Origin of the sequence: Labedella endophytica, assembly GCF_003990045.1 — a bacterium.
Lineage (GTDB): Bacteria > Actinomycetota > Actinomycetes > Actinomycetales > Microbacteriaceae > Labedella > Labedella endophytica.
Window position 1 is genome coordinate 1194387 of sequence record NZ_RZGZ01000002.1, and the last position, 56844, is coordinate 1251230.

Genomic DNA, 56844 nt, shown 5'->3' on the forward strand with positions numbered 1-56844 from the left:
CGACGGCGCACCCCACGCTCTGACGATCGTCTGGCAGGTGGGTGAGGACTCCCTCGGCTGGCGGAGTACGACCACTCTGCTCGTCCCCTAGGACACGAAGACGAAAGATCGTACGCGTCTCTCCGCGCACGATCTTTCGTCTTCATGTCCGCCGGGTGGCGGGTCAGGTCGTGTGGGGCACGAGCGGACGCACCGTGAGGGCGTCCGTCGCCGCATCGAGATCCACCCGCACCGTGTCGCCGTCGCGGATGCTGCCGTCGAGGATCGCCGTCGCGAGCCGGTCGTCGATCTCGCTCTGCATCAGTCGACGCAGCGGCCTGGCCCCGTACATCGGGTCGTAGCCCCGCTCCGCGAGCCAGGCCCGGGCGTCGGGAGTCACGGCCAGCTCGAGCCGCCGCTCCGCCAGTCGCCGCTGCATGCGGTCGATGTAGAGCTCCACGATCTGCCCGAGCTCCTCCTCCGAGAGCGTCTGGAACACGACGATGTCGTCGAGCCTGTTGACGAACTCGGGCTTGAACGACTGCCGCACGAGCGCCTGGACCGCCGCCTCCTTCTGCTCGAGCGGGATCGTCGGGTCGACGAGCACGTGCGAGCCGAGGTTGGAGGTGAGGATGAGGATCGTGTTTCGGAAGTCGACCGTGCGCCCCTGACCGTCGGTGAGCCGACCGTCGTCGAGCACCTGCAGGAGGATGTCGAAGACCTCCGGGTGGGCCTTCTCCACCTCGTCGAAGAGCACGACCGAGTAGGGGCGCCGCCGCACCGCCTCGGTGAGCTGGCCGCCCTGCTCGTACCCGACGTACCCGGGAGGCGAGCCGACGAGCCGGGAGACCGAGTGCTTCTCCCCGTACTCCGACATGTCGATGCGGATCATCGCCTTCTCGTCGTCGAAGAGCTGTTCGGCGAGCGCCTTCGCGAGCTCCGTCTTGCCGACACCCGTGGGTCCGAGGAAGAGGAACGAGCCGGTCGGACGGTTCGGGTCGGAGATGCCGGCCCGTGAGCGGCGAACGGCGTCCGACACCGACCGGACGGCCTGCTTCTGCCCGATGAGGCGCCGGCCGAGTTCGAACTCGAGGTGCAGGAGCTTCTCCGTCTCGCCCTGGAGGAGCCGGCCGACGGGGATGCCCGTCCAGGCCGCGACGACCTCGGCGATGTCCGCCTCCGTCACGTGGTCGCCCACCATCCGGTCGCCCTGCGGCTCCTGCTCGGCGCGCTCGGCGTCGACGATCGCGGCCTGCATCGGGCGGATCTCCTCGTACTCGATGCGCGACGCCTTCTGGTAGTCGCCGTCCCGCATGGCGCGGTCGAGCCGCACCTTCGCCTCGTCGAGGCGGGTCTTGAGGTCACCGAGTCGGTTGAGCGACGCGCGCTCCTCCTCCCACCGCGCCTGCAGCCCGGCGAGCTCCGCCTCACGCGCGGCGAGGTCCTCGCGCAGCTTCGCGAGCCGCTCGCGCGACGCATCGTCCTTCTCGCGCTTGAGGGCGAGCTCCTCGAGCTTCAGCCGCTCGACGCTCCGCCGCAGCTGGTCGATCTCGATGGGCGCCGAGTCGATCTCCATGCGCAATCGCGAGGCCGCCTCGTCGATGAGGTCGATGGCCTTGTCCGGCAGCTGCCGCGCAGGGATGTAGCGGCTCGAGAGCGCGGCGGCCGCGACGAGCGCGGAGTCCGCGATGGCGACCTTGTGGTGGGCCTCGTACCGCTCCTTGAGCCCGCGCAGGATCGCGACGCTGTCCTCCACGCTCGGCTCACCCACGAACACCTGCTGGAAGCGTCGCTCCATGGCGGCGTCCTTCTCCACGTATTCGCGGTACTCGTCCAGCGTCGTCGCCCCGATGAGCCGCAGTTCGCCGCGCGCGAGCATGGGCTTCAGCATGTTCGACGCCGCGACGGAGCCCTCGCCGCCACCCGCGCCCATGAGGATATGGAGCTCGTCGACGAAGGTGATGACGCGCCCCTCGGCCTCGTTGATCTCCTTGAGCACCGCCTTGAGGCGCTCCTCGAACTGGCCACGGTACATCGCTCCCGCGACGAGGGCGGCCATGTCGAGGGCGACGATCTCCTTGCCCTTGAGCGATTCGGCCACGTCGCCGGCCACGATGCGCTGGGCGAGCCCCTCGACGACGGCCGTCTTGCCGACGCCGGGCTCGCCGATGAGCACGGGGTTGTTCTTCGTGCGCCGCGTGAGCACCTGGCTGATGCGTCGGATCTCGGCGTCTCGCCCGATGACGGGGTCGAGAGTGCCGTTCCGAGCGACCGCCGTGAGGTTCACGCCGTACTGTTCCAGGGCGCTCTTCTGGTTCTCCTGGGGAGGCTGCTGACCCGGTTGCATGTGTGTCGGTTCTCCTCGCTGTCACCGACTTGAGTCGGTATGACTCAAGTTTACCGCTCCATGAAGGGAAACGCCATGAGTGTGGGCGGGCATTCCCGGCGGGCACCGCATGATGGGGGAATGCGCAGTATCGAACTGATCCTCGACGACACCACCGACGCGCACGTCCGCGCGGAGTGGCGCACGCTCGCCGAGCACGACCTTCCGAGCCTCGCCTCGCACACCGCCGCGAGCAACGCGCCCCACGTGACCGTCGTGGCCGGGGAAGGCCTCGAGCCCGACGACGTACCCGTTGACGCGCTCGCGACGCTGCCCCTCCCGCTGCGCTTCGGCGCACTGTCGGTGTTCCCCGCGGGGCGCGGCCGCTTCGTGCTCGTCCGCACGATCGTCGTGACCACGGAACTGCTCGCGCTCCACGCCGGTGTCGCCGCAGCCTCCGCCTCCGCCTCGACCGGCCCGGCCCCGGTCCCGGTCCCGACGAGCCTCCCCGGCGCATGGGTCCCTCACGTGACCCTCGCCCGCCGCCTCACCCCCGAGCAGGTCGCGCTCGCCCTCCCTCTCCTCGACACCCCGCCCATCGACGGCGCCCTCACCGCCGCCCGCTTCTGGGACGGCGACACCAAGACCCTCATCGCCTTGAAAATCTCCTCCGGGTTCGAATCTCCACGCACCTGAGGGATTTTCAGGGGGGGGTGAGTGCGGGTCAGACGTCGAAGAGGCTGCGCGGGATCGCTCGCGGCGGCACACCGTCGAAGCGCGCGAGACCGAGGGACGCGACGTCGTCGTCCACGGGCACACCCTCCGCGAGATCGGCGAGGATCAGGCCCATCACGGCCGAGAACTTGAAGCCAGAACCGGAGTCCCCGCACGCGATCACGACGTCGCCGTCGAGTCGATCGACGACGAACCTCCCATCGGATGAAGCCGTCCAGGAGCACACGGCGGCGTCGATCGCGTGCGGGGTGATCCCGGGGAAGTCCCGCACGACGCGGTCGATCGTCTCGCGGGTGCGCTCCGCGCTCGGCGTGCGGTCGAGGTCGTCGAGCGCCCAGTCGCGGATCGCCGCGTCGATGCCGATCTTGTAGCCGATGCCCGGGGTCGGCATCGCGTAGATCCCCGGCTCGTCCCCGCGCGGCGCGTCGATGAAACCGGGGAGCTCATCCGTGAGGTGCGGCCTCGCGGGATCGCCGACGTGCACGACCTGTTCCAGTACGGGCAGCAGGGGCACGTCCACGCCGAGGCCCGCGAGCAGTGGCCCGGACCCCGGCCCGGCCGCGAGGACGACCACGTCGGCGTCGCGGGGCGGACCCTCGGTGAACACGACCCGGGGCCCGTGAGGCGTCCGCTCCACCGCCGTCACCGTCCTCCCGACATCCGGGCTGCCGCCGTCCGCCGCGAAGAGTCCGGCCTGCGCGGAAAGGGAGTCCGCCGCGAGGACCGATCCGCCGTCCGGTGCCCATACGGCGTTTCGACCGTCGGGGCGCAGTCCGTCGAAGAATCGCCCGACGTCGGACGCGTCGACGGCCGTGTACGCGACGCCCTCCGCATCGAGCGTGCCGACGAGTCGGTCGAGCCCGGCCTCGTCGCGCCACAGCAGACCACGACGGATGAAGGTGCGCGTCCCGGATCGCAGCGCGAGACGTTCCATCGCCTCGAGTCCCCGGCGCGCGAGCCGCACCTTCACCGGGTCGGGATCCGCGAAGCGCCACAACCGGGTCGGCCCCGACGAGGACGAGAGCGCGTTCCCGACGCCGTACCGGTCGACGAGCGTCACCTCGTGCCCGCGCGCTTGCAGTTCCGCGGCAGCGGGGAGGCCCCACGCTCCCGCCCCGACGACGACGATCCTCATGCGTCCATCCTGCCCCGTGCGGGGCTGCACGCCCCGCATCCGGCAGGGCCGTCGACCGCAACCATGCCTTCCCTCCCCTCCCCTCCCCTCCCCTCCCCTCGGCGGTGGTACCGTGCGATCGGACCCCTCGGCTGCACCCGCATCCAACGCCGTCGCGGGACCGCACGACACATCCGACCCGCCCCACCGTGACCGCCCCGCCGAGAGGATTCCGATGAGAGCCTGGCTGCTGCTCGCCGCCGCGATCGCCGCGGAGGTGACCGCGTCCCTCTCGCTCAAGGCGGCACTCGACGTGCCGGGCTGGTACGTCGTGGTCGTGATCGGCTACGCCTCGTCGTTCGTCCTTCTCGGCTTCGTCCTGCGCGCAGGGATGCCCCTCGGGGTCGCCTATGGCGTCTGGGGCGCGACGGGGGTCGCCGCCACAGCGCTCCTCGCCGCCGTCTTCTTCGGAGAGCCGCTGACTCCCGTGATGCTCGGAGGTCTCGTCCTCATCATCGGCGGGGTGCTCTGCGTCGAACTCGGCTCGCAGCGGGCGGCCGCCCGACGGGTCGTCGGATCGGCCGCGCATCGAGCGGCTGACCCGGCGCCCAGCTCAGGGGCGGATGCCTGATGGCCTGGCTCTTCCTCGTCGGCGCGATCCTCACCGAGGTCACCGCGACCCTGTCCCTCCGCGCGGCCGTCGGGGGACGCCGTCGGTTCTACGTCGTGGTCGCCGTCGGCTACCTCTCGGCGTTCACGCTGCTGTCGCTCTCGCTCGGAGCCGGCATGCCCCTCGGGGTCGCCTACGGCATCTGGGCGGCCGCCGGCGTCGCCCTCACGGCCGTCGCGAGCACCCTCATCTTCAAGGAACCGTTCTCGGTTCTCATGGCGATCGGCATCGCTCTCATCATGGGCGGCGTCCTCCTCGTCGAGGTCGGCGCCGCCCACTGACCCCTCCGAAAGGGCTACTCCCGAGCGAGGGCGCCAATTAGACCTGCAGCCCTCGACATCGAGCTGCCGCTCTCGCGCGACGGACCGTCAGAGATTGCGCCAGCACCCGATCGCACCGTGACGCATAGCGAGAATCGATGACGCATCGCGACGGTCCCATCCGGCGAGGTGACCCCTCCCCCGGAGAGTGCTCAACGCGTGTCGCGATGGGAGGGCGCCACATACGCCTCGAGGGCGCCAGGTGTACCTAGCGCCCTCGCTCGGGAGTAGCCCTTTGGGGCTACGTGCGGCGGGTGCGCTTCTCGCGCACGCGCATATTGACCTGGATCGGCGTTCCCTCGAAACCGTAGATCTCGCGCAGGCGACGCTGGATGTAGCGACGGTAGCCCGGGTCGAGGAACCCTGTCGTGAAGAGCACGAATGTCGGCGGACGGCTCGACGCCTGCGTGCCGAACAGGATGCGCGGCTGCTTGCCACCGCGCAGCGGGTGCGGGTGCGATTGGGCGAGCTCGGCGAGGAACGCATTGAACTTGCCGGTCGGCAGTCGTGTGTCCCACGACTCGAGCGCGAGCTCGAGCGCCGGCACGAGCTTCTCCATGTGGCGACCGGTGCGCGCCGAGATGTTGACGCGCGGCGCCCACGACACGTGCGCGAGGTCCAGCTCGATCTCCCGCTCGAGGTAGCGGCGACGCTCGTCGTCGAGCAGGTCCCACTTGTTGAACGCGAGGACGAGCGCGCGGCCCGACTCGAGCACGAGGTCGATGATGCGTACGTCCTGCTCGCTGATCGGCTGGCTGACGTCGATCATCACGACGGCGACCTCGGCCTTCTCGAGGGCGGCCGACGTGCGGAGCGACGCGTAGAAGTCCGCACCCTGCTGGAGATGGACACGACGGCGGATGCCGGCTGTGTCGACGAAGCGCCAGAACTTGCCGGCGATCTCGACCTGCTCGTCCACGGGGTCGCGCGTGGTGCCGGAGAGCTCGTTCACGACGACGCGCTCCTCACCCGCCGCCTTGTTGAGCAGACTCGACTTGCCGACGTTCGGGCGCCCGAGGATCGCGACGCGGCGGGGCCCGCCGACCTCTTCCTTCGCGACGGCCGAGACCTCCGGCAGCTGCTTCATGATCATGTCGAGCAGGTCGGCGACGCCGCGGCCGTGCAGGGCCGAGACGGGGTGCGGCTCGTCGAGACCGAGCGACCACAGCTCCGCGATGTTCGGCTCCTGGCGCACGTCATCGACCTTGTTGGCGACGAGGTAGGTGGGCTTGCCGGACCGGCGGAGGAGCTTGACGACCTGCTCGTCGGTGCTCGTCGCGCCGACGTTGCCGTCGACGACGAAGAGCACGAGGTCGCACAGGTCGATCGCGACCTCGGCCTGCGCGGCGACGGACGCGTCGATGCCCTTGGCGTCGGGCTCCCAGCCACCGGTGTCGACGAGTGTGAAGAAGCGGGAGTTCCACTCGGCCCGGTAGGAGACGCGGTCACGCGTCACGCCGGGGGTGTCCTCCACGACGGCCTCGCGGCGGCCGAGGATGCGGTTGACGAGCGCGGACTTGCCCACGTTCGGTCGACCGACGATCGCGACGACGGGCAGCGCCGGGAGGTACCGGATCGCATCGGGGTCGTCCGTGACGGTCTCGAGGACCGCGAGGTCCTCCTCGTCGAGCTCGTAGTCGTCGAGCCCGCTGCGGAGCGCGGCGGTGCGCTGCGCGGCGAGGTCGTCGTCGAGGGATTCGAGGGCGGTCGCCAGACCGTCGTCGGTCGTGTCGGGCTCGTCGTAGTCGTCAGCCATGGGAGGTCCTTGTCGTTTCGCGCGCGATCACCTCGAGCACGGCATCGACGGTCTGGTCGAAGTCGAGGTGGGTGGAATCGACCGTCACGACGCCATCCGCAGCGGTGAGGAAGTCCACCACACGGGAGTCGGCCCGGTCACGGGAGCGGAGCTGCTCCCCGACGTCAGCCGCCGATTCGCTCGTGAGCTCGGCGGAGCGTCTGGCCATTCTAACCTCTTCGTCCGCCGTGAGCAGGATGCGGGCCTCAGCGTCGGGCGCGACGACCGTCGTGATGTCCCGCCCCTCCACCACGATGCCGTCGTGGGGAGCCGCCTCGATCGTCGAGCGGAAGATGGAGGTGACGAACGTGCGCACCTCGGGAACCTTCGCGACCGCGCTCACTGCTCCGGACACGCGGGGCTCGCGGATCGCCTCGGTCACGTCGGTCTCGCCCACCATCACGACGGGCTCGCGCGGGTCGATCGAGATGGAGTAGTCGAACGCATCGAGCGACGACAGCACGGTCGTCGTGTCCTCCGGGGTGATGCCGCGGTCCAGGACGTACCACGCGAGCGCCCGGTAGGCGGCCCCCGTGTCGAGATAGTCGAAGCCGAGACGGCGCGCCGCCGCCTTCGACACGCTCGACTTGCCGCTACCGGCCGGTCCGTCGATCGCCACGATGATGTCGGCCATTGTCTTACACGCTCGCAATCCGCCAGCCGCGCGCCTCGAGTTCGTCGACGGCGCGTCGCTGCACTTCGGGGAGGACACCGATCTCGGCGAGACCGATCTGCGCGCCGGGCGAATGCTCGAGCCGCAGGTCCTCCAGGTTGATCCCGATCTCGCCGAGCTCGGTGAAGAGCCGTCCGAGTTGACCGGGGGTGTCGTCCACCATGACGACGATCTGGGCGAACCGGCGGTCCTGCCCGTGCTTTCCGGGGAGCCTCGCGACTCCCGTGTTGCCGGCGGCGATGACGTCCGCGATCTCGCGGCGCGACCCGGTCGCGTCGGGGGACCGCAGCGCGTCGGCCACGATCGACAGATCCGCGACGAGGCGATCGAGCACCTCGACGACGGGGCCGCCGTTCGACGTGAGGATCTGCACCCACAGCTCCGGCTGGCTCGACGCGATGCGCACGGTGTCGCGCAGCCCCTGCCCCGTGAGGCGCACCGCGGAGTCCGGCGCGTCGACGAGCTGCTTCGCGAGCGTGCTCGCGACGATCTGCGGAACGTGGGACACGAGCCCCACGCTCGCGTCGTGCTCCTCCGGCGTCATCTCGAGGGGGACGGCGCCGAGGTCGAGCGCGAGGTCCTCGACGAGCGCGAGCGCATCGCGCGGGGTCTCGTGGTCGCGGCAGATCACCCACGGGCGACCGAGGAAGAGATCGGCGCGCGCCGAGATGGCCCCTCCCCGCTCGCGACCGGCCATGGGGTGCGAGCCGATGTAGCGCACGAGGTCGACACCCCGTCGCTGCAGTTCGTGGAACGGCGCGAGCTTCACGCTCGCGACGTCGGTCACGACCGCGCGGGGGTAGCGCGCGAGTTCCGCCTCGATGACGTCGGCGACGACGTCCGGCGGTACGCACACGATGACGATCGACGGATCGTCGTCGTCGCGCTCGGCCCGACCGGCCCCGTAGTCGATGGCGAGGCGCAACTGGCTCGGCGACGCATCCGCGAGGATGGCGTCGACACCGTTCTCCCGAACCGCGAGCCCGATGCTCGCACCGAGGAGACCGGCGCCGACCACACGGATCTGGCCGGACAGTCGTGCCGCCTTGGTTTCGTTCACTCGTTCTCCTGCGCGGAAGCGGTCTGAGCGGAGGCGGCCTGAGACGAGGCGGCGTCGCGTGAGATCGTCAGCAGCTCCCCGAGCTCCACCTTAGTGAGATCGCGGTAGGCGCCCGAGCGGAGCGTGCCGAGGTGGAGCGGCCCGAACTGGCGGCGGACGAGGTCGATGACGGGGTGCCCGACCGCGGACAGCATGCGGCGCACGATGCGGTTCTTCCCCGAGTGCAGGGTGAGCTCGACGAGAGACGTGCCCTCGGCCTTGCCCGAGCCGGCGGCGAGGATCCGCACGGCATCCGCCTTGATGACACCGTCGTCGAGCTCGATCCCGGTCTTGAGCTTCTGCACGGTCTGGGCCGAGACGGCTCCGTCGACCTTCGCCACGTAGGTCTTCGAGACACCGAACGACGGGTGCGCGAGCACGTGTGCGAGGTCGCCGTCGTTCGTGAGGACGAGCAGGCCGGAGGTCTCGGCATCGAGGCGACCCACGTTGAAGAGCCGCTCCTCGAAGTCGTCGGTGAACTGACGGAGATCCGGGCGACCGTTCTCGTCCTTGAGCGAGCTCACGATGCCGCGCGGCTTGTTGAGCATGATGTAGCGCTTCGACGTGTCGAGCTGCACGGCCTGCCCGTTCACGGCCACGAGGTCCGTCTCGGGATCGATGCGCCGACCGGGCTCGGTCACGAGCTCGCCGTTCACGGTCACACGCCCCTCGGCGATCAGTTGCTCGGACACACGGCGCGAGGCCACACCGGCGGCGGCCATCACCTTCTGCAGGCGGATACCCTCGGGCTCCTCGCCCCAACTCTCAACGGACATCGATGTCGAATCCTTCCTGACCGTCGGCGAGCAACGGCGAGATGAGTGGCAGTTCGTCGAGCGAGTTGATGCCCAGCTGATCGAGCAGCACGTCGGTCGTGCCGTAGTTGATCGCGCCGGTCTCGCTGTCGGTGAACAGCTCGGTGATGAGGCCGCGCCCGAGCAGGGTGCGGACGACGGAGTCGACGTTCACGGCGCGGATCGAGGCGATCGCGCTCCGCGAGATCGGCTGCTTGTACGCCACGACGGCGAGGGTCTCGAGCGCCGCTTGCGACAGTCGAGACGGGTTCTGCTGGTTGACGTAGTCGGACACGAGGGAGTCGTACTCGGCGCGCACGTAGAAGCGCCAGCCCCCGCCCACCTCGCGCAGCTCGAAGCCGCGACGGACGGTGCCGTCGCGCCCGTCGTAGTCGGCGACGAGGCGGTCGATCGCGGCGTGGACGTCGCGGACCGGGCGGCCGAGGGCCGTCGCGAGACCGACGACACTCTGCGGTTCGTCGGCGACCATGAGGAGCGCCTCGATGGCGCGATCGATGTCGACGTCGGGTCCCGCGATCGCCGCCGGCACGCCGTCCGTCGAGGCGTCGTCCGTCACCGCGCTCTGCGTCGCGACGCGATCCGTCACGGCGTGATCCCCCACAGTGTCATCCGTCATAATCGGCCCCCAGGTTGGCAAGATTCTCTTCCGTCCAATTCTCCGCGGTCCACCGGACGGTGAGCTCCCCGAGGGGCTCGAGCTGCTCGAACGAGATGGACGCGTGCCGGTACAGCTCGAGCACGGCGAGGAAACGGGCGATCACGACGCCCTTCTGGTCGGCTCCCGCGACGAGCTGCCGGAACGTCATCGGTTCCCCGTGCCGGAGGAGCGCCACGACGTGAGCGGCCTGCTCGCGGATGCTGACGAGCGGCGCGTGCAGGTGGTCGAGTCCGACCACCGGGATCTCCCGCGGCGTCAGCGCGAGCGTCGCGATCGCGGCGAAGTCCTCGAGTGTCAACGTCCAGACGAGCTCGGCGGTGCGCTGGCGGAACTTCTCCTCGAGCCGCACCGATCGGGAGTGCCGCGTGGCCTCCGCGTCGAAGCGCGACTGGAACCAGGACGAGGCCTCCTTGAACGCCCGGTACTGCAGCAACCGGGCGAAGAGGAGGTCGCGCGCTTCGAGTAGCGCGACGTCCTCCGCGTCCACGAGCTCGCCCTGCGGCAGGAGACCCGCGATCTTGAGGTCGAGCAGGGTCGCGGCGACGACGAGGAACTCGGACGTCTGGTCGAGGTCTGCGTCGTCCCCGAGCCCGCGGATGTGCGCGAGGAATTCGTCGGTCACGACGGAGAGTGCGATGTCGGTGATGTCGAGTTCGTGCTTCGAGATCAGGGAGAGCAGCAGATCGAAGGGGCCCTCGAAGTTCGCGAGCTCGACGCGGAAGCCGTCCGATTCGGTGCGCTCAGGCGACCGCGCCACGGGCCACCAGTTCCCTCGCGAGCTGGCGGTACGCCTTCGCGGCCGGGTGCTCGGGGGCGAACGTCGTGATGGGCGTTCCCGCCACCGACGCGTCGGGGAACTTCACGGTACGGCCGATGACGGTCTCGAGCACGTCGTTGCCGAAGGCCTCGACGACGCGCTGTAACACCTCGCGGGAGTGCAGCGTGCGCGAGTCGAACATCGTCGCGAGGATACCGTCGAGCTCGATGGCCGGGTTGAGCCGGTCGCGCACCTTCTCGATCGTCTCGATGAGGAGCGCGACACCGCGCAGCGCGAAGAACTCGCACTCGAGCGGGATGAGCACGCCGTGGCTCGCCGTGAGCGCGTTGACCGTGAGGAGACCGAGCGACGGCTGGCAGTCGATGAGCACGATGTCGTAGCTACCGGTGACCTGGCGCAGCACGCGCGCGAGGATCTGCTCGCGCGCGACCTCGTTGACGAGGTGCACCTCGGCCGCCGAGAGATCGATGTTCGCGGGGATGATGTCGAGCCCGGGGATACCGGTCTCCTGGATCGCCTCGGTCGCCGGGCGCTTGGGGTTGAGGAGGAGGTCGTAGATCGTCAGACCCTCGTGCGTGCCGATGCCGAGACCGGCGGAGAGCGCGCCCTGCGGATCGAAGTCGATCACGAGCACCTTGCGGCCGTACTCCGCGAGCGAGGCGGCGAGACTGATCGTCGTCGTCGTCTTCCCCACGCCGCCCTTCTGGTTGCACAGCGACACGATGCGCGCCGGGCCGTGACCGGAGAGGGGAGGAGGGGTCGGGAAGTCGCTCAACGGACGACCCGTCGGACCCATCTTCTGGGGGGCCTGGGGATCGATCGGGGGCGTCGCATCGGATGTCGGGAAGAGGGCGGTGTCGTCGCTCACGTCGCTCCTGCTCTTCACGTCGCTCCCTCCGCACACGCCGCCGTACCAGGGCGGCGGCTCACCGGTGGTATCCGGTGCTTGACTCTCGATTGTAGCCGCCGGGAGGCCCGTGACTCAGCGGGCGCGCGGGTGGGAGGCCGTGTAGACGTCGCGCAGGGAATCCGCGGTCACGAGCGTGTAGATCTGCGTCGTCGCGACCGAGGAGTGCCCGAGGAGCTCCTGCACCACGCGCACGTCGGCGCCGCCCTGGAGGAGGTGCGTCGCGAACGAGTGCCGGAGCGTGTGCGGGGATACCTCGGCGACGAGGCCGGCCCGCTCGGCGGCCGCACGGATGACGAGCCACGCGCTCTGACGCGACATCCGGGCGCCGCGCATCCCGAGGAAGAGGGCGGGTGTCGCCGGTCCGATGGGCGAGAGCGCCGGCCGACCGCGGACGAGGTAGGCGTCGATCGCCGCGCGGGCGTAACGGCCGAGCGGCACGATGCGCTGCTTGTTCCCCTTGCCGGTGAGCCGCACGATGTCGGGTTCGGTGACGTCGTCCACGTTGAGCCCGACGACCTCGGAGACGCGCGCGCCCGTCGCGTAGAGCAGCTCGAGCAGGGCGTGATCGCGGAGTGCGGCGATGTCCTCCCCCTCCGTCGCGGCGAGGAGCGACTCCACCTGCGCGATCGTCAGCGCCTTCGGCAGTCTCTTCCCGAGCTTCGGTGGCTTCACGTCCCGGGAGACGTCGCCGTCCACCTCGCGTTCTTCGAGGAGGAAGCGGTGGAAACCGCGCACCGACGACAGCACCCGGGCGAGCGAGGAGGGGCCGAGGGGCGCCTCCTGGCGCGTCGCGAGCGACCGGGAGAACCCGGTGACGTGGGACGGCGCGATCTCCCGCGGGGACTCGACGCCTTCGGACGCGAGCCACTCGATGTAGGCCGCGAGGTCGCGCCGGTAGGCGGAGACCGTGTTGACGGAGAGTCCGCGCTCGATCTGCACGTGCCGCACGTACTCGTCGACGGCCCGCGCGAGCGTCACGGCGTCTGGCGGAGTTTCGGGTGCCGGTCCCACGGGCTGTCGGCCGGCGACAACGTCGACCAGTCGCGTGCACGGGACGCGTGGGCGGCGAGGACGCCGATGACGAGGGACGGGTTCTGGACGCGCCGCGCCAGGACCGCGTCGAGCGCGTCGTCGAGGGGCACCCACGCCACCTCGATGTCGGCCTCCTCCTCGGTGCGTTCGAACGCCTGCTCCGTGGCCGAGAGGCCGCGAGCGAGGTAGACGCGGATGACCTCGTTGTTGCCGCCGGGGCTCGTCGCGAACTCGGCGAGCACGTCCCACTCGGTGGCGCGGAGGTCGGCCTCCTCCTCGAGCTCGCGCTGCACGGCCACGAGGGGGTCCTCCCCCTCGACGTCGAGAAGTCCGGCCGGCAGCTCCCATTCCCGGAGCCCCACGGGGTGACGGTACTGGCGGATGAGCAGGACGCGGTCCTCGTCGTCGAGCGCGAGCACCGCGACCGCACCGGTGTGGTCCGTGTACTCGCGCACGATGGACGACCCGTTGTAGTCGAACGTGTCGCGACGGATGTCCCACACGCGCCCCTCGAAGACCCGCTCGGTCTCGGTGACCTCGACGGCGAAGGGCACGTCCTCCAGGGGTGACGACGTCATGGCGTTCCTCTCAGTGGCCCGAAGGCCGTCGACGGGCGGCGGGGACGACGCGGCTCAGGCCTCGACGTCCTCGTCGAACAGCTGGCTGGCCTGGTGCCGCTCGAGAGCGGCGGCCACGAGTCCGGCGAACAGCGGGTGCGCGTGGTTCGGGCGCGACCGCAGCTCGGGGTGGGCCTGCGTGCCCACGTAGAACGGGTGCACCGAGCGGTCGAGCTCCACGTACTCCACGAGGCGGCCGTCCGGCGAGGTGCCGGAGAAGCGCAGACCCGCGTCAGCGATGCGGTCGCGGTACTCGTTGTTGACCTCGTAGCGGTGACGGTGGCGCTCCGAGATCTCGTTCGAGCCGTACAGGTCGGCGACGACGGACCCCTCAGCGAGCGCCGCCGGGTAGAGGCCGAGGCGCATGGTGCCGCCGAGGTCGCCTCCCGCGATGATCTCGACCTGCTCGGCCATCGTCGCGATCACGGGGAAGGTCGTGTCGGGGTCGAACTCGGTCGAGCTCGCGCCCTCGAGGCCCGCCTCGGTGCGCGCGTACTCGATCACCATGCACTGCAGGCCGAGGCACAGCCCGAGAGCGGGGATCCCGTTCTTCCGCGCGAACGTGAGCGCGCCGAGCTTGCCCTCGATGCCGCGGATGCCGAAACCGCCGGGCACGCAGATGCCGTCGACCTGGCTGAGCACGCGCGCGGCGCCCTCGGGGGTCTCGCACTCGTCGGACGGCACCCACACGACCTTGACCTTGGTGTCGTGGGCGAAGCCGCCGGCCTTGAGGGCCTCGGTGACGGAGAGGTACGCGTCGGGCAGGTCGATGTACTTGCCGACGAGGCCGATCGTGACCTCGTGCTTCGGTTCGTGGACGGCGCGGAGCAGGGGCTCCCACCCGGACCAGTCGACGTCGGAGGTGTTCAGCCCGAGGGCGTCGATGATGTAGGCGTCGAGGCCCTGGTCGTGCAGCATCGTGGGGATGTCGTAGATCGACGGCACGTCGACGGCGTTGACGACCGCGTCCTCGTCCACGTCGCACATGAGCGCGATCTTGCGCTTGTTCGACTCGGTGACCGGGCGATCGCTGCGGAGCACGAGCGCGTCGGGCTGGATGCCGATCGAGCGGAGGGTGGCCACCGAGTGCTGCGTCGGCTTGGTCTTCTGCTCGCCTGACGCACCCATGAACGGCACGAGCGAGACGTGCACGAAGAAGACGTTCTTGCGGCCGAGTTCGTGACGCACCTGACGGGCCGACTCGATGAACGGCTGCGACTCGATGTCGCCGACGGTGCCGCCGATCTCGGTGATGATCACGTCGGGCTGCGGGTCCTCGGACGCCTGCAGGCGCATGCGCCGCTTGATCTCGTCGGTGATGTGCGGGATGACCTGGACGGTATCGCCGAGGTACTCGCCGCGGCGCTCCTTCGCGATGACGGTCGAGTAGATCTGACCCGTCGTGACGTTCGCCGCCTGGCTGAGGTCGATGTCGAGGAAGCGCTCGTAGTGGCCGATGTCGAGGTCGGTCTCGGCACCGTCGTCGGTCACGAAGACCTCGCCGTGCTGGAACGGGTTCATCGTGCCCGGGTCCACGTTCAGGTACGGATCGAGCTTCTGCATCACCACGTGCAGACCGCGCGCGGTGAGGAGATTGCCGAGGCTCGCGGCGGTGAGTCCCTTGCCGAGCGAGGAGACCACACCACCCGTGACGAAGATGTGCTTCGTCGTTCCACCCGGATTACGTTCCGCTCGCGAGAGCGATCCAGCGAGGGAGATCGGGCCGGACGCGCTCTCGGAAGAGAGGGTCTCGGAAGAGGGAAGGGGGTCCGTGCTGTAAATGTCCGCCACGGGCTTCTATCCTAACAGTCGAGAATCGTCGGCGGACAGCGCGAGGAGCTCCTCCGCGTGGGCCAGGCCGGACTCGGAGTCGGGCAGGCCCGACAGAAGACGCGCCATCTCGGAGACGCGTTCGTCGCCCTCGAGCCGCACGACGCTCGACGAGGTCACCGATCCGTCGCTCTGCTTGCGCACGCTCAAGTGGTTCGACGCGAAGGCGGCGACCTGGGCCAGGTGGGTGACCGCGATCACCTGCGCCGTCTCGGCGAGCCGGGCGAGTCGCCGCCCGATCTCGATCGCCGCCGCTCCGCCCACTCCCGAGTCGACCTCGTCGAACACGAACGTGGGCACGGGATCGGTCCCGGCGATGACGACCTCGATCGCGAGCATGACCCGCGAGAGCTCACCCCCGGAGGCACCCTTCGCGAGCGATCGCGGTTCCGCCCCGCTGTGGGGCTGCAGGAGGAAGCGCACGTCGTCCCGCCCGCTCGCCGTGAGGTCGCCGGCCGAGTCGACGACGATCGTCAACTGCGCATCGGGCATCGCGAGCGCCGTGAGTTCCGCACTCACCCGCTCTCCGAGCTGCGCGGCGGCGGCGCTCCGCAGCGCGCTGACCTCGTCGGCGAGCCGGAGCACGAGCGCCTCGTCGTCCGCGACCTGGCGGCCGAGCTCCTCGATCCGTTCGTCGTCCGAGTCGAGCTCGAGCAGTCGGGCGCTGCCGGTGTCGAGCACGGCGATGACGTCGTCGAGCGTCGGGCCGTACGCCCGCATGAGGGCGGTGAGGGTTGCCCGTCGTTCGTTGACGATCTCGAGTTCACGGGCGCCGTCGGCGTCGACCTCCGCGAGGTAGGTGGAGAGATCGGCGGCGACATCCGCCGCGAGGTAGCCGATGTTCGCGAGCTGTTCGCCGATCGCCGCGAGGGTGGGGTCGGCGTCGCTCGCGTCGTCGACGAGTCGACGTGCCGTACCGATGAGCCCGACGACGTCGACGCCGTCCGGCTCCTCCGCCGAGAGCGCCTCGCGCGCGCCGGCCGCGGCGAGGCGCAGGGCCTCGAGGTTGCCGAGACGGACCGCGCGGGTCGCGAGGTCGTCGTCCTCCCCCGGTTGCGGTGCGGCGACCTCGATCTCCGCGATCGTCTCGCGCAGCGTGGCGGCCTCGCTCGCGCGTGCGTCGCGCTCGTCGCGGATCGTGTCGAGCTCGCTCGCGTTCGCCCGCCACCGCGAGAACGCGTGGGCGTAGTCCGCGAGGACCCCCGCGAGCGCGGCACCGGCGAACCGATCGAGAGCGTCGCGCTGGGCCGTCGCGGACTTCAGCCGGAGCTGCTCGGACTGCCCGTGGACCACGACGAGTCGCTCGCCCAGCTCGGAGAGGATGCCGATGGGAGCCGCGCGTCCTCCCACGGACGCGCGACTGCGACCCTCGGCGGAGACGCTCCGCCCGAGGGTCAGCTCCGCGCGCCCCTCGCCGAACGGGTCGACGTCTCCCCCGGCCTCGCGCACCCGGTTGGTGACGGGCCCGTCCTCGGGCACCACCCAGCGGCCGTCGACGCTCGCGCGTTCCTGGCCGGAACGCACGGTGCCGCTGTCGGCTCGACCGCCGAGCAGCAGCCCGAGGGCCGTGACGACCATCGTCTTACCGGCGCCCGTCTCACCCGTGATGGCGGTGAAGCCGGCGCCGAGCGGCAGGGTGGCCTCGGCGATGACACCGAGATCGCGGATCTCGATCTCCTCAATCACGACCGCTCGGCCCCCTCCAGCCGTCGACCGGCAGGTGGAACTTGTGCACGAGGCGATCGGTGAACGGCCCCTGGTGGAGTCGCGCGAGGCGCACGGGCACGGTCGATCGGCGCACGACCACGCGCGCGCCGGGGGCGAGCTCGTGCGCACGCCGGCCGTCCGCCCAGAGCACGCCGGATCCCTGGTTGCGGGCGATGACCTCGATCGCGAGCGAGGACTCCGGTCCGACGACGAGCGGGCGGGCGAAGAGCGCATGCGCGCTGAGCGGCACGAGGGTGATCGCTTCGACGGTGGGCCACACGATGGGGCCGCCGGCCGAGAAGTTGTACGCGGTGGAACCGGTGGGTGTGGAGACGACGACGCCGTCGCAGCCGAACGCCGACAGGGGGCGTCCGTCCACCTCGATGACGACCTCGAGCATGCGCTCGCGGCTCGCCTTCTCGACCGTGGCCTCGTTGAGGGCCCACGTCTCGTAGACGACCTCGTTGTCGAGCTTGACCCGCACGGCGAGCGTCATGCGCTCTTCGACCAGGTAGTCGCCGTCGATCGCGCGACGCACGGCCTCGGCCAGGTCGTCGCGCTCGCTCTCGGCGAGGAAGCCGACGTGCCCGAGGTTCACTCCGAGCAGGGGCGCCGTGCACCCGCGCACCAGCTCGGCTGCGCGCAGGATGGTGCCGTCGCCGCCGAGGACGATGACGAGTTCGAGGTCCGCCGCGTCCACGTCCTCGCCCAGGATGAGCGTGTTCTGCGGGAGGACGCACGCGGCGGCGATGTCGTCCCATTCGTCGCGACGCAGGACAGGGGTCGCCCCTCCGGCCGAGAGCTCCTCGATGACCGACACCGCGGCGTCGATCGAATCCCTGCGGCCTGTGTGCGACACCACGAGGATGGCGCGTTCTGCCCCGGTCATGCCCCTCCCGCTCCCGCGATCCGTCGGATCTCGTCCATCCATTCTGACGGATCGCGACCCGTGCGCGGGCTGAGATGCACGAGGTACTCGTGATTTCCGTGGAGACCGGTGATGGGGGACGACAGGACGCCGACCGTCCGCAATCCGGACTCCACGGCGACCGCGAGTACGCGGGCGATGCTGTCGACCCGCGCCTCGGGATCCACGACGATCCCCTGCTTCACGAGAGTGCGCCCCACCTCGAACTGCGGCTTCACCAGCAGCACGAAGTCGGCGTCCGGCGAGACGGACGAGCGCACCGGCGGGATGATGTGGGTGAGGGAGATGAAGGAGAGGTCGCCGACGACGAGCTCCGGCGCCCAGTCGACGCCGCTCGTGGTGGCGAGCAGCTCGCTCGTGAGCTCCCGGGCGTTGACCCCCTCGACCACGGCGACGCGCTCGTCCGAGCGCACCGGGTCGACCAGCTGGCCGTGGCCGACGTCGAGGGCGATCACGCCACGGGCGCCGCGACGGAGGAGCACCTCCGAGAATCCGCCGGTCGACGCCCCCACGTCGAGCGCGCGCATCCCGCGGGGGTCGATGCCGAACGTGTCGAGGGCGTGGATGAGCTTCGCAGCCGCGCGGCTGACGTAGTCGTCTGTCTGCTGGACCACGATGTCCGCGGCGTCGTCCACCGCGAGGGAGAGCTTGGTGGCGATCGCGCCGTCTACCATGACGAGTCCGTCGGCGATGAGGCGGGCCGCGTGGCTCCGCGATCGTGCGAGTCCGCGCGCCGCGAGGGCGGCGTCGAGCCGTGAGGCCGTCATCCGGTGGCGCGATCGGCGCCGGTTCGGTCGGCGCCGACTCTGTCCGCGCTGTCCAGGACGGCCTTCAGCTCGGCGTGCAGAGCGGTGTACGCGTCGGCCCGCGATTCGAGCGGCTGGTCCTCGATGACACGGAGGCGCGACACGAGACCGTCACCGTCGGCGACGTTGTCGGACTCCGGGGCGGAGGGTCGTGCGGCGCTCGGGTCGATGGACACGTTCCCCAGGGTACCGGTACAGGTGCTCGAACAGGCGCACAGGAAGCCCGGTACCGAGTGAAACCTGAACGACGCCGGCAGGCTAGCGGTCCAGGTCCTCGTACAAGCGCGGGGGAACCGAGAAACCGAAGATCGCCCGGCCGCTCGCCCAGATGACGGCGGACGCGGCGCGGAGCCGATCGATCGCAGAATCGCCCTCGCGAGCGACGACGACCTTCGTCCCGTCGATGCGGACCACGGAGCGGCCGACGGTCGCCGAGGCACCGTCGGAGCTCATGGTCGTGGCGGGGTAGGGCTCGTGCAGTCCGCGGAGGTCTTCGAGGATGAACGTCGGACGGGATCCCGGGTCGGCCGCGAGAACGTGCTTCGCCCGATCGATGCCGGTCAGCACGAGCACGGAGGCCATCCCAGCGGAGACGGCACCCTTGATGTCGGTGTCGAGCCGATCGCCGATGAAGAGCGGGGTCGTCGCCCCGAAGCGAGCGGTCGCCTCCTCGAATATCGGCACCTCGGGCTTGCCCGCCACGATGGGCAGACGTCCCACTGCGGTATGCACGGCCGAGACGAGCGTGCCGTTTCCCGGAGCGATCCCCCGGGCCTGCGGGATCGTCCAGTCGGTATTCGTGGCGATCCACGGGAGATCGTTGGGTTCGCGATCCGTCTGGAGCGCGAACGCCGCCTCCGCGAGCTGCGACCAGCCGACGTCGGGAGCGAAGCCCTGCACCACGGCGGCGGGTGCGTCGTCGGCGCTGCGCGTCACGACGTAACCGGCCTTCTCGAGCTCCGACACGAGACCGTCTCCGCCGACGACGAGCACCGTCGAACCGGCGGGAGCGTGATCGCGCAGGAGGCGCATCGCCGCTTGCGGGCTCGTGACGATGTCCCCCGCCGTCGGGTGCAGGCCGAGGTCCCGCAAATGCGCGGCGACCGTCTCATCCGTTCGGGAGGCGTTGTTCGTGATGAACCCGAGCCGACGCGACTCCGCCGCCCGGTTCAGGCTCTCGACGGCGTGCGGGATCGCGTTGGCGCCGGCGTAGACGACCCCGTCGAGGTCGGCCAGGACGGTGTCGATCCCGTCGAGCGGCGTCGTGTCAGTCTTCGTGCGGCCGAACAACGCCATCGGCGTCCTCCTCGGTGTCCGTGGGATTCTCCTCGTCGCCGTCGACCGCGGGCTCGTCGTCCGAATCGAGTGCCACGCCCTCGGAGTCCGCGTGGTCGGGATCGTCGTCGTCGGTTACCGGTTCGAGTTCGGGCGCGTCGAGAGCAGCGTCGTCCTCGAGAGCAGCGTCGTCGAGTTCAGACTCATCGAGATCGGCCTCGTCGAGATCGGCCTCGTCGACGTCGCTTCCCTCCGGCGCGTCTCCGCCTTCCTCGATGATGACGATCGTCTCGTCCTCATCGGGGCCGTCGCCGAACAGTTCGCCGGCGACGGTCGCGCGGCGACGCCACACGGCGGCCTCGTCGTCGCGGCCGAGCTCGCTCAAGACTTCGGCGTACGCATCGTAGAGCGCTGCGCTGTAGCTGAAGGCGCGGTCGGGGTCGAGTTGGGGGATCTCGAGCTCACCGAGCGCGAGCTCGGCGGAACCCAGATCGAGCCGGGCACCGGACATCGCGATCGCGAGCGACACCTGGCTGGCGGGAGTCAACGTCGACCGGTCGACGGAACGGCCGAGCTCGAGCGCCTTCTCCGGTCGGCCGACCCCGCGCTCGCTGTCGACCATGAGAGGAAGCTGCTCATCGGATCCACTGATACGGCGGAAGGTGCGCAGCTCGCGCAGGGCGAGGGCGTAGTCTCCGGTCTCGTACGCGGTGATCGCGAGCGACTCCCGCACGACCGCGATCCGGCCGGCGCGACGCGCGGCGCTCATCGCGTGACGGTGAGCCAGCTCCGGGTCATCCTCGATGAGGCGCGACGCCATCACGAGGTGCTTCGCGACCCAGTCGGCGTTCTCTTTCGACAGCGTCTTGAGTTCGTTGCGCGCGACCTTGTCCAGGTCGCGCGGCTCGACGTCATCGGGCATGTCGGGATCGTCGTGACGCGGACGCACCGAACGAAGCTCCCGCTGGAGCAGCTCGTCCTCGGTCAGCTCCCGCTCGAAGCGGTCGTCGCGCCCGCCCGGGCGTCCGCCCCGATCGGACGAACCCCGATCGGGGCGCCCGCCACGGTCGGGGAAGGATCGGCCACCGCGATCGCCGGAGGTCCCACGGTCGGGACGTCCACCGCGATCGGGATAGCTGCCCCGTCCGGCCGACGCTCCGCGGCTCGGTCGGTCACTCGAGCCGCGATCCGGACGATCGGACCGCTCGAAGGAACGTCGCTCGGAAGAGCCTCCACGGTCCGGACGGGTTCCACGATCGCTCGAGCCGCCACGGTCGGGCCGGTCACCGCTCGGACGGTCCCGGTACGGACGCTCGCCGCTCGGACGGTCGGTATTGGGACGATCCCGGTACGGACGGTCACCGCTCGGACGGTCACGGTGGGGACGATCACCACTCGGACGATCGCTGGAGGGACGACCACCCCGAGACGGGGCGCCATCGCGCGGGGGGCGGGGTGACCATTCGCGCGCCGGGCGATCAGGACGGTCGCCTCGCCCGGGACGATCGGACCCGTAGGAGCGCCCGGCACCCGAGGAACGATCGGAGTTCGGTGAACGATCGGAATTCGACGGCCGTCCGTCACGGGACGAAGCTCCTCGGTAACCACCGGTGCTGCGATCACCGCGGTCGCGATCGGATCGATCGTCGGGCCGCCGGTCGCGCTGTCCGCCACCCGTCGATGGGCGGCGGTCGTTCGTCGCCGGCCGACCGTCGTCGCGTGGACCGCGACGATCGTCCGATCCCTGGGGGCGGCGGTCGTCCGAACGAGGCGGACGCCGGTCTCCGGTATACGGCGGTCGGGCGTCGCCGGATCGGGGCGGTCGGCGGTCGTCGCCACGATCGGGACGACGGTCTCCTGCTGCCGATCCGCGGCGGTCGTCGTGACCGCCCTGGCGGGCACGACGATCGTCGCCCGCTCGAGAGCCGGAGCCTCGAGACTCGTCACGCCGAGCGCTGTCGCCTCGGGAACCATCGCCTCGGTCGGTGTCGCGTCGTGCATCGTCGCGTCCGGTTCTGTCGCGTCCGGCATCGTTGCCGCGCACATCCCCGGAGCGGCTGTTCCGCTCGTCGTCGGTCTGGCTCATGACTGTCTCCAGGGTCTTCTCGTCGAACGAGGTCGGAGCCTCGCAGTTTCGGCCCGTTAACGCAAAATGGCCACCCAGCAATGGGTGGCCATTTCAACGAAGAAGTCCGGCGGTGTCCTACTCTCCCACAGGGTCCCCCCTGCAGTACCATCGGCGCAAAGAGTCTTAGCTTCCGGGTTCGGAATGTAACCGGGCGTTTCCCTCTCGCTATGGCCGCCGAAACACTATTGATGTATCAAAGTGAACGTACTAGCTATTAGCTAGATCAGTTCTCGACCGTACATCGAGAACCACTCAGTGGACGCGGGCATCAGGCCACTCATACCAGCCTTACAACAGTATGAGTGTAGTGATTATCAAATCATCGGCTTATTAGTACCGGTCAGCTCCGAGAGTCGTTAGTCCTCTCTTCCACATCCGGCCTATCAACCCAGTAGTCTGGCTGGGAGCCTCTCGCCCGAAGGCATGGAAATCTCATCTTAAGGCCGGCTTCCCGCTTAGATGCTTTCAGCGGTTATCCATCCCGAACGTAGCTAATCAGCGGTGCTCTTGGCAGAACAACTGACACACCAGAGGTTCGTCCAACCCGGTCCTCTCGTACTAGGGTCAGATCCTTTCAAATTTCCAACGCGCGCAGCGGATAGGGACCGAACTGTCTCACGACGTTCTAAACCCAGCTCGCGTACCGCTTTAATGGGCGAACAGCCCAACCCTTGGGACCTACTCCAGCCCCAGGATGCGACGAGCCGACATCGAGGTGCCAAACCATGCCGTCGATATGGACTCTTGGGCAAGATCAGCCTGTTATCCCCGAGGTACCTTTTATCCGTTGAGCGACAGCGCTTCCACAAGCCACTGCCGGATCACTAGTCCCGACTTTCGTCCCTGCTCGACTTGTCAGTCTCACAGTCAAGCTCCCTTGTGCACTTACACTCGACACCTGATTGCCAACCAGGTTGAGGGAACCTTTGGGCGCCTCCGTTACTTTTTGGGAGGCAACCGCCCCAGTTAAACTACCCATCAGGCACTGTCCCTGAACCGGATTACGGTTCTAAGTTAGACATCCAGAGTGACCAGAGTGGTATTTCAACAACGACTCCACCGACACTAGCGTGCCAGCTTCAAAGTCTCCCACCTATCCTACACAAGCCACACCGAACACCAATACCAAACTGTAGTAAAGGTCACGGGGTCTTTCCGTCCTGCTGCGCGTAACGAGCATCTTTACTCGTAGTGCAATTTCGCCGAGTTCACGGTTGAGACAGCTGGGAAGTCGTTACGCCATTCGTGCAGGTCGGAACTTACCCGACAAGGAATTTCGCTACCTTAGGATGGTTATAGTTACCACCGCCGTTTACTGGGGCTTAAATTCTGAGCTTCGCCGAAGCTAACCCTTCCTCTTAACCTTCCAGCACCGGGCAGGCGTCAGTCCGTATACATCGTCTTGCGACTTGGCACGGACCTGTGTTTTTAGTAAACAGTCGCTTCCCACTGGTCTCTGCGGCCCTGCAGCGCTTCCGGGAGTAAATCCCTTGACGCCTTAGGCCCCCCTTCTCCCGAAGTTACGGGGGCATTTTGCCGAGTTCCTTAACCATGATTCTCTCGATCTCCTTGGTATTCTCTACCTGACCACCTGTGTCGGTTTGGGGTACGGGCAGCTAGAACCTCGCGTCGATGCTTTTCTTGGCAGCATAGGATCATCAGATCTTGCACTTGCGTGCTCCCCTTAAGTTCTCAGCCTTATATGAGAGACGGATTTGCCTATCTCTCGGCCTACAACCTTGGCCTGGGACAACCATCGCCCAGGACTGACTACCTTCCTGCGTCACACCTGTTAATACGCTAACCGCACCAGACGGGTTCGAGCGTTAGACCGGAAGCGTCATCCCCGAAGGGAATCAGTCGTCCGGGTTAGGACTCTTAGCACTACTGGATTAGCTTGGGCGGTTCTTCGCCGGTACGGGAATATCAACCCGTTGTCCATCGACTACGCCTGTCGGCCTCGCCTTAGGTCCCGACTTACCCAGGGCGGATTAGCCTGGCCCTGGAACCCTTGGTCTTTCGGAGGACGGGTTTCTCACCCGTCTTTCGCTACTCATGCCTGCATTCTCACTCGTGTGGCGTCCACGGCTGGTTCACACCGCCGCTTCACTCGCCACACGACGCTCTCCTACCCATCAACACGGCTGGACCACGAAGGCCTACCAATAATGTCAATGCCACAACTTCGGTGGCGTGCTTGAGCCCCGTTACATTGTCGGCGCGGAATCACTTGACCAGTGAGCTATTACGCACTCTTTCAAGGGTGGCTGCTTCTAAGCCAACCTCCTGGTTGTCTGTGCAACTCCACATCCTTTCCCACTTAGCACGCGCTTTGGGACCTTAGTTGGTGGTCTGGGTTGTTTCCCTCTCGACAATGAAGCTTATCCCCCACTGTCTCACTGCTGCGCTCTCACTTACCGGCATTCGGAGTTTGGCTGACGTCAGTAAGCTTTTGGGCCCCATCGGCCATCCAGTAGCTCTACCTCCGGCAAGAAACACGCAACGCTGCACCTAAATGCATTTCGGAGAGAACCAGCTATCACGAAGTTTGATTGGCCTTTCACCCCTATCCACAGCTCATCCCCTCAGTTTTCAACCTAAGTGGGTTCGGTCCTCCACGACGTCTTACCGTCGCTTCAACCTGGCCATGGATAGATCACTTCGCTTCGGGTCTAGGACATGCGACTGAATAGCCCTATTCAGACTCGCTTTCGCTACGGCTTCCCCTCACGGGTTAACCTCGCCACATATCGCTAACTCGCAGGCTCATTCTTCAAAAGGCACGCTGTCACCCCTACAAGGAGGCTCCAACGGTTTGTAAGCAAACGGTTTCAGGTACTATTTCACTCCCCTCCCGGGGTACTTTTCACCTTTCCCTCACGGTACTTGTCCGCTATCGGTCATCTGGGAGTATTTAGGCTTATCAGGTGGTCCTGACGGATTCACACGGGATTTCTCGGGCCCCGTGATACTTGGGATACTCTCCGCACGATTGCCGCATTTCGACTACGGGGTTTGCACCCTCTATGACTGGCCTTTCAATGCCATTCGTCTATACGACGTTCTAATGCCGACCGCTTATCAGCGCGGTCTGGAAAGTCCCACAACCCCGAACGTGCAACGCCTGATAGCTATCACACACGCTCGGTTTAGCCTGTTCCGATTTCGCTCGCCACTACTCTCGGAATCACTTTTGTTTTCTCTTCCTGTGGGTACTGAGATGTTTCACTTCCCCACGTTCCCTCTACCCGCCCTATATATTCAGGCGGGAGTCACCGGGTCACCTTGCGGGCCCAGCGGGGTTTCCCCATTCGGAAATCCTCGGATCAAAGCTTGTTTATCAGCTACCCGAGGCTTATCGCAGATTACTACGTCCTTCTTCGGCTCCAGATGCCAAGGCATCCACCGTTTGCTCTTAAAGATTTGAAATCACATGAGTTTGAATCGATTTCTCTAAAGAAATTGACCAATGATCTACGACCCTCCGAAGAGGGTCTTTGATCTTTGTGACTCAGACTCGAAAGTCTGAATCTAAGATGCTCGCGTCCACTGTGTAGTTCTCAAAGTACGGGCGGTGCCCTTCATGCCGGCAAGTGATGCCAACACAAAAGGCCCAGAGGTTCGTTCAGGATCTGACGATCCGTCCCGGTCCCTCAGGACCCAACAGCGTGCATATGAAGCCGTTCCGAAGTCGATCGTTTCCAACCGGCAAGCCGGCGTACTGAGATCTCGTTCTTCAGTGCTTCATCAATGTCAATGTTCCACCCATGAGCTTCCAGTCGAGGACATTCGCCTCGAAGCTGGCTCTGGACTCGATCGCCGAAGCGAGCGAGTCAGATGCTCCTTAGAAAGGAGGTGATCCAGCCGCACCTTCCGGTACGGCTACCTTGTTACGACTTAGTCCTAATTACCAATCCCACCTTAGACAGCTCCATCCACAAGGGTTAGGCCACTGGCTTCGGGTGTTACCGACTTTCATGACTTGACGGGCGGTGTGTACAAGGCCCGGGAACGTATTCACCGCAGCGTTGCTGATCTGCGATTACTAGCGACTCCGACTTCATGAGGTCGAGTTGCAGACCTCAATCCGAACTGAGACCGGCTTTTTGGGATTCGCTCCACCTTACGGTATTGCAGCCCTTTGTACCGGCCATTGTAGCATGCGTGAAGCCCAAGACATAAGGGGCATGATGATTTGACGTCATCCCCACCTTCCTCCGAGTTGACCCCGGCAGTCTTCCATGAGTTCCCACCATTACGTGCTGGCAACATAGAACGAGGGTTGCGCTCGTTGCGGGACTTAACCCAACATCTCACGACACGAGCTGACGACAACCATGCACCACCTGTATACCGACCTTGCGGGGCGACTGTTTCCAGACGTTTCCGGTATATGTCAAGCCTTGGTAAGGTTCTTCGCGTTGCATCGAATTAATCCGCATGCTCCGCCGCTTGTGCGGGCCCCCGTCAATTCCTTTGAGTTTTAGCCTTGCGGCCGTACTCCCCAGGCGGGGAACTTAATGCGTTAGCTGCGACACGGAGACCGTGGAATGGTCCCCACATCTAGTTCCCAACGTTTACGGCATGGACTACCAGGGTATCTAATCCTGTTCGCTCCCCATGCTTTCGCTCCTCAGCGTCAGTTACGGCCCAGAGATCTGCCTTCGCCATCGGTGTTCCTCCTGATATCTGCGCATTCCACCGCTACACCAGGAATTCCAATCTCCCCTACCGCACTCTAGTCTGCCCGTACCCACTGCAGGCGCGAGGTTGAGCCTCGCGTTTTCACAGCAGACGCGACAAACCGCCTACGAGCTCTTTACGCCCAATAATTCCGGACAACGCTTGCACCCTACGTATTACCGCGGCTGCTGGCACGTAGTTAGCCGGTGCTTTTTCTGCAGGTACCGTCACTTTCGCTTCTTCCCTGCTAAAAGAGGTTTACAACCCGAAGGCCGTCGTCCCTCACGCGGCGTTGCTGCATCAGGCTTTCGCCCATTGTGCAATATTCCCCACTGCTGCCTCCCGTAGGAGTCTGGGCCGTGTCTCAGTCCCAGTGTGGCCGGTCACCCTCTCAGGCCGGCTACCCGTCGTCGGCTTGGTGAGCCGTTACCTCACCAACTACCTGATAGGCCGCGAGTCCATCCTTGACCAAAATTCTTTCCAACCGCAGGAGATGCCTCCACGGTTCGTATCCGGTATTAGACGTCGTTTCCAACGCTTATCCCAGAGTCAAGGGCAGGTTACTCACGTGTTACTCACCCGTTCGCCACTGATCCAGAGAAGCAAGCTTCTCTTTCACCGTTCGACTTGCATGTGTTAAGCACGCCGCCAGCGTTCGTCCTGAGCCAGGATCAAACTCTCCGTAAATGTTTATTTGCACGGACGCAAGCGTCCGGCACATTTTGTGTACCGTCCCACCGGAATGGGTAGGAGCAGTACGAGTTCGAAACTGACAGAACAAATCATTACTGACTTGCTTTGTTGTTCAATATTTATTCCAAAGGAATCTCACGACCCGCCGACCGAAGTCGGCGTCTGACTTGCGTCAGTGATGTTGACTAATGTCACCACAGTCACGAGGTTTTTGGCATTTGACATTGTGCACGCTGTTGAGTTCTCAAGGATCGGGCGCTCCCGCCGATCAGCCTTTCGGCAGCCGTTCGGGGCAACTTTTCTACCTTACCACTTCTCTTCGCTGTGTCAAATTCGCTTCCGCTTGTCAGAGTTAGATAACTCAGCGACAAGCGAGTGGGGCATTTGACATGCTCCGGAGTGGATTTCTTACCTTAGCCAAGTGAGGCGATCACTACAAGAGGATCAGCGTATTAGGCTTTGGATTTTGTGGCTGCTACTTGGGGTTCGGAGCTGAGCATCCGAGTGATTTTGACTCACTCGCTGCTTCCCGCTTTCCGTTCCGCTCGGGGCAACAAGGAAGACATTACGTGGGTCCTGGGGGTCTGGCAAATTGCGCCCGCATCCCGGGCGTGTCGCGGCCGAGATCCGCGGAAACACGCGGATGTCGAGCCGTCGGGGCCGATGAGCCCCGATGGCGCCACCCACCTAGGAGGTGCGCAGGACCCGCTCGTACACGGCGATCATCCGCTCGGTCTGGGCGCTCTGACGCAGCCCATCCCCCGTGTTTCCGGGCATCGGGCGGAGCGTGCCGGTCCGAATGGCCGTGGACACCTCGGCGAGGGTCTCCGCGAGAGCGGCGATCGACCCATCGCGCGGCTGCCAATGAGAACCGGCCGGCAGCTCCCCCGCCACGGCCGGGTCGCTCACGATCGAGCGGGTGCCCATCACCGTCGCTTCGAACACCGTCATGCCCTGCGTCTCGAAGCCGATCGACGTCTGCACGAGTGCGTCGGCCGCACCCATGGCGCGCAACGACTCCCGGTAGGGAACCCGGCCGGCGAACACCACGCGGTCCCCCAGACCGTGACGCTCGACGAACGCGCGTGCCTTGGACAGGAGGAGGCCGGCGCCGTAGAGACGGAACTCCGCGTCCGCACCCGAGAGACGGACCGCCTCGAGAAACTCCATGAGACGCTTCTCGGCACTCATCCGACCGATCCACAAGAAGACAGGCCGTCGCTCACCTGCCGGCACGACGTCCGCGTCGATCGTCGACTCCCCGCGCACCTCTTCCACGAGATCGTCGTCCACTCCCGTGGGGATGACGTCGATGGCGGTCCCCACGCCCTTGCTCTCGAGGAGGGAGGCGAAGTGCGAGCTGGGCGCGACGAGGGCCGACGCGCGCTTGGCGAGCTCGTCGAGGAATCGCCACGCACTCGTGGGAAGCGATGATCGACGGGGCTTCAGGACCAGCCCCTGCGCCCACACCATCGCGCGGACCGCGAGCCGCGGGAACGGCACGACCTGCTCGATACCGAACTCCATGTGGTTGTGGAAGGTGTGGACGACGGGGAGTCCGTGACGTTCGGCGAAGCGGTACCCGATCGCGGCCTGCCAGAAGTCGGCCTGCACGTGGACGACGTCGACGGGGGCTCGGGACGCCATCGCCCGGTCGAGAGCCGCATCCGACCAGCGCCCGGGGAGCGATGCCGAGTACTCGCGATCGAGGGTGATCGGGATCGATCGGGTGTCCACGTCGTGCGGGTCCAGCCGGTGTGGCGCATGCATGCGCGGTGCGCAGACCGTGACCGCGTGACCCGCGCGCTCGAGGAACTTCGTCTGCAACCGGATCGACACCTGCACGCCCCCGGCCGATTCAGCGTGCTGGTCGCTCACGATCAGGATGTGCATGATCCCCCCAGGCTACGGGTGGGACCTCACACGGGAGGGGAGGCCGTGCCGGTCCCGCCGTTCCCCGCGGCGCGCACGGCTGCGCCTTCCTCGAGGGCGGCGATGAGGAGCTCCTGCACGTAGCCGAGCCAGTCGAAGAGTCCGCGGGCGAGCAGGTCGTCGTCGGACGTCTGCGCGGGGTCGGGCTCCTCGTCGAACGCGTTCGGATCGTCGACGACGCCCAGGCGCGCGGCGATCGTCAGTCTGAGATCGGTGAGATGGCGCAACCACGACCAGCCGGCCTCGGTGTCCAGCACGAACTCGGCATCGGATGAGGAGGGGACGGCGCCGGCGCCGGCGACCGAGGACGGGCTCGGATCGTCATCGCTCGCCGACGTGCTGGCGAGAGAGCGCTGCACCGTGGAGGCCGCGGCGACCTTGGCGGCGGCGAGGTCGGTGCGCGTGAAGCGACTGAACTCGGCCGAGGCGTCGGGGTCCTCCCGATAGGCGTCGGGGAAGAGCCGACCGATGGCCGGGTCGAGGCCGGCCGACGGCTCCGCCACGTCGGCGAGCATCTCGGCGAGCTGGCCAGACAAGGACAGGAGGATCCTCGTCTCCGCCGCGTCGAATCGTGCGAGGACGTCTCCGGCGTCCGTCACACCGAACGCGGTCATACGTCGGCCTTCGTGATGCTCGCCCAGAGCCCGTAGCCGTGCATGGCTTCGACGTGCCGCTCCATCTCCTCGCGATTGCCGGTCGCGACGACCGCCCGGCCGTCGTTGTGCACGAGCATCATGAGCCGCTCGGCCTCCTCCCGCGCGAAGCCGAAGTAGCTCCGGAACACGAACGAGACGTAGGACATGAGGTTGACGGGGTCGTTCCAGACGATCGTCACCCACGGGGAGGCGAATGCGGCCTCGTCCACGACATCGGTGTCCCGCGCGATGTCGGTGTCGGAGAGGGTCGTCGTCACCCCTCCAGCCTGTCACGCCGTGGGGTGCGATGCACGCCGATCAGCCAGCGTCCGCGAGCGGATGCGTTCCGGGTGATCGCCCAGGTTCGGACGCTACGATCGTCGGCGCAAGGGGAGTAATCCACCTCCGACGTCTTCGTCAGTACGGGCCCGCCGTCGGGTTCCCGGAGCGTCGGCCTTCGCAGCAGTCACCACACGGAACCGATCCGCATCCGTCCACGTCACATGACATGGGCGGGAAAAGATCCGCAACCGGTCGGTGTCGCTCGGGGGCGGATGAGACTTTGGTCACATCCGCCGACCCTTCGGAGCACTCTGTGAACGTCACCCCCACCATCTGGTTGATCACCATCGCGGTCACCATCGCTTTCTTCGTGTACGAGTTCTTCGCGCACGTCCGGAAGCCACACGAACCGACGATCGGCGAATCCGCTCGATGGTCGGCCTTCTACATCGGCCTCGCGCTCCTCTTCGGAGTCGGCATCGGCATGGTGTCCGGCTGGACCTTCGGCGGCGAGTACTTCGCCGGCTACCTCACGGAGAAGGCCCTGTCGATCGACAACCTCTTCGTGTTCCTCATCGTGATGAGCGGGTTCGCGGTGCCGAAGGCCTACCAGCAGAAGGTGCTGATGATCGGCATCATCATCGCGCTCATCCTGCGCGGCATCTTCATCGCCGTGGGCGCGACCCTCATCGACAACTTCTCGTGGATCTTCTACATCTTCGGCGCGCTGCTGCTCGTCCTCGCCTACCGCCAGGCCTTCAGCGACCATGAGTCCGACCCAGCCAACGGCCGCTTCGTGAAGTTCGCCCGCCGCGTCCTGCCGATCACCGACGACTACCACAGCGACAAGCTGTCGGTGAAGCTCGACGGGAAGTTCTTCTTCACCCCGATGCTCCTCGTGATCCTCGCGATCGGTGTCATCGACCTCGTCTTCGCGGTCGACTCGATCCCCGCCATCTACGGGCTCACGGAGGAGGCGTACATCGTCTTCACCGCCAACGCGTTCGCCCTGATGGGTCTGCGCCAGCTCTTCTTCCTCATCGGCGGACTGCTCGAGCGTCTCGTCTACCTGGCTCAGGGCCTCGCGGTCATCCTCGCCTTCATCGGTGTGAAGCTCGTGCTCCACGCGATGCACGTCAACGAACTCCCGTTCATCAACGGCGGCGAGCCGATGCTGTGGGCCCCCGAGATCCCGATCTGGTTCTCGCTCGTGTTCATCGGCCTGACGATCGCGGTCGCCACGGTGCTCAGCCTGCGGAAGACGCGCGGGGACAAGGTCGGCCGTCCCGACGACGACGCGACGCCCCCCGGCGGTGGATCCGCGGTGAGCTCGGGCTCCCACTGACAAACGCCCGCGTGAGGTGTCGCAAAACGTTGCCTGACGAGCCCGTCAGACAACAGATTGCGACACCTCACGGGTTTGTGGCGGGGGCTTCGGCGGGTAGACGAACGTCACGAGCACGACCGAGATCATCATCAGGAGATACCAGGCGACGAGCTTCGTGAGCGGGACGAGGGTCCACCCCGCCTCCTGATGCGGGTAGATCCAGGCGCCGGCGGCCGTCGCGATGTTCTCCGCGATCCAGATGAAGAGCGCCACCAGCAGGAACGCGAGCAGCACCGGCATGCGGAACGTCGAGCGGAAAACGCGGACGTGCATGGCCGTTCGCGCGTAGACCACGACGATCGCCGCGATGAGGAACCACCGGACGTCGAATACGTAGTGGTGGGTGAAGAAGTTCACGTAGATCGCGCCCGCGACGAGGGCGGTCAGCCACACCAGCGGATAGCGCGCGAACCGCAGATCGAAGAGCCGGTACACCCGCACCATGTAGGACCCGACGGCCGCGTACATGAATCCGCTGAAGAGCGGGACCGCCCCGATGTGCAGGACACCGCCGTCCTCGTAGCTCCACGAACCCACGCTCGTCTTGAACAGTTCCATGCCCGTGCCGACGACGTGGAAGAGCACGATCACCCAGAGTTCCCGGCCGGATTCGAGCCGGCCGAGCAGCATGCCCGCCTGGATGGCGACGGCGGCGAGCACGAGCAGGTCGTTCCGAGCGAGGGCCGCGTCGTCCGGCCACCAGAGCCGCGCGGCCACGATCACCGCGAGAAGCAGCGCGCCGAAGACGCACGCCCACGCCTGTTTCGCACCGAAGACGAGGAACTCGACGAGCCGTGCGCGGGCTCCGGTGGTGGAGGAATCGCTGAGGAGGCGGTGTGCGAGGGCGTCGATGCGTTCCTCGACCGGGGTGTATCGCGTCATGGTTCCGCCCCCACCGTCCCGAGTCCGTCCCCCACGATCCGTCAGGATATCCGGTCGCCCCAGGGGCGGACGCTCATGACGGACGCGGCGTGGACAGCGTGACGGTGAACTTCGCGTTGCGGGCGATCTGGCGGGTGGGGCCGACGTGGCGTTCGAGGGCTGCCCGATAACCGAGCGGCGTGTTCCACACGGTCCAGAGCTCGCCGCCGGGAGCGAGCACTCGGCCCGCTGCGGCGAAGAGCTTCTCCGCGATACCGGCGTGCACCGTGTTGCCCATGTGGAACGGCGGGTTGAGCAGGACGAGGTCGATCGAGCCGGCGGGGATCTCGGAGGCAGCGTCGTCGCGCACCACGCGCACGCGATCGCCGACACCGTTCGCGTCCGCCGTCGCCCGCGCGGAAGCGACCGCTGCCGCGGACTGATCGCTCGCGATCATCGACAGATCCGGACGCCGCTTCGCCACGAGGGCCGCGATCACTCCGGTCCCGCACCCGAGGTCGAGGGCGGTCCGGGCTCCCTCCGAGAGCCGGTCGATGTGCTCGAGGAGGAAGCGTGTGCCCACGTCCACACGCGCGCCGGCGAACGCCGATCCATGCGCCACGACCTCCACGTCGAGGGACTCGTCGCGGCGCTGCCGAGGCCACGGCGACTCCTGCGTCTCCGCCCGCGGCGAGCGCGCCACGAGCACGCGCGACTTCTGGCGGGCGAGGCTGGCCTGGACATCGCCGAAATGCCGCGACAGGACCTCGTTCATCGCGAGGGTCATGTGCTTCACACGTCCCCCGGCGAAGAGGACGACATCCGGGTGCGCGTGCCGCGCGACGAGCCCTGCGATCTCGTCGAGGGCATCGAGGGATCGTGGGAGCTGCAGGAGCACCACGCGGGCTCCGTCGACGAGCGCCGCGTCGAGCCCCCCGACGACGAGCTCGCCCTCAAGGCCGAGCCGCTCGGCGTTGCCCCGGATCGCGAGCTCCCCGGAGAGCGCGTCCTGCTGCACCCGCACCCGCCGAGCGCCGTGCAGGGCGATGGCACCGAGGGAGAGAGCGCCGTAGTCGTCACCGATGACGGTCAGCTCGCCCGGCTCGATCCCGGCGAGCGCCGCGGCGGACTCGTCGAGCACGAGACGATCGCTCGCATCGAAGGCCTGGAGATTCGGGGCCTCCACATCGGGGAACCGGCGGAGGGCGGTGAAATCGAAGGGCATCCCCTCAGGGTACTTCGGACACCGGTCGTCGCAGGGGCCGGCCCGTCGTCAGTCGGTGTCGAGGCCGGAGGCGAACGTGCGCGACCGGGTCAGGAGTCGATCGAGGTAACCCGTGACCGCACGCACGTCATCGTCGGTCCAATCGGCGAGGAGCTCGTCCATCATGGCGTCGCCGGCGTCGAAGAGGTCTCGAGCGACCGCCTTCCCCGCGTCGGTGAGCACGAGATCATGCGCGCGCCCGTCCGCCTCGTCCCGGTGCCGATCCACCCATCCCCTGGCCTCGACCTTCGCGACGGCCTTGCTCACGGTGGGGGCTCCGGTCCCGAGGAGGTCGGCGAGAGCCGATCCGCGGAGGGGCCCGCGGAAGCCGAGGGTCCACAGCACCCGGACCTCCATCGCCGAGAGCCCGTGCTCCCGGATCCCGGGGAGTCGCCGGCCGAACGCCGGATCGGACCAGATGCCCTGGAGATCGGTGAGCAGGCCCACGAGGTCGGAGCGATAGTGCATCTCGTCCGATCCGGCCATGGCAACACGGTACCTCCTCGATATCCTTTCCATGGGAAACCTTTCGTATGCCATTCCGGCGCACGAAAGCGCCAACCACCGACGTTCGAAGGAGAACATCATGACCCGCACCCATGTCGTCACCGGCGCCGCATCCGGAATCGGACGCGCCACGAGCGAACTGCTCACATCGAGGGGGGACACCGTGATCGGCGTCGACCTGCACGACGCCGACGTGAACGTCGACCTCACGACCGAGGACGGCCGAGCCACCCTCGTCTCGGAGGTCGAACGACTGAGCGGGGGCCGGCTCGACGGCATCCTCGCGATCGCGGGGCTCTCCGCCCCGATCCCGGCGACCGTCGGAGTGAACTACTTCGGCATGGTGTCGACGCTCGAGGGCCTCCGACCACTCCTCGCGGGATCGTCCGCGCCGCGCGCCGTCGGCGTGGCCTCCATGGCGAGCCTCCACCCGGCCGACGACGAACTCGTCGACCTCCTGCTCGCGGGCGACGAGCCCCGGGCTCTCGAGCGGAGCACCGTTCTCGCGGGTGACCCCACGACGGGCCACCAGATCTACTCGTCGAGCAAGCAGGCGTTCGCGCGCTGGATCCGGCGGAACGCGACGACCCCGGCGTGGGCCGGGGAGAACATCCCCCTCAACGCGATCGCGCCCGGCGTCATCGTCACGGCGATGACCGAGCCGCTCCTCGCGACCGAGGAAGGACGCGAGCAGATCCGGCAGAGCGTACCCATGCCCCTCGGCGGTTTCGCGGACGCGAACGTGCCGGCGCGACTGCTCGCGTGGCTCGTGAGCGAGGAGAACTCCCACCTCTGCGGGCAGGTCGTGTTCGTGGACGGCGGCAGCGACGCCGTCATCCGCGGCGACTCCACCTGGTGATCGGCGACCGGGCGACCCGTATTCAGGAGCGACCGACCCCACACCCCGTGAGATCGTGACGTGACGATGGCCCCTCCAGAAGGAGGGGCCATCGTCACGAGCCGGACCGGACCGTCAGCCGCGCCGCTTCCGTCGAGACAACACGAACGCAACCGCTCCTATCGCCAGCAGGACGAGCGCCACACCGACGATCCCGGCGACCTCCGTGCCCGTGATCGCGAGCGGATCGTCGTCGCCGTCGGCAGCCCCGTCATCCCCTGTTCCGCCGCCGGGCGCGCCGTCTCCGGGAGGCTGCGGGGACGCCCCGTCGTCTCCGTCTCCCGGTTGGGACGGCCCGGGACTCGGTTCGGGCTCCTCGGCATCCGCCAGGACGATCGGGAAGTACCAGGCGTTCACACCGTCGCCCTCCCCCGTGCCGGCGGCGAGCGCCGTTGACTCGTCGCTACCGGCCTCCGCGAAGGACAGCATCAGCGAGCTGTCCTCGGAGAGGCGGGCGAACGCCTCATCGGACAGGTCGACACTCACGGTCGACGCGCCGACCGCCACGGGCACATCCACCGATCCGAGGAGCCGCCCTCCCAGGCTGTCCCCCCAGGGCGGGGCGGCGCCGTCGCTCTCGGAACAGGCATCGAAGCCGTACTCGTCGTCAGGACAGCTCGACGTCCAGACCGGCGTGAACCGGGCGTCGCCATTCCAGAGGAACGCGGACACCGACCCGGCCTCGGTCGACTCGACGTCGATCGAGACGGTGCCGTCGGCGATCGTCACGTCGCCCACCGTGAGGGCGTCACTCGGCTGCACCCCGGAGATGGTCCCGCCCCTCACCGCCGACTGGTAGATCGTCTGCGGAGATTCGACTCCCCTGAGCGCGGTGTCCGGGATGATCGCGTCCGGCGCCTCGGTCGCCCGATCGGCCGGCGGCTCATACCCCTCGAGGTAGGCGTGACCCCACCGGGACGGTTCGGACTGCTGCGACCCGAACGCCGACCAGGCCGTCCGCGTCTCACCGATGAAGTCCTGCGTGTCGGAATCGTACGGAGTGAGGTTCAGCCCCATGTACGCGGGGTCGACGTCGTTCACCTCGGCGGAGCCGGACGGCGCCGTGCTCGTGGGACCGACCGCGGCGGGCAGATCCGCGAGCGGGATCTCGATCTCGACCGCGTACCCTCCTCCGACGTACGCCCCGGCGGAGTCGCGATCCACGGCCACGGCCACCTGGACGCCCGGCGCGTTGGGAGCGGCTTCGATCGTCTCGGCGAGAGGACCGGTGGAGAAGCCCTGGTGGTTGTCGGCGTCCCGCGACCAGCACGGTCCGTCCTCGCCGTTGCCGTTCGCTCCGGCGGGGTCGTCCGTGAACGGGAAGACGCCGAGCTTGAAGGTGGGCGACGTGTCGATCGAGTCGCCGCGCGGATCGATCAGCAGCTCGACGGAGTCGGTGAGCCAGTGCCCGAAGCAGCGCTCCGGCGTGGCCGCGGCTCCAGCGATGTCATCGGACACGCGGAGGTAGGCGAAGAGGGAGTCCCCTGACCAGCCGACCTTCGCGTAGCTCCCGTCACCGCAGTCCACGCCCGCCGGCTCGCACGCCGCACCCTCCCAGACCGCGGACAGGTCGAGCTGCGCGTCTCCGTAACCCGCGTCGACGCCATCGACGTCGGGAGCGGCGACGAGCTCGGGGATCGAGACGGACGGGACGAGGTAGAGGCTCATCGATTCGGTCGAGTCGCCGGCCGAGGATTCGGTGGTCGCGGTGATCTGCTCGATCGAGCCCCCTGCGGCCGTCGGGTCCTCGTGCGTGAGGACGAAGTCGACACGGCCTGTCTCGCCCGCGGGCAGATCGACGAAGGGCTTCGATGCCGCATCGACGGCGAAGCCCGCGGGGATCGCGAGTTCCACGGTCCCCGACGCCGGACCGCTCGAACGGTTGGTCACGTCGACCGAGGTGGTCATCGACTCGCCCGCGCCGATCTCACCGGTGGGGACGGAGAGTCCGGCGACGTAGGCGCCGGTCTCGTCGGTCCACGCGTCGTACTCGGCGGCGGTGCCCGTGCGGACGAAGCGACCGTCGATGGGGGAGACGAGCTGGACACGCGTGTCGTTGTACGCGGTGACGTCGCCGCCCGCGAATCGAGCGGCGATCCGGTACCGTGCGGCCGTCGCGTCGGCCGACGGCGTCACGGTGAAGTCCACACTCGCTCCCGCCGTGTCGATCCCTCCCGTCTCGACCGGGGCGGACACCTGCCACCCCTCTGGTACGTCGAGGGAGAGCTGGCCCGCCGGCAGGGTGCCGGCGCCCGATCGGGCCGTCACGGTCACCGCGAAGGGCTCGCCGGCTGCACCGAAGTAGTCCTCGGCTTCCAGATAGAACAGCGATCCGAGCGGCATTCCCCCCGGATCCGCGATGGTCGCACCGTAGAAGACCGCCTCGTCGTCGGCTGCCCCCTCGGATCCGTTCGGCTGCATCGGGACGAGCGACTCGGATACGCCGTACCTCTGGCACGTCGCGTCCCACGGCGTCTTCTGCATGACACGCGCCTGCGTCGGGTGGGCCCTGCCGCCCTCACGTCCGACCTGCGCCCACGTCTTGGCGGCACCCGCGGGTTGTCCCGCCGTGTTGCCAGCCGCCCACGTGTAGGGCGACTCGAATCCCGTCCAGGTGCCGACGACGGTGAAGGGGTTGTCGGCCGCGGGGACGAACCCGTCCATGCACCGCGGGGCGGCGAGACCACCCTCTCCCGTCGTCAGCCCGCCGGCCAGGATCTTCTTGACCTGCCACGGTTCGACGGCACCGACGCCCGAGAGCTGCTCGGGGAAGCGCGTCGGATCGGCGGCCGCGGCGGCCGCCTCCCACACCATGCGGCCCTGGGCGTACTGGTGGTTGCCGTGGCCCGCCGCGAGCGACGGCGTTCCACCGACGAGGATCTCCGGCTGGGTCTCGCGCAGGATGCGGACGGTGCGCCGGAGGGTCTCCTCGGCGTCCCAGACCTGGGCGGTCAGCGGAGCGGAGGTGTTGTAGTAGAAATCGACCCGGTCGAGGTTGAAGATGTCGACGGTGCCAGACCTGATGTGGGACGTGCGGTCCTCGTTCTCGCGGCGGAGCCCGAGGTCCGGTCCGGACTCGGGTCCGACGGAGTTCGAGCCGCCCTCGCCCCTGGTCGCCATGATGATGCCGCAGCGGATCCCGTAGAGGTCGCTCCACACACCGCACGGGGTCGTGAAACCGGCGTCGTCGTCCGGGTGGGCCCAGATGCCCATGACGTCGATCTTCTCGCGATCGGTCTCGGTGGCCACCGATGCATCACCGACGGTGAGGACGGGGTCGGGGGCGGCGAGAGCAGCCTGCGGGGCGAGGAGACCCGCCGCGACGATGAGTGACGCCAGCAGTCCGGCGTGTGTGCGTTTCATTGCGCCTCCGAAAGGATGTCGAAGCCGTCCGGCGCGACACTGCGGCGGGGGCGTGGCGCCAGGTTACTCACCAAGTCGCGCACCGACAAGCACTAGCGCGCGTTTTTAATCATTAATGCGCATGAGCACGCAGTCAGGAAACTCGTCGCGCTGCAGAGCGGTCGAGCACGAGGGTGACGTCGGAATGGAGATGGAGTGCCGAGGCGGGCAGCTCCTCCGTCGGATCCGACGAGAGCAGGCGCGCGACGATCTCGGCCTTCGCCTCACCCATGGCGACGACGACGAGCGCCCGGGCGCGGAGGATCGTCGCGATGCCCTGGGACACGGCCGAGGCCGGGACGCGTTCCGGATCTCCGTCGAAGAATCGGGCGTTGTCCCGTCGCGTCGAGCTCGAGAGCCGCGCCACGTGGGTCCCCTCGGAGAACGGGGTACCCGGGGCGTTGAACGCGATGTGACCGTCCGTGCCGATGCCGAGGATCTGGACGCCGACACCGCCGGACGCGGTGATCGCCGCGTCATAGGCCCGGCATGCCCGCTCGAGGTCGGGGGCGTCCGGATCGGGGCCATGAACCATGCCGGCGTCGATGCCCATCGCCTCGGTGAATTCGCGCCTGATGACCCGGGCGTACCGCTCGGGGTGGTCCGGCGGCAGTCCCACGTACTCGTCGAGGAGGAAGGCATGGCTCGAGCGATACGGGCTCGCCGGGTCCTGCCCGTGTCGACGGATCAGTTCGGCGTAGGCGGGCCCGGGCGACGACCCCGTCGCGAGGCCCAGGACGCGTTCGCTGCGATCGATCACGGCGGCATCGATGAGGTCGGCGGCCGCGACACCCACGGCCTCGCGGTCCGGCAGCACCCGCACGTCGATCACTCGCGCACCGCGCCCTCGATCATGCCCGAGATGAAGTGCCTCTGCAGGAAGACGTAGACGATCACCACTGGGAGGGCGACGAGCACGGCCCCCGCCGCGAGCAGCGCGGTCCCCTGCGTGTACTGGCCCTGGAAGAAGGCGAGCCCGAGCGGTGCCGTGCGCACTGCTCCGCTCGGCGACATGACGAGCGGGATGAGGAACTCGTTCCACGTCCACATGAAGGTGAGCAGGACGAGCGTGAGGATCGCCGGTCGCCCCATCGGTACGAGGATCTGACACAGGATGCGGAAGGATCCGGCACCGTCGAGCCGGGCGGCCTCGATGATCGCGAGGCTCGACGAGCGGAAGTACGCGCGCATCCAATAGGTGCCGAAGGCGATCGACATCGCGGCCTGCGGCAGCGCGACCCCCCACACCGTATTCGTCAACCCGACGGAACGCATGTCGAAGTAGAGGGGCACGATGAACGCCTCGGTCGGCACCATGATGCCGAGGAGGAAGAGGGCGAAGAGGATCCCGGAACCTCGAAACCGCATGATGCCGAAGGCGTAACCGGCCAGGATGGAACACGTCACGGCGATGACGACGACGATCAGGGCGACGATCACGGACGAGGTCATGTACTCCGAGAAGCGACCGATCACCCAGGCGTCGGCGAAGTTCTCCCAGTGGAGCCCGCCGCCCTCTCTCGCCACCGAGGCGCTCTGCGGGCCGAACGCGAGCGACACGATGACGCCGATCGGCCCGAGCACGACGAGGGCGAAGAAGACGAGCACGATGTAGTTCGTGGCGCGCTCGAGCGCGGACACCTTCACGATCGGTCTCCGATGCGGTTGATGACGGTCGTGATGAGGAGGACCACGATGGTGAGGACGATGCCGACCGCCGCCGCGAGGCCGACGTCGCCGATCTCGAAGGCCCGGCGGTAGATCTCGTAGCTCGGCACCGTGGTCGAGGTACCAGGCCCGCCCCGCGTGGTGACGTAGACGAGGTCGAAGGTCTTGAGCGCGGCGATGATCGTGAGCGTGAGGGCAACGGTGATCTCACCGCGAACGGCCGGCAGCGTGACGGCGAAGAACTCGCGCACGGAGTTGGCGCCGTCGAGTCGTGCAGCCTCGTACTGCTCCCGGGGGATCCGCCCCATCCCGGCGAGCATGAGCACGATCACGAGCCCCGTGGCGACCCACGTGCCGACGAGGCCGACGGCGGGGAGAGTGAAGGTGTAGTCCCCGAGCCACGGCCGGGTGAGGTTCCCGAGCCCGAGGGCGCGGAGCGTGCCGTTCAGCACACCGTCGGGGGCGTAGATCTGCCGCCACGCCACCGCGACGACGACCATCGCGATCACCTGCGGCAGGAAGAGGACCGTGCGGAAGAAGCCGAGTCCCTTCACCGTGGAGCGGTTGAGGACGGCCGCGACGAGCAGGCCGATCGCGAGCGGGAGGATCGAGAAGAAGAAGATGAGGACGAACGCGTGGCCGAACGCCTCGAGCAGCTGACCGTCCTGGAAGACCCTGACGTAGTTGTCGAGGCCGACGAACGTCGACTCCCCGATGCCGTCCCAGTCGAAGAACGAGAACTGCGCGGCGCGCGCGATGGGGAACAGCAGGAACACGCCGTAGACGAGGAGCGCCGGGGCGAGGTACGCGTACGGCACCCACGCCCGGCCGGAGAGCCGCGTGGCCCTCCGGCCGGGCGCGATGCCGCTACTCATCGCCGGAGGCGAATCCCGCGTAGTCGGCCTCGAGCTGCTCGGAGAACGCCTCGGCGTCGACGCGACCGTCGATGAGGTCCTGCAGGCTCTGCCCGAGGGTGTCCCCGAAGGTCGGGGTCGCGTAGTCGAGGTACGGGAGCAGGTCTCCCGATTCCGTCACCTCGCCGAAGACCGTGTAGATGTCCGCGAGCACGCCGCTCTCCGGCGCGAGTTCGGCCGTGCGGTTGACCGGGAGGTTGCCCGTCTCGGCGAGCACGTCCATGGCGTCGTCACTCGTGATGAAGTCGATGTAGGCCGCCGCGACGTCGTTGTTCTCCGCCGCCGAGGTGATCGTGAAGGGCAGGCCCGTGCCGCCCGTGGTCGCGATCGAGCCGTCGTCCCGCGTGGGGGCGAAGAATCCGACGTCGTCGCCCATGGCGTCCTCGAGGTCGGGGGCGACCCAGGATCCGGCCATCAGGAAGGTGCCGGCGCCGGCACCGAAGGCCTGCCAGGCCGCGTCGTAGTCCGTACCGTTCACACCCTCGTTGAAGTAGCCGGCGTCGACCCAGCTCTGCAGCTCGTTCGCCGCCTCGACGTTCTCCGGCGTGGTCCAGGAGGCGCCCGGGTTGCCGAGACCGAGCGATGTGATGTCGGCGGCGTCCACGAACTGGCCCTGGATGGGTCCGAAGACGTGGCCGGCCGGCCACTGGTCGATATTGCCGAGCTGCAGGGCCGGCTCGTCCTCGGATGCGGCCTCGACGGCCGAGGTGAAGTCGGACCAGGTCTCGGGCACCTCGAGGCCGAGAGCCTCGAGCTTGCTCTTCGAGTAGTAGACGCCGACGACCTCGCCGACCTGCGGGAGACCGTAGAGCTCGCCGTCGCCGAACGTCGTCGCGTCCTCGCTGTAGGTCGAGTACTGCAGGACGTTCTCCGAGTAGCGGTCGAACCAGCCGTACTCGTCCGCGTAGTCGTCGAGCGGGCGCAACTGACCGGCCTCGACGAACGCGCCCATCGAGTTGCGGCCGTTGTTGGCCTGCACGACGTCGGGGGCGTCGGTGTCGGTGAGCGCGAGCCGCAGGGTGGTGCCGAGGTCCTCGAACGACTGCGAGTTCCGCTCGATCGTGATGTTCGGGTACTTCTCCTCGAAGGCGGCGTTGAGCTGCTCCATCTGCTCGTTCTGCCCGCCGCGCACCTCCTGGTCCCACACCGTGAGCGTCATGTCCTCGACGCCGCTGATGTCGGTCGAGATGTCGCCGGTCTCCTCGTCGCCCGAGGACGAACCGCCCGCGCCGGGCGCGCAGGCCGCGAGGGAGAGGACGAGCAGGCCGGCGCCGGCTCCCGACAACAGGGTCCGAGATCGTTTATTCATGGCTGTGGTTCCCTTCCGAGCGGGTGGGTGGTGCTGAGGGGGTCTGGGTGTCGCGGCCGATCGGCTCGACGACGACGTCGTCCGGCCAGTGGAACGTCGCGTCGGCTCGCCGCACGACGGCGGCCGGGTCCGAGGGGAGGACGTCGTCCAGGAAACGGTAGCGGGACGAGAGCTCTCGATCGCCGTCGGCACGGTTCCTCGACCACCAGTCGGCGATATCGCCCCAGCCGGGCGAGGCGAGCGAGCCGCCGAACTGCTGGACGGCGAGCGCCGAGCACAGCGCGGAGAAGGACAATCGCTGGGCGAGCGGCCATTCCCGGAGCGTGCCGAGCACGAACGATGCGGCGAAGACGTCGCCGGCTCCCGTGGCGTCGAGGAGGGTGACCGGGACGCGCGGCACGCGCGCCTCTTCCCCGGTGGAGGAATCGATCGCGATCGCGCCGTCCTCACCGCACGTGACGACGACGAGGGGCACTCGGGCGGAGAGCGAGCGGGCGGCCGCGAGCGGTGAATCCGTCCGGGTGTACGCCATCGCCTCGACCATGTTGGGCGTGAAGGCGTAGCAGGAGCTCAGCGGATCGAGAGTGGCGGTGTCCCACACGCCCGTCGCATCCCACCCGACGTCGGCGAACACCCGCGTGCCCGACGCGGCGGCCACACGCCACCACTCTTCACGGGGCCCTTGCGACGCCATGCCGCTCAGCTCGGCGAAGGCCGCGCCTGCCGACAGGGGTTCCGCGAGGAGCTCGTCCGCCGAGATCGGGCTGTCGTGGCCGTGCGTGATCATGCTGCGGTCACCGTGCTCGGCGATCGAGACGGTCACGGCGGTGTGCCAGTCCTCGAGGGAGCGTGAGCGGCGGAGGTCGATGCCCTCGTGCTCCTCGAGCACCTTCCAGCACCAGCGTCCATAGGCGTCGTCCCCGAAGGTCGAGGCGAGGGCCGTCCGAAGACCGAGTCGGCTCGCGGCGACGGCGAGGTTCGCGATTCCGCCGGGGCTCGATCCCATCCCGTCCGCGTACACCTCGGTGCCGGGAGACGGGGGCGAGCTCAATCCTGTGAGCACCATGTCGAAGAACAGTGACCCCGCGAGCACGACGTCGACCTCGGGGCCTGCGGTGCTCGCATTCATGGGGAATCCTTCGACATCGAGTGGAACCGTATGAGTGATCATCATGGTTAATGATCGGAGGTGCGTCAAATCATGCTCGAAAGTGACTGATATGCTCGGCGCCATGCTCACAGCGACGCGCCAGGCGAAGATCCTGGATTCCCTGCGCACGGACGGCGAGGTCTCCGTCGAACTCCTCGCGGGCCGCTTCGGCGTGTCGGCATCGACGATCCGCCGCGATCTCAACTCGCTGAGCGCGGACGGACTGCTCCGTCGCGTGCGGGGTGGTGGCAGCGTCGAGCAGGACCGGGTCCCGTTCGACGAGATCCAGCGCGTGCGTAGTGCGGAGAAGGAGAGCGTCGCCCTCCGCGCGGTCGATCTCGTGTCCGACGGAGACGTCGTCCTGATCGACATCGGCACCACGACCGCGCTCCTCGCCCGGCACTTGCGCGGTCGGCACATCACCGTGGCGACGTCGAGCCTCGCGGTCATCGACCAGTTGAGGGACGACGACGACGTCGAACTCATCGTGCTCGGCGGGGCCGTGCGCAAGAACTACAACTCGATGGTCGGCGTGCTCACCGAGCAGGCCCTCGCGCAGATCCGAGCATCCATCTGCTTCCTCGGTACGAGCGGCATCCGCCCGGACGGGACGGTGCTCGATACCACCGGTATGGAGGTCCCCGTGAAGAAGGCGATGATCGAATCGTCCAACCGCACCGTCGTCCTCGCCGACTCCTCCAAGTTCCCGGGCGTCGGGTTGCTCAACGTGTGCGGCCCCGATCGTCTCGACACCGTCATCACGAACGCCGACGCGGACGCCGCGACGCTCGACGTCCTCCGTACCGCCGGCGTGGAGGTGCTCGCCGCATGAAGCTCACGATCATCGGAGGCGGCGGCTTCCGCGTGCCCCAGGTCTTCGAGGCCGTCGCCGCCGCAGGCGCCCCCGTCGTGATCGACGAGCTCTGCCTCTACGACACCTCGACGGCGCGGCTCGGAACGATCGGTGCCGTGATCGATCAGCTCGCGGAGACGACGGCCCGCCACCCCCGCATCACGACGACCGACGACCTCGACGAGGCCCTGACGGGTGCCGACTTCGTGTTCAGCGCCGTGCGCATCGGCGGGACGGAGGGGCGCATCATCGATGAGCGCACGGCTCTCGACCTGGGTGTGCTCGGCCAGGAGACCGTCGGTCCCGGTGGGCTCGCCTACGCCCTGCGCACCGTGCCGTTCATGACGCGGCTCGCCGAGCGCATCAAGACCGTCGCGCCCGACGCGTGGGTCATCAACTTCACCAACCCCGCCGGGATCGTCACCGAGGCGATGCGCGCCGTGCTCGGCGACCGCGTCGTGGGCATCTGCGACACCCCCATCGGGCTCATGCGCCGTGCCGCGGCGGCGTCCGCACCCCTCGCCGTTCCGGGCGAGGGGACGGTGTCGTTCGATTACGTGGGCCTCAACCACCTCGGCTGGCTGCGGTCGCTCGCCATCGACGGCGTCGACGTGCTGCCCGCGCTCCTCGCCTCCGACGAGGCGCTCGTCGACATCGAGGAAGCCCGCCTCATGGGCTTCGACTGGGTGCGCGCGATCGGCGCCCTGCCGAACGAGTACCTGTACTACTACTACTTCGGTCGCGAGGCGGTGGAGCGTATCTCCGCGACCGACGAGACGCGGGGCGAGTTCCTCGACGCGCAGCAGCGGGGCTTCTTCGACGCCCCCGGGCCCGATCCGCTCGCCTCGTGGCTGCGGACGCGCCACGAGCGGGAGTCGAGCTACATGGCGGAGAGCCGGCCGGAAGGCGAAGAGGGCGAACGTCAGGCGTCCGACGTCGACGGGGGCGGCTACCAGCAGGTGGCGCTCGACCTCATGGCCGCGATCGCGACCGGGCGGCGCTCGACGATGATCCTCAACGTCGCGAACGCCGGACTCGTGCCCGCGCTGCCGGACGACGCCGTCATCGAGGTGGGCTGCACGGTCGACGCGGACGGCGTTCACCCGTGGCCGATCGCGGACGTGACGGGCGAGATGCTCGGCCTCATGACGCAGGTGAAGTCGGCCGAACGGCTCGTGATCGAGGCGACGCGGACCGGGTCGCGCGAACTCGCGTGGCGCGCGTTCGCCGCACATCCGCTCGTCGACTCCGTGGGCGTCGCGAAGACACTCGTGCAGCACTACGGCGAGCGCTTCGACTCGATCGGTCGCTTGCTCGACGGTCGCTGAGCGAGCCGGTCAGGATCCCGGTCCCTGAGCTCGTCGAAGGGACGTTCCCCTTCCACAGAGCTGGGGACGCTTCGACAGGCTCAGCGACCGGGGGCGTCAGTCGTTGCCGTCGTCGTCCGCGGCGCGCTGCGAGAGAGGTCGCCACACGACGACCTCCGTGCGTCGCTGGGCGCGGGCGCCATGACGCAGCGGTACGACGTCGCCTTGCGAACCCGCCGCGAAGACGAGCCGACCCGACGCGCGGAGCATCTGGTCGGCGAGGGTGTGCTCGAGATCGCGCACACGCTTCGACAGGTCGCTCACCTGGTTCTCGAGCGCGAGGATGCGCGAGATCCCCTCGAGGCTGACACCCTCGGAGCTGAGCCGCGCGACCTCGCGCAGCTGGACGACGTCGCGCATCGAGTAGCGGCGCGACTTCCCCGCCGTGCGGGTGGGGCTCACGAGCCCGATGCGGTCGTACTGCCGCAGGGTCTGCGGGTGCATGCCTGCGAGCTCGGCCGCGACGGCGATCGCGAAGACGGGAGTGTCCTCATCCATCGGACCTCACCATCCCTTCGCGGCCGCCGCGCGGCCGTCTCGTGTGCAGTGCCGGGGCGTCAGCCCCGTGCGCGCTCGATCAGATCGACGCGCGGATTCTCGTGCGGCCCCACCTCGGCGAACCGTTCGAGGGCCTCGAGGGCCTCCGAACTGAGGTGGGACGGGACCGCGACCTGGACGACGGCGAGGAGGTCGCCGGTGCCCTTCGGCGCCTGGACCCCCTTACCCTTCACCCGGAGCACGCGACCGGACGGGGTACCGGGCGCGACGCGGAGCTTGACGGGCTCCCCACCGAGCGTCGGCACCTCGATGGTCGCGCCGAGTGTGGCCTCCACGAAGGTCACCGGCACCGCGACGCGGAGATTCAGCCCGTCGCGCTCGAAGACCGGGTGCTTGCGCACCGTCACCGTGAGCACGATGTCGCCGGCCTCGCCGCCGTCGGGCGAGGACTGACCCTTGCCGCGCAAGCGGATCTTCTGACCGTCCGAGACGCCGGCGGGGATCTTCACCTTGATGGTGCGACCCTCCGACGTCTGCAGACTCACCGTGTCGCCCTGCGTCGCGGTGATGAAGTCGACCGTGGTTGTCGCCGTGACGTCGCGACCCTTCGTCGGACCGCCGAAGCCCCGGTAGCCGCCGCTCGGCGTGCCGAAGCCCGCCGAGCGACCGCCGCCGCCGAACATGCCTCCGAGCAGGTCCTCGAAACCGGACTGCTGGTAGCTCGTCTGCTGCCCGCGGGCACCGCCGCCGAACATCCCGCCGAAGACGTCCTCGAAGCCGCCGTTGCCCGCGCCGCCGGAGCCCGGAGCCGTGAAACGCGCTCCGGACCCCATGGCCCGCATCTGGTCGTACTCCTTGCGCTGCTCGGCGTCGTTCAACACCGTGTACGCCTCGCTGATCTCCTTGAAGCGGGCCTCGGCGGCCGCGTCACCCGGATTGGAATCCGGGTGGAACTTCCGCGCCAGCTTGCGGTACGTCTTCTTGAGGTCGGCAGCCGAGACGTCCTTCGACACTCCCAGGACCTTGTAGAAGTCCTTGTCGAACCAATCCTGACTCGCCATCTGTCCGTCCTCGTTCAGCTAGCGGGCACCTGCACGACGACTTTCGCCGCGCGCAGCAGGGTGCCTCCGACGAAGTATCCCGTCTCGACGACGTCGAGGATGGTCTCGGCCGTCGCGTCGGGACTCGGCTGCTGGAAGATCGCCTCGTGGATGTTCGGGTCGAACGCCTCGCCCTTCTCGGCGAAGGAGCGCAGGCCGAGACGCTCCACCGACGACCGGAGCTTCGTGGCGATCTGCGCGAAGGGCGCGTCGCCGGCGAGGTCACCGTGCTTCTCGGCACGATCGAGGTCGTCGAGGACCGGCAGCAGCAGCTTCACCACGTCACCCGTGGTGCGCTCCTTCTCCGCCTCCCGATTTGCCTCGGTGCGCTTGCGGTAGTTGGCGTACTCCGCCGTGACCCGCTTGAGGTCCACGAGGTGCTCGGACTCGGGCTCGGCATCGACGCCGTCGGGCGCGTCCACGCCTTCCGCCTCGGCCGCATCCAGGATGTCCTGGACCGTGAGCTCCTCGTCGTCCGCTGCCTGCTCGGTCGATGTCGCGTCGGCCTCTCCGTCCTGCGGCGCGGGGCCGGAGGCAGTCGCCTCCGGCCCCTCGCCGGCGGAGAGACCGTCGCCCTGATCCTCCGGACGGATGTCCTCGGGCTCCTGGGGGTTCCGGTTCTCGGTCATTACTTCTTGGCGTCCTTGTCGTCTTCGTCATCGACCACTTCGGCGTCCACGACGTCCTCGTCGTTCGACGAGTCCGCGGGCTGCTCGGCGCCCTCGGCAGGAGCGGCCTGCTCCTGCTGGGACTGGGCGTAGATGGCCTCGCCGAGCTTCGTCTGGCTCGTGGAGAGCTTCTCGAACGCCGTCTTCACGGCGTCCTCGTCGTCTCCGGCGAGCGCCGACTTGAGCGCGTCGACGTCGGCCTGGACCTCGGACTTGACGTCCTCGGGGAGCTTGTCCTCGTTGTCCTTGATGAGCTTGTCGGTGCTGTAGGCGAGCTGCTCGGCGTTGTTGCGGACCTCGGCCTGCTCACGACGCTGCTTGTCCTCCGCCGCGTGCTCCTCACCCTCACGGACCATGCGCTCGATGTCCTCCTTGGAGAGGGCCGAGCCGCCCGTGATCGTCATCGACTGCTCCTTGCCGGTGCCCTTGTCCTTCGCGGACACGTGCACGATGCCGTTCGCGTCGATGTCGAAGGTGACCTCGACCTGCGGGATCCCGCGGGGCGCCGGCGCGATGCCGGTGAGCTCGAAGGTGCCGAGGTTCTTGTTGTCACGCGTGAACTCGCGCTCGCCCTGGAAGACCTGGATCGCGACGGACGGCTGGTTGTCGTCGGCCGTCGTGAAGGTCTCGGAGCGCTTCGTGGGGATGGCGGTGTTGCGCTCGATGAGCTTCGTCATGATGCCGCCCTTCGTCTCGATACCGAGGGCGAGGGGGGTCACGTCGATGAGGAGGACGTCCTTGCGCTCACCCTTGAGGACGCCGGCCTGGAGGGCGGCGCCGACGGCGACCACCTCGTCCGGGTTGACGCTCTTGTTGGGCTCCTGACCGCCGGTCTCCTGCTTCACGAGCTCGGAGACGGCCGGCATACGCGTGGATCCACCGACGAGCACGACGTGGGCGATGTCGCCCACCTTGATGCCGGCCTCGCGGATGACGTCCTGGAACGGCTTCTTGGTGCGCTCGAGCAGGTCCTTCGTGAGGTCCTCGAACTTGGCGCGGCTGAGCGTCTCGTCGAGGTTCGCGGGGCCGGAGTCCGTGAGGGAGAGGTACGGCAGCGTGATGTTGGTCGACGTCTGCGAGCTCAGCTCCTTCTTGGCCTGCTCGGCGGCCTCCTTGAGGCGCTGCTTGGCGATCTTGTCGTTCGAGACGTCGACACCCGTCGACTCCTTGAAGCGCGTCGCGAGCCAGTCGACGATCCGCTGGTCCCAGTCGTCGCCGCCGAGGCGGTTGTCACCGGCCGTGGAGCGGACCTGGATGGTCGAGAAGTCGTCGTCCTTGCCCACCTCGAGGAGGGAGACGTCGAAGGTTCCACCGCCGAGGTCGAAGACGAGGATGAGCTCGTCCTCCTTGCCCCGGTCGAGGCCGTACGCGAGGGCGGCCGCCGTGGGCTCGTTGATGATGCGGAGCACGTTGAGGCCCGCGATCTCGCCGGCCTCCTTCGTGGCCTGGCGCTCGGCGTCGTTGAAGTATGCGGGCACGGTGATGACGGCGTCCGTCACGGTGTCGCCGAGGTACTGCTCGGCGTCGCGCTTGAGCTTCGCGAGGATGCGGGCGGACACCTCCTGGGGGGTGTACTTCTTGTCGTCCACGCCGAAGGTCCAGTTGGTGCCCATGTGGCGCTTGACCGACGCGATGGTGCGGTCGACGTTGGTGACGGCCTGGCGCTTCGCGGTCTCGCCGACGAGCACCTCCCCGTCCTTCGTGAATGCGACGACCGACGGGGTGGTGCGCAGACCCTCCGCGTTCGCGATGACGGTGGGCTCGCCACCCTCGAGGACGCTGACCACCGAGTTGGTGGTTCCGAGGTCGATACCTACTGCTCGTGCCATGGTGTGATTCTCCTTCTCAGGGCTCGTAGCCCGTACCGGTGCCGACCCGTGAGGTCGACCCGAAGTTCGCTTGCAACGCCTCCCCTTCACATGACGTGGAGAGTTGAGCGCCGATGGCTCAAGTTTAGCGCGACTGATCTCGGCGTCAAGTCGGCAGGCTGAAAGTTGAGTGGGAGTGACTCAACTCCTGATCCTCATTCCTCTGTGCCGTGAAACCTCGCGTCGGTAGGATGTGGGCCATGTCCGACAACAATCAGCCTCCCGTGCCCCCGCAGGGCTCCCCCGTCCCTCCGAACGACGAATCGGCCGACCAGCAGGCTCCGCAGTACGACGCGCCGTCCCACGACGCCGCTCCGTCCTCCGACGCTGCTCCGTCCTCCGACGCCTCACCCTCCGAGGCCCCCGCATACGAGGCTCCCGCGTCGCCTCCGGCCTACGACCCGAACGGGTACCGGCAGGCTCCGCCCGTCTACGACCAGGGCTCCGACACGTCAGCCTCGACTGATTCGGCACCGCAGCCCCCGGCCTACGACCCGAACGGCTACCAGCAGGCTCCGCCGCCACCCGCCTACGACCAGGGCTCCTCGTCGCAGGCTCCGCAGCAGCCGGCTCCCGACCAGGGCGGATATCCGTCATCGCCGCAGACCGGCTACGACCAGGGCGCCTCCTCGCAGGGCGGGTACCAGCAGGGCGGATACCAGCAGGGCGGGTACCAGCAGGCCCCGCAAAACGACCCGAACGGATACCCCGCGCAGCCGGGCTACCCGGGCGGCCCCGGATACGGACAGACTCCGGGCGGCTACAACCCCAACATCGACCCGCAGGCGAAGAGCCGCGTCGTGGCCGGAATCCTCGGAATCCTGCTCGGAGCCTTCGGCGTGCACCGCTTCTACCTCGGGTACACGGGTCTCGGCATCCTCATGGTCTGCCTCACGGTGCTGTCGCTCGGGTTCCTGTCGTTCGTCCCCGCCATCTGGGGCCTCGTCGAGGGAATCCTGATCCTCGTCAAGTCGCCGAGCTTCCAGAACGACGCGACGGGACGCCCGCTCCGCGACGGCTGATCCCGACCCGTCGGACCCGTTCGTTCCTTCGAGGGCTACTCTCCCGGCTCGAGGGCGCCAGCTACACCTGGCGCCCTCGCTCGGGAGTAGCCCTTTCGGGGTTAACCGGGGGGATGCCGGGGAGGGTTACGCTGTGCGCATGAGCGGCAGCCCCCAGCCCTCCGCCCCGGCACAGCCGCTGGTGGAGTCCCCCGATCGCACCAACACCCGTCGCGTCATCGCGTGGGGACTCTGGGACTGGGGCTCGGCGTCGTTCAACGCCGTCGTCACGACCTTCGTCTTCACGGTCTACCTCACGACGGCCGACGGCTTCGGCGGCGAGACCCTCGTCTCCCAGTGGCTCGCCTGGACGCTGAGTGGGGCCGGCCTCATCATCGCCGTGCTCGCGCCCGTCACGGGGCAGCGCTCGGACACCTCGGGTCGACGGAAGTTCTGGCTCGGCGTCAACACCGGTCTCGTCGTGCTCGCCACGACCCTCCTCTTCTTCGTGGCCCCGGAGGCCTCCCTCCTCCCCCTCGGACTCCTGCTGCTCGGAGCCGGCAACATCTTCTTCGAATTCGCCGGCGTCAACTACAACGCGATGCTCAGGCAGGTCTCGACCCCGCGCACCATCGGCCGGGTGTCCGGCTTCGGCTGGGGGATGGGGTACCTCGGCGGCATCGTGCTCCTGCTCATCGTGTACTTCGGCTTCATCTCGCCCGAGGTCGGCCTCTTCGGCGTGACCGGCGAGGACGGCATGGACGTGCGGGTGACCATGCTCGTCTCGGCCGTGTGGTTCGGACTCTTCGCCCTCCCCGTGTTCTTCGCCGTGCCGGAGTACGCCGGGCGGGGCGCGCGGCGCGATCGCGTGGGCTTCCTCGCCTCCTACCGACGCCTCGGCGCGAGCATCGCACGCTTGTGGCGGACCGACCGCCCGCTCCTCGGCTTCCTCGCAGCGAGCGCGGTCTATCGCGACGGACTCGCGGGCGTCTTCACGTTCGGCGGGGTCCTCGCGGCAGGATCCTTCGGCTTCTCGCCCGCAGAGGTCATCATCTTCGCGATCGCGGCGAACGTGGTGGCCGGCATCTCGACGATCACCGTCGGTCTGCTCGACGACCGACTGGGCGCCCGCCCGGTGATCATCACGGCCCTCGTCGGCCTCATCGTCGCCGGGGTCGCGGTCTTCGTCTTCAACGGCGGGGGTCAGAGCGTCTTCTGGCTGTTCGGGCTCATCCTCTGCCTCTTCGTCGGCCCGGCCCAGTCCGCGTCGCGGAGCTTCCTCGCCCGCATCATCCCGGCCGGTGAGGAGGGCGAGATCTTCGGCCTCTACGCCACGACAGGTCGCGCCGTGTCGTTCCTCGCGCCGCTCGCCTTCGGCGTCTTCGTGACGATCGGCGGCGCCCAGTACTGGGGCATCCTCGGCATCGTCTCGGTCCTCGCCGTCGGCCTGGTGCTGCTTCTTCTCGTCCGTCCCGCCCGCACCCCGCTCCCCCGTGCATGAGAACGGAGATGGTGCGCGTCGAGACGCGCACCATCTCCGTTTTCAATCGGTGACGGGTGAGTAGCATCGGGGCATGGCTGTCACCGACGAGGCGATCCTCAAGATCAAGGAGATGATCACCCGCGGCGACCTCGGCCCGGGCGATCGCCTCCCTCCCGAGAAGGAACTCGCCGAGAGGCTCGGGCTGTCGCGCAGCTCCATGCGCGAGGCCGTGAAGGCCCTCGAGGTGATCCGCGTGCTCGACGTGCGCCGCGGCGACGGCACCTACGTGACGAGCCTCGAGCCGCGCCTGCTGCTCGAGGCGATCTCCTTCGTCGTGGATCTGCACGACGACGACTCGGTGCTCGAGCTCTTCGCCGTGCGTCGCATCCTCGAACCCGAGGCCTCCGCTCGTGCAGCGGCCCGCGCGACACCCGAGCTCATCGCCGCCCTCACGGTGACCATCGATTCCGTCGACGGTACGACGAGCGTCGAGGGGCTCGTCGACCACGACCTCGACTTCCACCGCACGATCGCCGACGCCGCGGGCAACCGCTACCTCGCGAGCCTCATCGACAGCCTGTCGAGCTCGACGGTGCGCGCCCGCATCTGGCGCGGACTCACCCAGGACAACGCCGTCGAGCGCACGCTCTCGGAGCATCGCGGCATCGTCGCGGCCCTCGATCGCGGCGACGTCGAGCTCGCGCGCGCCCTCACCCTCGTACACGTATCGGGCGTCGAGACCTGGCTGCGGGAGTGGACCGAACCCACCGCGCCCTGAACGGTCAGAGCGCGGCGACCCGCTCGAATTCCGCCGCCGACGCGTCCGACACGTCGTGGCTCATGAGCCCGACGATCACCGGCACGTCGGCGGTGAGGTGACGGATGCCGGCGGTCACGGCGCGCTCGGCGGCCTCGACGCTCCGGACGCTCGCGAGCAGCGTGCGGGTGCCGCTCCCGTCGAGGGCCGCATCCATGCGGCCGACGAGGTCGAGCGGATCGGGCACGGAGTCCGCCAGCCGACCGAGGTATGGCGCGATGTAGGCGGCGCCGATCGAGGCCGCGACCGCCGCTTGCCCCACGCTGTAGACGGCGGTGACGAGGACCGGCGTCCCCTGCGCGGCGAGCGCCGCACCGACCGGGAAGCCGACGGACGTGGCCGGGACCTTCACGACGACGTCCGGGCCGAGGGCGGCGAGCGCCTCGGCGTCCGCCCGCATCGACGCCTCGTCGGATCCCACCGCCTGCAGGAAGATCTCCTGCGCTCCCGCCTCGGCGAAGCGCGTGTGGAGCATCGCCCGATCGGCCGAGGCGAAGCCGTCGCGATGCAGGATCGTGGGATTGGTCGTGACCCCGGCGAGGAGCCCGCGCTCGAGGAGGGGGAGCACCACGTCGAGGCGGGCGCTGTCTGCGTAGATCTTCACGGGACCTCCAGGTCGGGTCGATGGTCGTCCGGATCGGACCAGCGTGACAGCACGGTGCTCGCATGGCACGATGACGCTCATACGAGCGAACGGAGACGCGATGGCGGACGGGATCGAGCGGGCCCCCGGGGCCAGCCTCCTCGAGGCGGCGGTCGTTGCGCGCCGCTATTACCTCGACCGGCGCCAGAAGAGCGAGATCGCGACCGAGCTCGGCGTCTCGCGCTTCAAGGTGGCCAGGCTTCTCGACCTCGCGCACGCCGCCGGCCTCGTCCACATCACGGTCGACGTGCCCGCCGACGTCGATCTCCCCCTGTCCGACCGGCTCGTCGCCCGGTTCGGGATGCGGCGCGCGATCGTCGTGCGGGGCACCACCCCGGACGGTGAGACCGCGATGGACGGCGCGACGCTCCTCCCCGTGGTCGGAGTGGCCGCCGCCCGTTTCCTCGCGGAGACCCTCCGCGCGGACGAGACCGTCGGGGTCTCCTGGGGCGCCGGGGTGGGCGCGGTCGTCGACGCGATCGAGGGAGCACGGGCCGCTGCCGTCGTGCAGCTCGTAGGGGGCGTGCGCCCGACGCCCCTCGGATCCCGCTCGCCCACGAGGCCGTCGCGCAGCGGGCGCGACATCGTGCAGGCGCTCGCCGGGAGACTCGGCGCGGAGGCCGTTCCGCTCGACGGTCCGCTCCTGCTCGAATCGGCGCGGACGGCCGCCCTCCTGCGCCGGGATCCGAGCGTGGCCGAGACGATCGCCCGCTTCGGCGACGTCACGACGGCGCTCGTCGGCATCGGCTCGTGGTCTCCCCCGTCGTCGTCCCTCGTCGAGGCGGTGACCGGGGAGGAACGGCGGGCGCTCGTTCGTGAGGGTGCGGTCGCCGACGTGTGCGGCATCGTGCTCGGCGGGGACGGACGGGCGGTGCGTTCGGCGTTGCCCGACCGGATGATCGGGATCGACGCGACGGCCCTCGGAGCCGTGCGGAACGTCGTCGCCGTCGCCTCGGGCATCGACAAGGCGGCCGCCGTGGCCGCGTGCCTCCGGAGCGGCCTCGTCGACGTGCTCGTGACCGACGCCGCCACGGCGGCTCGCGTGCTCGCGATCGGCGAGGCCGACTCCCCCGGCGCCCGCTAATGTAATGACAGGTTCAGTCAGCGTCGGCGCTCCCGCCTCGCAGACGCGATCCGTCCCGATGCCGACCGAGAGGCCACCGATGACCCTGCCCGGAGACGCGCAAGCGACACTTCCCCCCGACGACCGTTCCGGTGTCCTGATCGTCGGGAGCATCACCGCCGACCTCACGACCTTCTCCGGGCGCCTCCCCGCTCGCGGCGAGACGATCCTCGGCGACGATTTCACCCTCGTGCTCGGCGGCAAGGGCGCGAACCAGGCCGTGGCCGTGGGGCTCGCCGGGGCGCGCGCGTCCATGGTGGCGTGCGTCGGCGACGACCTGTTCCGCGACCTCGTGACCGACGGCCTCGTGGACGCCGGCGTGGACACGACCTTCGTACGGTCCGTCGAGGGACCGACGGGGATCGCCCATATCCGCGTGGACGCCTCCGGCGAGAACGACATCGTGATGGTGCCCCTCGCGAACGCGTCCCTCGACGAAGCGCACATCGACGAAGCGTTCGCCGAGCGCGCCGCATCGTGCTCCGTGCTCCTCACCCAGCTCGAGACCCCGTTCCGGCTGACCCATCACACGGTCGCCGCGGCCCGCGACGCCGGCCTCACGACGATCCTCGATCCGGCCCCGGCCCAGCCCCTCGACGACGCGATCTGGCACCTCGTCGACATTGTGACGCCGAACGAGACGGAAGCGGCGATCCTCACCGGGATCACGGTCACGGACGACGAGAGCGCGACCGCGGCCGGGCGGTGGTTCCTGGATCGCGGCGTGAGCCACGCGATCGTCACCCGCGCGGGCGACGGTGTCACGATCGTCTCCGCGGGCGGCGTGACGCACCTCCCCGCCATCCCCGTGACCCCCGTGGACACGACCGCGGCGGGCGACGCCTTCGCCGGCTACCTGGGGGCGGCCCTCGCCGCCGGCGACGCACTCGAGGACGCGGTGCGCGTCGCGACGGCGGCCGGAGCCATCGCCGTGACCCGCCGAGGCGCTTCGCCGAGTCTGCCCTCCCGCGCCGATGTGGACGCCCTGCTCGCCCGCGCGGCCGAGTCGGAGACGAGGGTCGACGCATGAGGCGCACCGACACGACCATCAACCCGCAGCTCTCGCGCGTGATCTCGGAGACGGGCCACACGGACGGCATCGTCGTGACCGACGCGGGTCTGCCCATCCCCGTCGGCAGCGAGCGCGTCGACCTCGCCTACCGGCCGGGCGCCCCGGCGTTCCTCGATGTGCTGGACACCGTGCTCGCCGAGCTCGTGGTGGAGGGCGCGACGGTCTCGAGCGAGATCCGCGATCGGAGCCCCGAGATGCTCGCGGCCCTGCGGGAGCGCCTCGAGCCGCTCGGCGTCGACATCGTGTTCGTCCCCCACGTCGAGTTCAAGGAGCGCACGCACAGCGCGCGCGCGTTCGTCCGGTCGGGTGAGTACACTCCCTACGCGAACGTGATCCTCACCGCCGGTGTCGCGTATTGAGGGAGGCGCGGATGACGACGACACGGCCCACGAGCGACGGACCGCCCGAGACCGACCAGCGCGCGGCCAGGGCGACGCGGCGTCGGCGCGGTCCGGTGCTCACGGGGACGATCGACCGCGAGGCCCCCGTCCCCATGTACCGGCAGCTCGCGCAGCGCATCGTCGAGGCCATCGACGAGCGCGGTCTCGGCCCGGGCGATCTACTCCCGGGC

Annotated in this window: 51 protein-coding genes and 3 rRNA genes (2 of these 54 running past the window's edge); 15 read left to right on the plus strand and 39 right to left on the minus strand. The window is 68.3% G+C overall.

Going from position 1 to position 56844, the window contains the following annotated elements:
• Positions 1–91, plus strand: partial view of a hypothetical protein gene (locus ELQ94_RS09095; protein WP_127049341.1) — the final stretch only. 728 nt of this gene lie to the left of the window's left edge; 91 of the gene's 819 nt are visible here — the last part of the coding sequence; its start codon lies beyond the left edge, outside the window; its stop codon occupies positions 89–91.
• A gap of 72 nt (positions 92–163) precedes the next feature.
• Here the strand turns inward: ELQ94_RS09095 and ELQ94_RS09100 are convergent, their stop codons facing one another.
• Positions 164–2326 (minus strand): ATP-dependent Clp protease ATP-binding subunit, encoded by a 2163-nt coding sequence (locus ELQ94_RS09100; protein WP_127049343.1) that lies wholly within the window; start codon positions 2324–2326, stop codon positions 164–166.
• A 120-nt stretch (positions 2327–2446) separates the two neighbouring features.
• Between ELQ94_RS09100 and ELQ94_RS09105 the strand changes: the two genes are divergently transcribed.
• Positions 2447–3001, plus strand: coding sequence for a 2'-5' RNA ligase family protein (locus tag ELQ94_RS09105; RefSeq protein WP_127049345.1), 555 nt, complete (start codon positions 2447–2449; stop codon positions 2999–3001).
• A gap of 28 nt (positions 3002–3029) precedes the next feature.
• Here the strand turns inward: ELQ94_RS09105 and ELQ94_RS09110 are convergent, their stop codons facing one another.
• Entirely contained in the window at positions 3030–4175 is a 1146-nt protein-coding gene (locus ELQ94_RS09110; protein WP_127049348.1) for an NAD(P)/FAD-dependent oxidoreductase, read from the minus strand.
• A 214-nt stretch (positions 4176–4389) separates the two neighbouring features.
• Between ELQ94_RS09110 and ELQ94_RS09115 the strand changes: the two genes are divergently transcribed.
• Positions 4390–4785 (plus strand): DMT family transporter, encoded by a 396-nt coding sequence (locus tag ELQ94_RS09115; protein WP_127049350.1) that lies wholly within the window; start codon positions 4390–4392, stop codon positions 4783–4785.
• The gene (locus ELQ94_RS09120) at positions 4785–5105 is read left to right on the plus strand and encodes a DMT family transporter (RefSeq protein ID WP_127049352.1); all 321 of its coding nucleotides are present in this window, start codon (positions 4785–4787) and stop codon (positions 5103–5105) included. The genes ELQ94_RS09115 and ELQ94_RS09120 overlap by 1 nt, the downstream gene beginning before the upstream one ends.
• Before the next feature lie 280 nt (positions 5106–5385).
• On the opposite strand, the gene der is transcribed toward ELQ94_RS09120, so the two are convergent.
• The 23 genes from der to clpS form a co-directional block, all read right to left on the minus strand.
• Positions 5386–6900, minus strand: a complete 1515-nt coding sequence (der, locus tag ELQ94_RS09125) for a ribosome biogenesis GTPase Der (protein ID WP_127049354.1) — start codon at positions 6898–6900, stop codon at positions 5386–5388.
• Positions 6893–7573: a (d)CMP kinase gene (cmk, locus tag ELQ94_RS09130; RefSeq protein WP_127049356.1), complete on the minus strand. Its 681-nt coding sequence runs from the start codon at positions 7571–7573 to the stop codon at positions 6893–6895. Before cmk ends, der begins: the two co-directional genes overlap by 8 nt.
• A 4-nt stretch (positions 7574–7577) precedes the next feature.
• Positions 7578–8672 (minus strand): prephenate dehydrogenase, encoded by a 1095-nt coding sequence (locus ELQ94_RS09135; RefSeq protein WP_127049358.1) that lies wholly within the window; start codon positions 8670–8672, stop codon positions 7578–7580.
• Entirely contained in the window at positions 8669–9487 is an 819-nt protein-coding gene (locus ELQ94_RS09140; RefSeq protein WP_127049360.1) for a pseudouridine synthase, read from the minus strand. The genes ELQ94_RS09135 and ELQ94_RS09140 overlap by 4 nt, the downstream gene beginning before the upstream one ends.
• Positions 9477–10082 (minus strand): SMC-Scp complex subunit ScpB, encoded by a 606-nt coding sequence (gene scpB / locus ELQ94_RS09145; RefSeq protein WP_243696975.1) that lies wholly within the window; start codon positions 10080–10082, stop codon positions 9477–9479. The genes ELQ94_RS09140 and scpB overlap by 11 nt, the downstream gene beginning before the upstream one ends.
• Before the next feature lie 49 nt (positions 10083–10131).
• Positions 10132–10941, minus strand: a complete 810-nt coding sequence (locus tag ELQ94_RS09150) for a segregation and condensation protein A (RefSeq protein WP_127049365.1) — start codon at positions 10939–10941, stop codon at positions 10132–10134.
• On the minus strand, positions 10925–11758 hold the full coding sequence (locus ELQ94_RS09155; RefSeq protein WP_127050235.1) for a ParA family protein: 834 nt from the start codon (positions 11756–11758) through the stop codon (positions 10925–10927). The genes ELQ94_RS09150 and ELQ94_RS09155 overlap by 17 nt, the downstream gene beginning before the upstream one ends.
• Before the next feature lie 186 nt (positions 11759–11944).
• Complete coding sequence (xerD, locus tag ELQ94_RS09160) at positions 11945–12850, minus strand: site-specific tyrosine recombinase XerD (protein WP_127049367.1); 906 nt, start codon at positions 12848–12850, stop codon at positions 11945–11947.
• On the minus strand, positions 12847–13482 hold the full coding sequence (locus ELQ94_RS17440; protein ID WP_127049369.1) for an NUDIX domain-containing protein: 636 nt from the start codon (positions 13480–13482) through the stop codon (positions 12847–12849). Before ELQ94_RS17440 ends, xerD begins: the two co-directional genes overlap by 4 nt.
• A gap of 54 nt (positions 13483–13536) precedes the next feature.
• Complete coding sequence (locus tag ELQ94_RS09170; RefSeq protein WP_424977065.1) at positions 13537–15312, minus strand: CTP synthase; 1776 nt, start codon at positions 15310–15312, stop codon at positions 13537–13539.
• Between the two features lie 6 nt (positions 15313–15318).
• Entirely contained in the window at positions 15319–17037 is a 1719-nt protein-coding gene (gene recN, locus ELQ94_RS09175) for a DNA repair protein RecN (protein ID WP_127049371.1), read from the minus strand.
• Positions 17030–17947, minus strand: a complete 918-nt coding sequence (locus ELQ94_RS09180) for an NAD kinase (RefSeq protein WP_127049373.1) — start codon at positions 17945–17947, stop codon at positions 17030–17032. Before ELQ94_RS09180 ends, recN begins: the two co-directional genes overlap by 8 nt.
• Positions 17944–18753 carry a TlyA family RNA methyltransferase gene (locus ELQ94_RS09185; RefSeq protein WP_127049375.1) on the minus strand — a complete coding sequence of 270 codons (810 nt, stop codon included), beginning with the start codon at positions 18751–18753 and terminating at the stop codon, positions 17944–17946. The genes ELQ94_RS09180 and ELQ94_RS09185 overlap by 4 nt, the downstream gene beginning before the upstream one ends.
• A complete protein-coding gene (locus tag ELQ94_RS09190; protein ID WP_208007659.1) occupies positions 18750–18968 on the minus strand; it encodes a hypothetical protein in 219 nt (72 codons plus the stop codon). The genes ELQ94_RS09185 and ELQ94_RS09190 overlap by 4 nt, the downstream gene beginning before the upstream one ends.
• Positions 18969–19050: 82 nt before the next feature.
• Complete coding sequence (locus ELQ94_RS09195; protein ID WP_127049377.1) at positions 19051–20088, minus strand: HAD-IIA family hydrolase; 1038 nt, start codon at positions 20086–20088, stop codon at positions 19051–19053.
• A complete protein-coding gene (locus tag ELQ94_RS09200; RefSeq protein WP_127049379.1) occupies positions 20060–20989 on the minus strand; it encodes a hypothetical protein in 930 nt (309 codons plus the stop codon). Before ELQ94_RS09200 ends, ELQ94_RS09195 begins: the two co-directional genes overlap by 29 nt.
• 62 nt (positions 20990–21051) lie before the next feature.
• Positions 21052–22098, minus strand: coding sequence for a hypothetical protein (locus tag ELQ94_RS09205; protein ID WP_127049381.1), 1047 nt, complete (start codon positions 22096–22098; stop codon positions 21052–21054).
• A gap of 159 nt (positions 22099–22257) precedes the next feature.
• Positions 22258–22374, minus strand: a 5S ribosomal RNA gene (rrf, locus tag ELQ94_RS09210).
• Positions 22375–22505: 131 nt separating this feature from the next.
• Positions 22506–25624: ribosomal RNA gene (locus tag ELQ94_RS09215) — 23S ribosomal RNA — on the minus strand.
• 419 nt (positions 25625–26043) lie between these two features.
• A 16S ribosomal RNA gene (locus tag ELQ94_RS09220) occupies positions 26044–27565 on the minus strand.
• Together the 16S, 23S and 5S rRNA genes form the textbook arrangement of a ribosomal RNA operon.
• 693 nt (positions 27566–28258) lie before the next feature.
• Complete coding sequence (locus ELQ94_RS09225) at positions 28259–29464, minus strand: glycosyltransferase (RefSeq protein WP_127049383.1); 1206 nt, start codon at positions 29462–29464, stop codon at positions 28259–28261.
• 26 nt (positions 29465–29490) lie between these two features.
• Positions 29491–30117 (minus strand): DUF2017 family protein, encoded by a 627-nt coding sequence (locus tag ELQ94_RS09230; protein WP_127049385.1) that lies wholly within the window; start codon positions 30115–30117, stop codon positions 29491–29493.
• Positions 30114–30389, minus strand: coding sequence for an ATP-dependent Clp protease adapter ClpS (gene clpS, locus ELQ94_RS09235; protein WP_243696976.1), 276 nt, complete (start codon positions 30387–30389; stop codon positions 30114–30116). Before clpS ends, ELQ94_RS09230 begins: the two co-directional genes overlap by 4 nt.
• A gap of 344 nt (positions 30390–30733) precedes the next feature.
• Between clpS and ELQ94_RS09240 the strand changes: the two genes are divergently transcribed.
• The gene (locus ELQ94_RS09240; protein ID WP_208007597.1) at positions 30734–31765 is read left to right on the plus strand and encodes a TerC family protein; all 1032 of its coding nucleotides are present in this window, start codon (positions 30734–30736) and stop codon (positions 31763–31765) included.
• A gap of 45 nt (positions 31766–31810) precedes the next feature.
• Here ELQ94_RS09240 and ELQ94_RS09245 read toward each other — a convergent pair whose 3' ends face one another.
• The 3 genes from ELQ94_RS09245 to ELQ94_RS09255 all read right to left on the minus strand — a co-directional run bounded on the left by ELQ94_RS09245 (position 31811) and on the right by ELQ94_RS09255 (position 34418).
• Positions 31811–32689, minus strand: coding sequence for a DUF817 domain-containing protein (locus ELQ94_RS09245; protein WP_127049391.1), 879 nt, complete (start codon positions 32687–32689; stop codon positions 31811–31813).
• A gap of 73 nt (positions 32690–32762) precedes the next feature.
• Complete coding sequence (locus ELQ94_RS09250) at positions 32763–33893, minus strand: class I SAM-dependent methyltransferase (RefSeq protein ID WP_127049393.1); 1131 nt, start codon at positions 33891–33893, stop codon at positions 32763–32765.
• Positions 33894–33941: 48 nt separating this feature from the next.
• A complete protein-coding gene (locus tag ELQ94_RS09255) occupies positions 33942–34418 on the minus strand; it encodes a MarR family winged helix-turn-helix transcriptional regulator (protein WP_166404704.1) in 477 nt (158 codons plus the stop codon).
• A 100-nt stretch (positions 34419–34518) separates the two neighbouring features.
• On the opposite strand from ELQ94_RS09255, the gene ELQ94_RS09260 reads away from it, so the two are divergent.
• Positions 34519–35298: an SDR family oxidoreductase gene (locus ELQ94_RS09260; RefSeq protein WP_127049396.1), complete on the plus strand. Its 780-nt coding sequence runs from the start codon at positions 34519–34521 to the stop codon at positions 35296–35298.
• Positions 35299–35412: 114 nt separating this feature from the next.
• Here the strand turns inward: ELQ94_RS09260 and ELQ94_RS09265 are convergent, their stop codons facing one another.
• The 6 genes from ELQ94_RS09265 to ELQ94_RS09290 all read right to left on the minus strand — a co-directional run bounded on the left by ELQ94_RS09265 (position 35413) and on the right by ELQ94_RS09290 (position 43759).
• Positions 35413–38700: a PIG-L family deacetylase gene (locus ELQ94_RS09265; protein WP_127049398.1), complete on the minus strand. Its 3288-nt coding sequence runs from the start codon at positions 38698–38700 to the stop codon at positions 35413–35415.
• A 133-nt stretch (positions 38701–38833) separates the two neighbouring features.
• Positions 38834–39571, minus strand: a complete 738-nt coding sequence (locus tag ELQ94_RS09270) for a glucosamine-6-phosphate deaminase (protein ID WP_243696935.1) — start codon at positions 39569–39571, stop codon at positions 38834–38836.
• Positions 39568–40386, minus strand: coding sequence for a carbohydrate ABC transporter permease (locus ELQ94_RS09275; RefSeq protein ID WP_127049400.1), 819 nt, complete (start codon positions 40384–40386; stop codon positions 39568–39570). Before ELQ94_RS09275 ends, ELQ94_RS09270 begins: the two co-directional genes overlap by 4 nt.
• Positions 40383–41282 carry a carbohydrate ABC transporter permease gene (locus ELQ94_RS09280; RefSeq protein ID WP_127049402.1) on the minus strand — a complete coding sequence of 300 codons (900 nt, stop codon included), beginning with the start codon at positions 41280–41282 and terminating at the stop codon, positions 40383–40385. Before ELQ94_RS09280 ends, ELQ94_RS09275 begins: the two co-directional genes overlap by 4 nt.
• Positions 41275–42630: an ABC transporter substrate-binding protein gene (locus ELQ94_RS09285; RefSeq protein WP_127049404.1), complete on the minus strand. Its 1356-nt coding sequence runs from the start codon at positions 42628–42630 to the stop codon at positions 41275–41277. Before ELQ94_RS09285 ends, ELQ94_RS09280 begins: the two co-directional genes overlap by 8 nt.
• Positions 42623–43759 carry a carbohydrate kinase family protein gene (locus tag ELQ94_RS09290; RefSeq protein WP_243696936.1) on the minus strand — a complete coding sequence of 379 codons (1137 nt, stop codon included), beginning with the start codon at positions 43757–43759 and terminating at the stop codon, positions 42623–42625. Before ELQ94_RS09290 ends, ELQ94_RS09285 begins: the two co-directional genes overlap by 8 nt.
• Before the next feature lie 91 nt (positions 43760–43850).
• Here ELQ94_RS09290 and ELQ94_RS09295 point away from each other — a divergent pair, with 91 nt between their 5' ends.
• Positions 43851–44612, plus strand: a complete 762-nt coding sequence (locus ELQ94_RS09295; RefSeq protein ID WP_243696977.1) for a DeoR/GlpR family DNA-binding transcription regulator — start codon at positions 43851–43853, stop codon at positions 44610–44612.
• Positions 44609–45961, plus strand: a complete 1353-nt coding sequence (locus ELQ94_RS09300) for a 6-phospho-beta-glucosidase (RefSeq protein WP_127049410.1) — start codon at positions 44609–44611, stop codon at positions 45959–45961. Before ELQ94_RS09295 ends, ELQ94_RS09300 begins: the two co-directional genes overlap by 4 nt.
• 96 nt (positions 45962–46057) lie before the next feature.
• Here ELQ94_RS09300 and ELQ94_RS09305 read toward each other — a convergent pair whose 3' ends face one another.
• The 4 genes from ELQ94_RS09305 to dnaK are packed head-to-tail and all read right to left on the minus strand — an operon-like array spanning position 46058 to position 50095.
• Positions 46058–46498 (minus strand): heat shock protein transcriptional repressor HspR, encoded by a 441-nt coding sequence (locus ELQ94_RS09305; RefSeq protein ID WP_127049412.1) that lies wholly within the window; start codon positions 46496–46498, stop codon positions 46058–46060.
• 59 nt (positions 46499–46557) lie between these two features.
• On the minus strand, positions 46558–47559 hold the full coding sequence (locus ELQ94_RS09310) for a DnaJ C-terminal domain-containing protein (protein ID WP_127049414.1): 1002 nt from the start codon (positions 47557–47559) through the stop codon (positions 46558–46560).
• A gap of 14 nt (positions 47560–47573) precedes the next feature.
• A complete protein-coding gene (locus tag ELQ94_RS09315; protein ID WP_127049416.1) occupies positions 47574–48227 on the minus strand; it encodes a nucleotide exchange factor GrpE in 654 nt (217 codons plus the stop codon).
• Complete coding sequence (dnaK, locus tag ELQ94_RS09320) at positions 48227–50095, minus strand: molecular chaperone DnaK (protein WP_127049418.1); 1869 nt, start codon at positions 50093–50095, stop codon at positions 48227–48229. The genes ELQ94_RS09315 and dnaK overlap by 1 nt, the downstream gene beginning before the upstream one ends.
• A 239-nt stretch (positions 50096–50334) precedes the next feature.
• On the opposite strand from dnaK, the gene ELQ94_RS17570 reads away from it, so the two are divergent.
• From ELQ94_RS17570 to ELQ94_RS09335, 3 genes are all read left to right on the plus strand, one after another.
• Positions 50335–51156, plus strand: coding sequence for a TM2 domain-containing protein (locus ELQ94_RS17570; protein ID WP_243696937.1), 822 nt, complete (start codon positions 50335–50337; stop codon positions 51154–51156).
• 139 nt (positions 51157–51295) lie between these two features.
• Positions 51296–52636 (plus strand): MFS transporter, encoded by a 1341-nt coding sequence (locus ELQ94_RS09330; RefSeq protein ID WP_127049422.1) that lies wholly within the window; start codon positions 51296–51298, stop codon positions 52634–52636.
• Positions 52637–52709: 73 nt separating this feature from the next.
• Entirely contained in the window at positions 52710–53396 is a 687-nt protein-coding gene (locus ELQ94_RS09335) for a FadR/GntR family transcriptional regulator (RefSeq protein ID WP_127049424.1), read from the plus strand.
• 4 nt (positions 53397–53400) lie between these two features.
• On the opposite strand, the gene ELQ94_RS09340 is transcribed toward ELQ94_RS09335, so the two are convergent.
• Positions 53401–54039, minus strand: coding sequence for a transaldolase family protein (locus ELQ94_RS09340; protein ID WP_166404706.1), 639 nt, complete (start codon positions 54037–54039; stop codon positions 53401–53403).
• Between the two features lie 70 nt (positions 54040–54109).
• On the opposite strand from ELQ94_RS09340, the gene ELQ94_RS09345 reads away from it, so the two are divergent.
• From ELQ94_RS09345 to ELQ94_RS09360, 4 genes are all read left to right on the plus strand, one after another.
• Positions 54110–55162 carry a sugar-binding transcriptional regulator gene (locus ELQ94_RS09345; RefSeq protein ID WP_127049427.1) on the plus strand — a complete coding sequence of 351 codons (1053 nt, stop codon included), beginning with the start codon at positions 54110–54112 and terminating at the stop codon, positions 55160–55162.
• A gap of 79 nt (positions 55163–55241) precedes the next feature.
• Entirely contained in the window at positions 55242–56231 is a 990-nt protein-coding gene (locus ELQ94_RS09350; protein ID WP_127049429.1) for a ribokinase, read from the plus strand.
• Positions 56228–56632 (plus strand): D-ribose pyranase, encoded by a 405-nt coding sequence (rbsD, locus tag ELQ94_RS09355; RefSeq protein ID WP_127049431.1) that lies wholly within the window; start codon positions 56228–56230, stop codon positions 56630–56632. The genes ELQ94_RS09350 and rbsD overlap by 4 nt, the downstream gene beginning before the upstream one ends.
• 11 nt (positions 56633–56643) lie before the next feature.
• On the plus strand, positions 56644–56844 hold the 5' end (the start) of the coding sequence (locus ELQ94_RS09360) for a GntR family transcriptional regulator (protein WP_127049432.1). 666 nt of this gene lie beyond the right edge of the window; the window shows 201 of its 867 coding nt (coding positions 1–201); the start codon lies at positions 56644–56646; its stop codon lies off the right edge, out of view.

What these genes read in the sequence shown, in the direction of transcription:
- dnaK (WP_127049418.1), bottom strand. Translation starts at nt 50,095, where the DNA reads ATGGCACGAGCAGTAGGTATCGACCTCGGAACCACCAACTCGGTGGTC.
- ELQ94_RS09290 (WP_243696936.1), bottom strand. Translation starts at nt 43,759, where the DNA reads ATGAATGCGAGCACCGCAGGCCCCGAGGTCGACGTCGTGCTCGCGGGG.
- ELQ94_RS09295 (WP_243696977.1), top strand. Translation starts at nt 43,851, where the DNA reads ATGCTCGGCGCCATGCTCACAGCGACGCGCCAGGCGAAGATCCTGGAT.
- ELQ94_RS09120 (WP_127049352.1), top strand. Translation starts at nt 4,785, where the DNA reads ATGGCCTGGCTCTTCCTCGTCGGCGCGATCCTCACCGAGGTCACCGCG.
- ELQ94_RS09300 (WP_127049410.1), top strand. Translation starts at nt 44,609, where the DNA reads ATGAAGCTCACGATCATCGGAGGCGGCGGCTTCCGCGTGCCCCAGGTC.
- ELQ94_RS09230 (WP_127049385.1), bottom strand. Translation starts at nt 30,117, where the DNA reads ATGACCGCGTTCGGTGTGACGGACGCCGGAGACGTCCTCGCACGATTC.
- ELQ94_RS09100 (WP_127049343.1), bottom strand. Translation starts at nt 2,326, where the DNA reads ATGCAACCGGGTCAGCAGCCTCCCCAGGAGAACCAGAAGAGCGCCCTG.
- ELQ94_RS09115 (WP_127049350.1), top strand. Translation starts at nt 4,390, where the DNA reads ATGAGAGCCTGGCTGCTGCTCGCCGCCGCGATCGCCGCGGAGGTGACC.
- ELQ94_RS09200 (WP_127049379.1), bottom strand. Translation starts at nt 20,989, where the DNA reads ATGCCCGATGACGTCGAGCCGCGCGACCTGGACAAGGTCGCGCGCAAC.
- ELQ94_RS17570 (WP_243696937.1), top strand. Translation starts at nt 50,335, where the DNA reads ATGTCCGACAACAATCAGCCTCCCGTGCCCCCGCAGGGCTCCCCCGTC.
- ELQ94_RS09280 (WP_127049402.1), bottom strand. Translation starts at nt 41,282, where the DNA reads ATGAGTAGCGGCATCGCGCCCGGCCGGAGGGCCACGCGGCTCTCCGGC.
- rbsD (WP_127049431.1), top strand. Translation starts at nt 56,228, where the DNA reads ATGAGGCGCACCGACACGACCATCAACCCGCAGCTCTCGCGCGTGATC.
- ELQ94_RS09110 (WP_127049348.1), bottom strand. Translation starts at nt 4,175, where the DNA reads ATGAGGATCGTCGTCGTCGGGGCGGGAGCGTGGGGCCTCCCCGCTGCC.
- ELQ94_RS09185 (WP_127049375.1), bottom strand. Translation starts at nt 18,753, where the DNA reads ATGACGGCCTCACGGCTCGACGCCGCCCTCGCGGCGCGCGGACTCGCA.
- der (WP_127049354.1), bottom strand. Translation starts at nt 6,900, where the DNA reads ATGGCTGACGACTACGACGAGCCCGACACGACCGACGACGGTCTGGCG.
- ELQ94_RS09105 (WP_127049345.1), top strand. Translation starts at nt 2,447, where the DNA reads ATGCGCAGTATCGAACTGATCCTCGACGACACCACCGACGCGCACGTC.
- ELQ94_RS09195 (WP_127049377.1), bottom strand. Translation starts at nt 20,088, where the DNA reads ATGGCGTTGTTCGGCCGCACGAAGACTGACACGACGCCGCTCGACGGG.
- ELQ94_RS09310 (WP_127049414.1), bottom strand. Translation starts at nt 47,559, where the DNA reads ATGGCGAGTCAGGATTGGTTCGACAAGGACTTCTACAAGGTCCTGGGA.
- ELQ94_RS09260 (WP_127049396.1), top strand. Translation starts at nt 34,519, where the DNA reads ATGACCCGCACCCATGTCGTCACCGGCGCCGCATCCGGAATCGGACGC.
- ELQ94_RS09140 (WP_127049360.1), bottom strand. Translation starts at nt 9,487, where the DNA reads ATGTCCGTTGAGAGTTGGGGCGAGGAGCCCGAGGGTATCCGCCTGCAG.
- ELQ94_RS09315 (WP_127049416.1), bottom strand. Translation starts at nt 48,227, where the DNA reads ATGACCGAGAACCGGAACCCCCAGGAGCCCGAGGACATCCGTCCGGAG.
- ELQ94_RS17440 (WP_127049369.1), bottom strand. Translation starts at nt 13,482, where the DNA reads ATGACGTCGTCACCCCTGGAGGACGTGCCCTTCGCCGTCGAGGTCACC.
- ELQ94_RS09305 (WP_127049412.1), bottom strand. Translation starts at nt 46,498, where the DNA reads ATGGATGAGGACACTCCCGTCTTCGCGATCGCCGTCGCGGCCGAGCTC.
- ELQ94_RS09330 (WP_127049422.1), top strand. Translation starts at nt 51,296, where the DNA reads ATGAGCGGCAGCCCCCAGCCCTCCGCCCCGGCACAGCCGCTGGTGGAG.
- ELQ94_RS09350 (WP_127049429.1), top strand. Translation starts at nt 55,242, where the DNA reads ATGACCCTGCCCGGAGACGCGCAAGCGACACTTCCCCCCGACGACCGT.
- ELQ94_RS09285 (WP_127049404.1), bottom strand. Translation starts at nt 42,630, where the DNA reads ATGAATAAACGATCTCGGACCCTGTTGTCGGGAGCCGGCGCCGGCCTG.
- ELQ94_RS09225 (WP_127049383.1), bottom strand. Translation starts at nt 29,464, where the DNA reads ATGCACATCCTGATCGTGAGCGACCAGCACGCTGAATCGGCCGGGGGC.
- ELQ94_RS09255 (WP_166404704.1), bottom strand. Translation starts at nt 34,418, where the DNA reads ATGGCCGGATCGGACGAGATGCACTATCGCTCCGACCTCGTGGGCCTG.
- cmk (WP_127049356.1), bottom strand. Translation starts at nt 7,573, where the DNA reads ATGGCCGACATCATCGTGGCGATCGACGGACCGGCCGGTAGCGGCAAG.
- ELQ94_RS09345 (WP_127049427.1), top strand. Translation starts at nt 54,110, where the DNA reads ATGACGCTCATACGAGCGAACGGAGACGCGATGGCGGACGGGATCGAG.
- ELQ94_RS09265 (WP_127049398.1), bottom strand. Translation starts at nt 38,700, where the DNA reads ATGAAACGCACACACGCCGGACTGCTGGCGTCACTCATCGTCGCGGCG.
- ELQ94_RS09205 (WP_127049381.1), bottom strand. Translation starts at nt 22,098, where the DNA reads ATGCCGGACGCGACAGAACCGGACGCGACGATGCACGACGCGACACCG.
- ELQ94_RS09250 (WP_127049393.1), bottom strand. Translation starts at nt 33,893, where the DNA reads ATGCCCTTCGATTTCACCGCCCTCCGCCGGTTCCCCGATGTGGAGGCC.
- ELQ94_RS09245 (WP_127049391.1), bottom strand. Translation starts at nt 32,689, where the DNA reads ATGACGCGATACACCCCGGTCGAGGAACGCATCGACGCCCTCGCACAC.
- ELQ94_RS09180 (WP_127049373.1), bottom strand. Translation starts at nt 17,947, where the DNA reads ATGACCGGGGCAGAACGCGCCATCCTCGTGGTGTCGCACACAGGCCGC.
- ELQ94_RS09155 (WP_127050235.1), bottom strand. Translation starts at nt 11,758, where the DNA reads ATGGGTCCGACGGGTCGTCCGTTGAGCGACTTCCCGACCCCTCCTCCC.
- ELQ94_RS09335 (WP_127049424.1), top strand. Translation starts at nt 52,710, where the DNA reads ATGGCTGTCACCGACGAGGCGATCCTCAAGATCAAGGAGATGATCACC.